Below are 57671 nucleotides of genomic sequence, written 5' to 3' on the forward strand. Positions count from 1 at the left end.
TTTATAACCACAAATCTTATCGCACAATTGGGGGAATGGAAGAATTATACGGATATGAAAAATATTCGTAAAATTTTCGTTTCCGATACTGCAATTTTTGCTGGAACTGAGGGCGGGATCTTCATATTTTATCCCGATAAATGGGAAAGCAAAAGAATTTTAAAGGTTGATGGTTTATTTGATGTTGATGTCAAAGCAATAGCGGTTATGCAAAGCAAAAGTATCTTCGTCGGATTTTCAAACGGAGTAATTGATATATTGAAACTCCAATATAATCCGTATAAAATCACTCGCATCTTTGACATAAAGAACTCACCTGAGCCAGATAAGACTATAAATTTTTTGAAAGTTTTCGGCGACACGCTTTTCATCGGGACTAACTTCGGGCTTTTGACTTATAGGATCTCAAAAAACGAATTTATTGACACATACAGGCGAATTTTCCCAGATGTTGAACGAGTTAGAGTTTTTGATCTTGTGATTTTAAATGACACAATTTATGTTGCGACATCCGAGGGGATAGCGAAGGGATATAGATTTAGTCAAATTCTCGTTTCGCCAGCTGGTTGGAAATCATATAAAATTTCAAGAGGTGTAAAAAGCATAGCGATTTTAGAAGGCAAAATCTATTTCGGTAATGTTGACGGATTTTATCTGTTTGAAGGTGATAATTTTATCAAAGTTTTATCTTTACCTGTTGATTTGCTCTATAGCGCTGGTGATTCAATTTTAATTACAGCGTGGCGCGAGATTTTTTCATACAAATATACTCATTTTAGAAAAATAACAGAAGTGCCTGCAGGATATATAACAGATGTTTCAACATGGCGTGGTAAAATCATCGTTGGTGTTTACGAAAACGGGCTTGGTATTTTTGAAAATGGAAGATGGAAATTTTACTATCCTGACGGACCAAATGGAAATCAATTTTCAAATATGATAATTGATAAAGAAGGTAATTTGTGGGTTGCATCTTCAAGATTTGCTGGTAAAGGATTTTACAGATTTAGTCCTGGATCACACGATAAATTAAAAAAAGAAAAATGGACTAACTTTGCGAAAAAGGATTTCCCGCGAATGTCGGATGATTGCTACAAAGTCAGATTTGTCAAAAATCATGTCTGGGTTGGGACATGGGGAGGGGGAGTGATAAGAGTTGATAAAAACGATTCAATGAAAATCTTTTCAAAAAGAGAAGGAATAATGGGTGTTGAAGAGGATACTAATTTTGTTGTGATAACCGATATCGCTGAGCAAGGTGACTACATTTGGCTTTTAAATTACAAGCCGAGAAATTTTAACATACTATATTTGATGCGGGGTGATTCAGTTATTTATTCATTTGCCAACGATTATAATATAAGATATTTCCTTAACACGCAGCTTGAAATAGACGAAAAGGGAAGAAAATGGATCGTGTCTGACCATGGATTTATCTTCGTTTTTGACGATAAAGGAACAATTTTTGACAGAAGTGATGACAGATGGATTGCTATTTCAAGGGCAAATGGTTTAAATGGGGAACCAACGGTTATAAGGTTTGACCAAAGAGGAGATTTATGGGTTGGAACAAAATATGGGCTTAATGTAATTGTCAATACGGATGAACCACTAAGAACTGGTAGCATAAGAAGTGTTTTTGCTCTCCAAGATTTTTATATCAATGACATTGCGGTTGATGGAGCAAATAACAAATGGGTTGCAACTAAAAATGGTGTATGGGTTTTATCACCAGACGGAACAAATGTCCTTATGCATTATAACACAACTAATTCACCAATACTAAGCGATGATGTCAAATCAATTGCGTTTGACCTCAACTCTGGTATCGTATATTTCGGGACCGATAAAGGTTTAACGAGCTTAAAAACGGAGTTCGCTAAGCCAGTTGGAACTTTTTCAACGATAAAAATTTATCCCAATCCATTTCGCCCAGTTAAGGATTTAAATGTCGTAATAGATGGGCTTGTTGAGAATTCAACAATCAAAATTTTTACAATAAGTGGCGATCTCATAAGAACAATTCTAACTCCCGGCGGTAGAATAGGTGTATGGGACGGAAAAGATGAAAAAGGGCAATATGTCCCCACCGGGGTTTATATCATTGTTGCATACAGCGAAGATGGAACACAGGTTGGGATTGGGAAATTAGCTGTCTTACGAAATTAAGTGCTCATTGACTTCAAGAACTCCTTATTGTTTTTTGTTCCCCTCATGTTTTCAAGCAAGAATTCCATTGCCTCAACTGGGGACATTTCACTTAAAAGTTTTCTCAATATCCAAACACGATTTAGTTCTTCAGGTTCAAGAAGTAATTCTTCTTTTCGTGTTCCAGTTTTATTTATATCAATTGCGGGAAAGATTCTTTTATCTGCAAGTTCTCGCGTCAAAACGACTTCCATATTACCTGTCCCTTTGAATTCCTCAAATATAACCTCGTCCATTCTGCTACCTGTATCTATTAGAGCAGTTGCTACGATAGTTAAGCTTCCAGCTTCTTCTGTATCTCTTGCGGCGCCGAAAAACTTTTTCGGTTTTATCAATGCACTTGCGTCAATACCACCAGAGAGAATCCTTCCACTATGTGGTGTCACGAGGTTGCTTGCTCTCGCAAGACGTGTCAAGCTGTCAAGAAGTATAACTACATCTCTACCTGATTCAACTAATCTCTTTGCTTTTTCAAGAACCATATCAGCAACTTGCATATGTCTTTCGGGTGGTTCATCAAATGTTGAACTGATTACTTCAACATCACGACCAACTGAACGTTCCATATCAGTGACTTCCTCGGGTCTCTCGTCAATCAAAAGAATTATCAACTTGATCTCGGGATGATTTCTAATTATGCTATTTGCCATTTTCTGTAAAAGAACGGTTTTTCCAGCTTTTGGTGGAGAAACTATCAAACCACGCTGTCCTTTTCCAATTGGGGCAAATAGATCAAGAATTCTCATTGAATATTCCCCAGGTACCGTTTCAAGGCGAATCCTCTTAGTTGGATAGAGAGGCGTCAGATTCTCAAAAAGAATCCTTTCCCGCGCTTTTTCAGGTGGAAGCCCGTTAACGGTTTCTATTCTAAGCAAAGCGTAAAATCTTTCACCTTCTTTCGGTGGACGAACTTGTCCAGCTATTGTGTCCCCAGTTTTTAAATTAAACTTCTTTATCTGAGACGGAGATACATAAATATCATCCGGTGAAGGTAAGTAATTATAATTTGCGGATCTCAAGAAACCATACCCATCTGGCAAAATTTCAAGCACACCATTGCTAAATATAATCCCATTTTGTTCCTCAATTTCTTCCACTTCACTGGTAGTTGATTTTTGTTCCTGCATCTTCTCAAGAATTTTCATTATCAGATCCTGTTTTTTCAAATCACTGTAACCAGTTAAGCCAAGTTCTTTGGCAATTTTCTGAAGCTCGGCAACCTTTTTAGACTGCAATTCTGCAATGTCCATGACCATTGAAGTATCACCCCTTTTTGTTTTTAATTTTTTAAATTAAACACTCAATTTTTCGCTTTTCAATATGAGCAATAATTTCGCCAACCAAATAAGTGGAGCCAGTTATCAAAATCAAATCATCTTCCTCGGCTTTGTTTAATATAAAGTCAAATGCTTTATCAGAGTCCTGGATATAAGTTGAGCTGATCCCATGCTTTTGAAAAATTTCATATATAGTTTTTGCATCAAGTGCTCTTCCTATCTTAGGTTGAGTTGCAACTGCAAAATCAGTTATCTCGGATAGTTTTCGTATCATTTTTTCGTATTCTTTATCCCGCATCACGGCAAAAAGAAGTAAAAGTTTTTTGCGTTTAAAAATCTCAAGTTCAGAAACAAGTTGAGTTATAGCTGGGTAGTTATGTGCGACATCAATTATAATTTTCGGATTTTTGGAGGTGTTAGATAAGTTTATGATTTCAAGCCTACCTCTCAATCCAGAGAAACTTCTTACATTCAAAAGCCCTTCGTATACGCTTTTCTTATCAAAACTTAGAAGCCCGAGATCAGTGAGAAGTTCGTAAACTAAAATCGCAAGTTGTGAATTTTTTAGTTGGAATCTTCCAGAAACCCCCGCAACCAGATCAGGATAAAAATTTTTCTCTGTTTTGAGATCAAATTTCAAACTATTTTCATCTACCGACTTAACATTTACCTTTGAGATTTGATCGGCTATTATCAGTTTTGATTTTTTTTCTTTCGCAACCTCTTTAATTACATTTAATGCTCTTTCATCGTCGCATCCAGTTATGCAGGGGGTTTCATCTTTAATTATCCCCGCTTTTTCAAGAGCGATCTTTTCAATTGTATCACCAAGCACATCCATATGATCGTAAGAGATCGTCGTTATCACAGACACAGCTGGCTTAATTACATTCGTTGAATCAAGTCGTCCACCAAGCCCAACCTCAACGACTGCGAAGTCAACTTTTTCATCAGCAAAGTATTTAAAAGCAATTGCTGTAGTTGCCTCAAAGAAAGTCGCCTTCAGATTAACGATCTCATCTTGAAGAATCTTTACATATTCAACAACTCTTTCTCTCGGGATCGGAATACCGTTAATTCTTATTCTTTCAGTGAAATCAACGAGATGTGGCGAAGTGTATAAACCTACTTTATAACCACTCGCCTTTAAAATAGATGCTATGAACGAAGATGTTGAACCTTTGCCGTTTGTTCCAGCTACATGAATAGATATAAACTTTCTCTCAGGATTCTGAAGTAATTTAAGCAATCTTTCTATATTTTGCAAACCAAGTTTGATCCCAAAGCGTTGTAGTGAATAAAGAAAGTTTATCATTTCAATGTAGTTTTGAGATTGTTTCATGGATTTCCCTCGTTATCGGTTTATTTTTCAACTTTTGGTGAGTCGATAACTATTGAACCAACAATTTCGTTAACATCATAAATTTTGTTTTCTTCACAATATCTTATTATCCCTGAGATGATTTGAAGTGAAGCGGTAGGGTCAATAAAGTTAGCAGTCCCAACTTGCACCGCTTTTGCTCCAGCTATCATAAATTCAACTGCGTCTTCCCATGTCGTGATACCACCAATTCCGATAATAGGAATATCAACATTTCTAAAAACTTCAAAAACTTTCGCTATGGCTATCGGTTTTATTGCAGGACCTGAAAGCCCTCCAGTGATACTTGCGATTTTGGGTTTTCTGGTTTTTATATCAATTGCCATTCCAACGACTGTGTTGATTAAAGAGACCGCATCTGCTCCTTCTTCTTTACAAACTTTGGCGAAGTCGGAAATTCGTGTTACATTTGGTGTGAGTTTAATTATCAAAGTTTTATCAGTAAGCTTTCTTGTTTCTTTTACGATCTTAGCTGTCATGGAAAGATTTGTGCCAAATTCAAGCCCACCTTCTTTTACATTTGGACAAGAAATGTTGATTTCATATGCGCTTACTCCTTCAGCGTCTTCAAGTCGGTTTATTATCTCGCAATAATCTTCAACTCTTTTCGCAGCTATATTTACAATTATTGCAGTATCATAGTTTCTTAAAATAGGTAATTTTTCCGTTATAAACTTGTCAACACCAATGTTTTCAAGTCCAATTGAATTTAACATACCACAAGGAGTTTCCGCAATTCTTGGTGGTGGATTTCCAATTTTCGGTTTTAATGTTAATGACTTGGTTACGATTCCGCCAAGTTTATTTATGTCAACAGTCCCAAGTAATTCATCTCCATAACCAAATGTTCCAGAAGCAACGAGGACGGGATTTTTAATTTTTAATTTTCCTATTACAACTTCGGTTTTTATCATAATACAATTTCGTTTGAATTAAAAACTGGACCATCTTTGCAAGCGAGTTTATAGATTCCGCCTTTTGATCTTACGGCACAGCCCCGACATAAACCAGTCCCACAAGCCATTTGAGTTTCAACGGAAATCTCACAATTTAGGTTTAGTTCATTACATAGGTTAACAAGTGCTTTTAACATTGGATTTGGTCCACAGCCAAAAATTTTAAAGGTGGATAAAAAAGAGGTTAAGTCCGTATTCGTTATATTTGACTTCAAAAATTCAATAATAGTTCCTTTGTATCCAAGAGAACCGTCATCGGTTGCTATTTTGATGTTTTCAAGCCCGTCGGTTACGAGCTGATGTTTGGTTTTCGCTCCAATGAATGTGATTATTTTTTTATTTTTTTCCTTTAAAATTTTCGTTAAAAATGGAAATGGCGCAATTCCAAGCCCGCCTGCAACAATAATAGCAGTGTCAAATTCATCGGTTGTATTAAATCCGTTCCCAAGCGGACCAATTATGTTGATTGAAGCACCAGCTTTAAAAGTTGAGAGAATCTTCGTTCCTTTTCCTATAGCGTTGAAAATAATTTGAATTTTATCTTCAATGGCATTATAAATACTAAAGGGGCGTGGTAAAAGTGGATCAAAATTTTCTGAAACTTTTATATTTATAAACTGCCCAGGTTTTGCGTTTTGTGAAATTTCGGGCGCTAAAATTTCCATTCGGTATATGTTTTCTGCAACAAGTTCATTAGAAACGACAAGCGCAGTTGTTTTAATAATCATCTATTATTATCCTTCTTTTCTTACCATCTCTTGTCGTCGGTGCTTCGTCAATAATTTCTTCAATTTCTTTTGTCTTCATTTTCTCTTGTTCAATTGGCTTTGGCAATGTTTGTAATGGCAAGGTTTGTGGTTGCTGTCCTAAATTTTTCTCGGGATTTAATTTAAGCTCAGCCATCTTTGCATATTCCGAACCTGGGAATTTCTCCAAAACATTTGTATAATACTCTTTCGCTTTTGCGAAGTTTTTTAGTTTATATTCGTTTATCCAACCGATTGCATAAAGTGCCTTTGCTTTGATAGGGGAATTGGTATTTTGATTAAAAATTAAAGTAAGCATTTTAATCGCAGCTTCAGGATCTGTGTCAATCATTGATATTGCCTTGTGATAAATTTCATTCAATGTGTCTTTTACAACTTCGTTCTTAATCCCAAGTAATTTCATTAAGTGCGTTGAAAATTCACTGTGAGGGAATTTCCTTATAAGCTCAAGGTAAATTGTTCTTGCTTTTGCGGTGTCAATTGATTCATAAATTGTTCCAAGGAGATAATAGGAGCGTGGAACTATGTTAGATTCTGGATATTTATCAATTATGCTCTCAAGATAATAAATTGCTGAGTCGGTTCTGTTAAGGAACATGTAAAAGGTCCAGGCAAGCGAATACTTTGCTTGTGATATCAAGCTTTTTAGAGAATCAGTATTTATCACGATGGCTGAGTCAGAATTATGTATCACAGATTTTAAAATGCTGTCGTTTCTTGTGATGATATCGTGATAGCGAAAGTAATCGTTTAATATCGTTGATTTTTTCAGTGCTTGTTTTGCTACATCGCTTTGTGGGAATTCAATAAAGGCTCTTTCGTAGAAGATTTTCGCTGAGTCGTATTTTCCAAATTTTGTTTCATAGATTTGACCAAGTTCAAAATATCCAAATGCTGATTCCTCAGTCCTTCTGTAGGTCGTATCAAGATAGTTATAAGTTTGAATTGCGAGATCTATTTTTCCCGAAATATAGTGAGTACGCGCAAGCTCAAGATAAACTTTTCTTTCGTAATCTTTGTCTATGTTTGAAAAGATAAGATCGTTTAAAACTCTTTCAGCAAGTTCATAATTTCCGATCTTGCGTTGTTGAACAGCGTATTTTATCAACGAATAGATTTTAAGATTATTTCTACCAGTTGCTTTGGAAGCATTATTGTAAAATTTTGCGCTTTCGGTTGGATTTCTAATTTCGCTAATTTCACCGAGATAGAACAAAATTTCTGCTTTATCTTCGCCTTTCGCTTGCTGTGCTGAAAGATTGAGGTAATGAATTGCGCTATCAATTTCGCTAATTCTATATTTTACCAATCCATAAATTTTATAGAGCTTCCAGAGATCTTTATTTCTTGGACTTTGGGGCACCTTGGTTTGGAATGCTATTATGGCATCTTCATATTTCTTTTCTTTTGAAAGCGTTAACATCAGGAAGTAAAGCGCATCATTGTAAAGTTTGCTTTTGGGAAATGTTGATATAAGCTCCGCGAACTTTCGTTCCGCAGCGAGATAGTTATCTTGATAAAGGTAGGATTTTCCTATCATAAGCAGAGCATCATCGCCGACGGATGTATTAAGGTGATACTGTAGGATTTTTGAGCACTTTTTTATGACATCGTCAAGTTTGGCTTTATCGTTTGGAGGTATGTTGAATTCGGAATCAAATTTTTCAACTGATAAAAATTTTTCATAGGCAAATCTATTCTGTAAAGCCTCTTCTACTTGTTCAAAAATTACTTGGGCATTATAATAAGTGTTGAAGTATGCGTTAAATTCACTGCGCATGCTTTTCCAAATTGAACAGCCAGAAAATATTAAAATTGATAATATAAACGGGGTTAATTTTTCTACCTTGCGGTTCAAGTTTAGCTTTTGCATTGAGTTTGTTCAGATTTAATTTATAACAATCGTTCTCAATTTGCAAATTTTTGAAAATTTGTTCTATCGTCAAATGATTCGGGTTAGAAGGGGAAACTTGAACTTAAGGAAGCTTGCTGATTTGTTGCTTTGAATTTGCTTTTTAGGTGCGAAATGTTTAATTTTATTTAGATTAAATTTAAAATAGGTGAGCGAAATGGCAAGCGCAAAATTAATAGAAAAAGTTCAAGCAGATTTTAAAAATTATCTTAAACGAGGAAATCTCAGAGCAACTGAGCAAAGATATGAAGTTCTAAATTCTATCCTTCAAATAGATGGACACTTTGATGCGGAGGAACTTTTCATCAAAATGAAAAGTGAAGGTAAAAAGGTCTCAAGAGCGACGGTTTATAATACGCTTGATCTTCTCTTTGAGCTTGGCGTTGTTTCAAGGCATAAGGTGGGGAATGTGTTTGTGTATGAAAGAGCATTTGGGCGAGCGCATCACGACCATCTAATATGCGTTAATTGTAGATCAATAATTGAATTTAGAAGCGAAGAAATTGAAAGATTACAAGACGAGATCTGTAAAAAATATAAATTCAAGCCGATAAGGCATACGCACCAAATTTTTGGGCTTTGTGCAAAATGCGCAGAAAAAGAGAAATAAAAAAAGAAGAGCTTATGAAATTAGCAGATGTAGAACCGGGAACAGAAATTGAAATATGCGAATTACCAAGCGGAAATATAAAAACTCATTTTGTTCGTCTTGGTGTAATAGAAGGGACAAAAGTTAAATGTGCCCATAAGTTGCCCGGAGGAACAATAGTAATTTCAAAACGACATCGTGAAATTGCTGTCGGAAGTGAAATAGCGAAAAAAATTATCGTCAAAAAAATTTAAAATTTTTATGTATACACATCAACGAGCCGAGATTGAACTTGAAAAAGGATTAAAGAAACTTGTTTTGGTTGGAAATCCGAATGTCGGTAAATCTATCTTTTTCAATTATTTCACAGGACTTTATGTTGAGGTCTCAAACTATCCTGGGACAACTGTAGAAATTTTGAAAGGCAGATATAAAAACTTCATCGTATATGATACTCCAGGAATCTATGGACTTTCATCATTTAACGATGAGGAGAGAATCGCAAAGAATATGATTATGGAAGCCGATGTAATTTTAAATATAGTTGATGCTGTGAACCTTGAGAGAGATCTTTTCCTCACGCTTCAACTCATAGATACGGGGAAACCCGTTGTTGTTGCTTTGAACATGATGGACGAAGCTGAAAAGAAAAAGATAAAAATAAACATTGAGCGACTTTCAAAACTGCTCGGCGTTCCAGTTATTCCAACAATTGCGGTAAAGCAACAGGGTTTTAAAGAAGTAGCTGATGCAATTGAAAAAGCAACTATCGGGAATAGAGATAAAAAAATTCAAGAGAAAATCTCAACGATATCAAAGAAATTCAAAGTATCTGAAATTGAATCCCTTTTGATAATTGAAGGTGATTCGGAAACGATAGATAAACTCAAGTCAAAGTTTGATGGTGAAATTTACAACTTTGATGAGAGAGAGAAAATCTATATTGAACGACGCAACAAAGCTAACCAGATTGTCGCTGAAGTTGTAAGCATTGATACAGCTGGTGGAAAAGTTTCTGGTTTAATCGGGAGGTTGGCTATCCATCCAATTTTTGGTCTTTTTTTCATCGCCATTGTGCTTTATCTTGCATATCTCGTCGTCGGGAAATTGATCGCTCAAGATCTTGTAAGCTTTACTGAAAATGAGATCGGAAGCAGAATTTATGAGTATAACATTAGAAAGTTTGTGGCAAATTATTTTCCTGTAGAAATAAATGTTAATGTCCTTGATGAAAATGAAGAGATAGTTGAGGTCAAGAATTTCGTTTTTGAACATGGTTTGAAGAATTCACCGAATACTTTGAACGAACTGCAAAATTTCGTAAGAGATAAAAATGTTGAATATGAATTTAACTTTAAAAGCCCAGTTCTAACTATACTTTTTGGTGAATTTGGAGTTTTAACGATGACTGTGAAATATCTTTTGTTTTTACTTTTGCCTTTGGTCATTGGGTTTTATCTTATGCTTGCAATACTTGAAGATAGTGGTTATCTGCCGCGACTTGCAACTTTCGTTGATAGATTGATGAACTATGTTGGTTTAAATGGGAAAGCTGTCATTCCAATGATACTTGGCTTTGGATGTGTAACGATGGCAACGATTACGACGCGTCTTCTTTCAACAAGTAGGGAAAAGAGAATAATGACAGCGATTTTGCAAATAACGATTCCATGTTCTGCACAGCTTGCCGTGATAACGGCACTTCTTATGAGAGCTGGGTTTCAGGCAACACTGATATATCTTTTGACAATGTTTTCTGTTTTCGTAACAGTTGGCGTTGTTTTGAATAAAGTTCTGCCTGGTAGCGCAACGCCACTCTTGATAGATTTGCCACCGATGAGAATTCCAAGGATTGACAATCTTGCAAGAAAAACCTGGATGAGAACCTTCTATTTTATAAAAGAAGCCGGGATGTGGTTCTTCATTGGTGCTTTTTTAATTGGAGTAATGCAAGTAACTGGTTTGCTTGAAAAATGGATTCAAGTGCTTTCACCTTTGACCATTAATTGGTTACAGTTACCTGCCGAGGCTTCAAGAGCTTTTATAATGGGAATTGTCAGAAGAGATTTTGGGGCTGCTGGTTTTTATGCGCTTGATTTAACGCCGATGCAAACAGTAGCTGGTCTTGTAACGATAACTTTATTTGTTCCGTGTATCGCTTCACTTATGGTTATGCTTAAGGAAAGGGGAGCTTTTGAAGGATTAATAATATGGGCTTCAAGTTGGATTATAGCTTTTACGGTTGGTGGTATAGTTTCACAGATTCTAATTTAAACTCCTCGTGCGGTTGGAGACCAGATATATTTGTGTAATTGAATTTGGAATCTAACGGGAAGTTTATCTTCAAGTATCCAAGTTACAATTTCAACCGGTTCAATTTCCCCAAAGACGGGAGAAAATAGAATAGTACCAACTCTTTCTGCGAGATTAAATTTATTTATTACCTCCTTAGCCCATTCGTAGTCGCTTCTATCTTTTATGACGAATTTAACTTCATCTTTTGAGGATAAATAATTTATGTTTTCCCATCTGTTTTTATGGCTCATCTTGCTTCCGGGACATTTGATATCCATTATAATATGAACTCTCGGGTCAACTTGGCTTATGTCTCTATGACCACCTGTTTCAAGCAAAACTGTAAAGTTTTCATCACATAATCGTTTCATTAATTTAAGTGAGTTTTCCTGTAAAAGTGGCTCTCCCCCTGTTATCTCAACGAGTTTACAATTGTATGACTTTACTTTTTCAATTATTTTATCAATTGTCATGTCGGTTCCTTCATAAAATGCGTACTCAGTATCACACCATATGCATCTCAGATCGCAATACGTTAATCTAACGAAAACGCACGGAAGACCAACCCAACTTGATTCACCTTGAATGCTGAAAAAAATTTCGTTTACCGTGAGTATGTTTTCGTCTTTATTTATGGACATCGGATTTATTCTTGATAAATTGCAGTATACTTTTCCGTTTCCCAGATCTCAACCAAGTCAATTTCAAGGTTATTATATTTACCAAGTTTTACTTTTAATTCATCGTAGAAAAATTTAGCAAGGTTTTCTGCAGTCGGTTGGATTTTATCAAATGGTGGTATATCGTTAAGGTGATAGTGATCAAGTTTGTCGACAATTTCATTTAAAATTTTTGCTAATTCTTTGAAATCAATCGCCATTCCAAAGTTATTAAGTTCTTTCGTTTTAACTACAACCTTCACATTCCAATTGTGCCCGTGTAAGCGACCGCATTCGCCAGGATAATCTCGTATTATATGGGAAGCGGAAAATTTTTTTTGGACAGAAATTTTATACATAACTTCGCGATATTATTTTTTTAATGTCTTTATCTTTGCCGAAAATTAAAAGCTCATCTTCTGGCTCAATTTTCGCATCTGGATCTGGAACACCGAGTGGTTTTTTGTTTTTTATAACGGTGATTAGAAGAACATTATAATTTTTTCTAAGTTCAAGTTCGCGAATTGTTTTCCCAATGAAATCCTTAGGCGCCTTAATCCAGGCTACTTCATAATCTTTGGTTATTTCAAAAAATTCTATAAATCCATCGCTTAAAAGCAGTTTTGAAACATGCTTTGCAACTTCTTCTTCGGGGGAGATTATGTCTTCTTCACTGATGCCGATGCTTTTTAAAATTTTCTTGTGAATTTCTTCAGTTGCCCTCGCAATTATTCTTTTAGCTCCAAGCTCTTTCAAAAGAACGCAGGTTAAAAGCAGTGCTTCAAAGTTTTCGCCTATTGTGACTATGACTGCGTCCATATCCTTAAGACCAAATCTCTCAAGTTCTCTTATATCGGTGCTATCAAGTTTTACAGGGACGATGTTTGGATGGGATAGTTCGTTTATTCTTTCTTCGTTTAAATCAATTGCGAGAACTTCAACATTGGCCTCTGCGAGATCAAGCGCGAGATTTTTGCCGAAGGTCCCTAATCCTATTATAGCGAATTTCTTTTTATTCATTTATGTGACGAGGACATTTTCTTTTTGATATTCATATTTTCTCTTCTCAATCCTTCCAAAAATCGCAAACGAAAATACAAGTGGACCAACTCTTCCGATAAACATCATCATAATGATAATTAACTTTCCGAAAATTGTCAAATCAGCGGTTATACCTCTGCTTAGTCCCACTGTCCCAAAAGCCGAGACGACCTCAAAAAATATGTCAACGAGCTCAAAAGTTTTTTCCGTTATAGTTAAAATAAATGTTGCAGTAAGTATCAAAAAAGCCGATAGCAAGGCGGAAACGAACGCCCTTGAAATACTTTCTTCGCTTACTTGTTTTCTGAAAATTTCAACCTTATCTTTTCCTGTTATCATTGCGTAAATCTTTAATATAACTAATGCGAATGAGGTTGTTTTTATTCCGCCACCAGTTGAGCCTGGGGATGCACCTATCCACATAAGCAAAGAAATGAAAAGCGCTGTTGGTACTCCAATCTTTGAAATTTCAAGCGTGTTGAAACCAGCAGTTCGTGGGGTCACAGCTTGAAAAAATGCGTGAATAATTTTGCCCCAAAAGTTTTCCGTTCTTAAAGTGTTGTTAAATTCAAGCATTAAAAATATCAAAGTCCCCAAAATTATTAAAATTACCGTGGTGTAAATTGTTAATTTTGAATGGAGCGAGAAAACAATCGTTTGAGGTGGAATTTTGTCGTGGATAAATTTAATTCTTCTTATGGTTTTTAAAAATGGCTTTTCAATTGATTCGGTCAAAGCGATGAAACCAAGACCGCCAAGGATGAAAAGTAAGGCAATTGTGAGAATTGCAGGTATGTTGTCTTTTATATCAATCAAGTTATTTGAAAATGTGGAAAATCCAGCGTTACAGAAGGCAGAAATTGAGTGAAAAATAGAATGAAAAACTTTTTCCATCTTGCTCTTGAAAATTGAATCAGGAAGAAAATAAAAAAGAGCGATAGCCCCGAGCGCTTCAACTGAAAATGTAAGAATTAAAATTCTTGACACAGTTGATGAAATCTTTGATAGATTTTTCTCGCTGAAAATTTCACTTAGCAAAATTTTCTCTTTTATTCCCATCCCGCCACTTAAAAGAATTACAAAAAATGTGGTAAATGTCATTATCCCAAGTCCGCCAAGTTGAATTAAAACTAATATGATTATTTGTCCCAATCTTGTAAAATGCGTTCCCGTATCAACCACAATTAATCCAGTCACGCAAACGGCACTTGTTGCGGTAAAGAGAGCATCAATAAACGAAATCCCATGATAAGTTGCTTTTGGCAAAAACAAAAGAAATGTCCCCAACAGGATCATTATTAAAAAACTCAAAACAAGAAGTTGCGCTGGATGGATAGATTTTTGGATCAAGCTTTGGCTGTATCTTAATGCTTTAAGTGCAATGTCAAGCGTTAGATAAATTTGAGATGAAGCTATGTAGATTCTTGTTATGGTTTTTATGTCAATTATTTGCGCTCCGTGAATATAGAACAAAAATCCGATGCTTTGAATTATGATTAGAAATGTTAAGATAAATTCAAGCCATTTTTTGCGGAAATATGAAATTGGATCGGGGTTAAGTATAAGCTTTGAAAGATTGAAGAAAACGAAGTAAAAAATAGCAATTGAGTTAAATTGATGTAAAATTCGCTCCGTTAGTTCATCAATGTGAAAACCATATTCAATCACAAGTGTGGCTATAACAGAGCCAGCAACAACGATCATTATCCCGTTAAGTATGTCGGTGATCTTTTTTAACCTATCGGAATGGTGGAGCAATTTCAGAGGTGATTTTTATTTTGATAAGATGGATATCACAAGATAGGCAAGAAGGGAAGAGCCGTATTTCATTGCTTCTTCGTCTATCGTGAATTTTGAACTGTGAATGTCATATTTTGAGTTTTTGTCTCCAGCACCAAGCCAGATGAAGCATCCAGAAACTTTCTGAAGATAGTATGCAAAATCTTCTGCTCCCATAACAGGTCTTGCTTCAAAAACTTTGTCTTTCCCAAAGAGTTCAATTGCTTTTTGTTTCACAAATTCTGTCATTTCGGGGTCATTTACAAGGACAGGATAACCTTGGTTTATTTTTAGTTCATAACTTGCTCCATAAGTAGATGTTATACCGTGCACGATTTGTTTTATCATTTTCCAAGCTTTCTTTCGCCATTCTTCGTTCATCGTTCGCAAAGTTCCGGAAATTGTAGCTTCGTCTGGGATTATGTTTGTGGCAGTTCCAGCATGTATTGAGCCAATTGTCAGAACTCTTGGTTCAATTGGGTCGAAAAATCTACTTGTTATCTTTTGCAAAGCAATGACAATTTCAGAAGCAATTACGATTGGGTCAATTGTAAAGTGAGGTCGGGCGCCATGCCCACCTTTACCTTTAATCTTAATATAGATTTCATCAGAGGAAGCCATAAGCGCACCTTCTTTTAGAAAAATTGAGCCTGCTTCAGCATCAGGACGAACATGAAGCCCAAATATATAATTAACTTTGGGATTATCAAGGACTCCTTCGTTTATCATTAATTTCGCACCGCCTGGGTTCTTCTCTTCGCTTGGTTGAAAGATGAATTTAACAGTTCCATTTAATTCATTTTGAAATTGTTTTAATATCATTGCCGAACCGAGGAGTATCGCAGTATGCGCATCATGTCCACAGGCGTGCATTTTCCCAGGTATTTTTGAAGCAAATGGTAGGTTTGTTTGCTCAAGTATAGGAAGTGCGTCCATATCAGCGCGAAGTGCAACTACTTTACCATTTCTTGCTCCTTTAAGAATTCCGACAACTCCCGTTTTGGCGATTCCAGTTTTAACTTTCAGTCCGATTGACTTAAGAGTTCGTTCAACAAGTTTGGATGTTTTATATTCCTCAAAGGCAAGTTCGGGATATTGGTGAATTTTTCTTCGTATTGAAACGATTTTTGGAAAAATTTGTTCCGAGATTTGAAAAATTTTATCACGAATTAAACTATTCACTTTTTTCGGTCTTCTTGGTTTTCTTCTTCGTTTTTGTTTTTGAATCAGATTTTTCTACTTCGGGTTCTAACTTAGATTCAGAAGATATGATCTCTTTTTCTTTCGGTGCATTATACATAAATATCGGCTCGTTCAAATTTAAGTATGGGTTCATGATTTTTCTCTTTTTCAAATCTCTTGCTCTAACAACTTCGTACATTATTAATGCTCCAGCAACGGAAGCGTTAAGCGATTCAACTTTACCATACATTGGGATTTTCACGAGGAAATCACATTTTTGTTTCGTGAGGAATCTAAGACCTCTTCCTTCGTTTCCTATTACAATTGCAACTGGCATGGTGTAGTCAATCTCGTAGTAAAATTTTGATGCGTTTGCGTCAGCTCCGATGATCCATATTCCTTTTTCTTTTAATTCGTCAAGGGTTTGAGCAAGGTTTGTAACTTTTGCGATGCCAACATGTGCAACTGCGCCAGCTGATGCGCGAGCTACGGTTGAGTTTATAATTGCGGTATGATGTTTTGTAGTTATGATTCCATGAACGCCGGCACATTCGGCAGTTCTCGCAAGAGCTCCGAAGTTTTGTGGATCAACAATTTCATCAAGTATTAAAATAAAAGGTGGTTCATTTCGTTCTTTTGCGACATTTAAAATTTCATCAACAGTTATATATTTCGCTTCGCTTATGATCGCTATAACTCCTTGAGTTGCAACATCGCTTGCAAGTTCACGGAAGCGTTGTTTGTTTATCTCTACAAATGGGACGCCCTTTTTACGTGCGAGATTTCTGATTTTATCAATTTGACTTCCTCTTATCCCGTGAAGAAGATATATTTTTTCAATCATTACGCTTTGTGATTTTAGAGCTTCAATAACGGGTTGCCTTCCTGCTATTATTTTGGGCTTTGTCTCTTCTTCAGACATCTGTCCTTCGGGCGTTTGAATGTTTTCTCTTTCCATATCCATAGTATTTCACTCCCGAGTTTTTTGTTTTGAAAAAATTTATTTGATTAAACCAGGAAAGAAAACAAGTTAAAATGGTTCAGTTATCCCATATCGCTTCAGCTTCAGGTAGAGCGTTTTTAAACTGATCCCGAGAATCTCTGCTGTTCTTGACTTATTCCAGTTGTTAGCTTTTAGAACATTTTCAATGTGAATTTTTTCAAGTTCGGCAAGTGATAAAGTGTTTACAGGTTTCTTAATAAGTTTTGCGTAGTAATCTTCTTTAAGTTCAGGTTTAAGAGCGAGGTCTTCGGGTCTTATTATATCATCTTTGGCTAATATGGCAGCTCTTTCAACAACATTTTCAAGTTCGCGTATATTTCCTGGCCAATCATAATCTAACAATACTTGCATTGCTTCGGGACTCATTTTCTTTCTACCACGGGTCTTTTTATTCAGGAAATGTTCAACAAATAATGGAATATCTTCCTTTCGTTCTCTCAACGAGGGAAGACGGATTGTGACAACATTTAATCTATAAAGCAAATCCTCTCTAAAGTTACCTTTTTTAACTTCTTCATTTAAATCCTTATTTGTTGCTGAAATTATTCGGACATCAACTTTAAGTATATTGTTGCCTCCAACTCTTCTAAATTCACCAGTTTCAATAAATCTTAGAATTTTTGGTTGAACATATTGACTTAAATCTCCAACCTCATCAAGGAAAAGTGTTCCACCGTTTGCGATTTCAACAAGTCCTGGTTTAGATGTATGTGCATCGGTGAAAGCGCCTTTTTCATGACCGAAAAGCTCAGATTCAATTAGTGTATCTGGAATCGCGGCGCAATTTATCGCAACGAAGGGTTTATCTTTTCGCGGACTGTTTTTATGAATTAAACGTGCTATCACCTCTTTACCTGTTCCGCTTTCACCTTGAATTAAAACGGTTGCATCGGTTCCAGCAACACGAGCAACGATGTCAAGAACTTCTCTAAAAATTTTGCTTTGACCGATCACCTCATCGGTATGAATTAACCTTGAGAGCTCATTTTGCATCAAACGATTTTGAAGTTTCAAACGACGTTTTTCAAGTGCATTTTGAATTGACACAAGGAGCTCGTCAAAATTATACGGTTTGGTTATGAAATCAAACGCTCCAAGTTTTATTGTTTCAACTGCAAGTTTTATATCTCCAAATGCTGTGATCATTATTACTTCCGTGTCTGGTGTGTATTCTTTTATAAATTTTAAAACCTCAATTCCAGAAATCCTTGGCATTTTTATATCAAGAAGGACGATGTCATAAATTCTGTTTTGAATTATGTTAATCGCCTGCGCTCCATCATTTGCCACATCAACCTCAAATAAATTCGTTGAAAGCAATTCATCTTTCAGTAATTCACATAGATATTCTTCGTCGTCCACAACAAGCACTCTTGCTTTAACATTTCTCTCGTTCATTCTCTATTATTCCTTTTTTGTGGAGTCAGATTTATTGGATAAATCAAACATTCGCAACCTGCCCACATATGGGACGATTTGATCGCTTTTTAGTTCCCTTAGTTTAAGAATTGTTTGTTCTATTCTGTCTGTGTTTTCTTTGATGATTTTGATGTAGGTTTTTATATCTGATGGAAGTTCCTTTTTAAGTAAAATGTTTGCAGCAAGCTTTATAGCAGCAAGTGGATTGTTGACCTCATGTGAAACCGTTATAACTATTTCTTGTATCGCTTCAATTTTTTGGGATTGTTCGCCTTTGTCTTTTTCTATTTGCTTTTTTAGGTTTTCCTTTTCAATTGCATTTGTTATAATAATCGGCAGAAGAGGTCCAATTATATCTTCTTTCATATAGTAATCAAACGCACCGAGCTTTAAAACCTCGCTCATCACTTCCTTTTCCTTCGCACTTGATAACATGATCACAGGTATATCTATATTCCGTGCTTTTATAATTTTAAGAGCTTCAACGCCATTTATTTCAGGTAAGTAGTAATCTAATAAGATCAAATTATAGTTTTTGGGCATTATTGATAACTTCTCAACCCCTTTTTCTGCTGTATCAACCCAATCAACTGAAAAGAAATAATTTCTATATGAATTGAGATAATACTTTATTAAACCCGCAATGCTTGAGTCATCTTCAATCAAAAGAATGTTGATTATTTCTTTGTTTTCAGACACAACACTTATCCCGCTAAATTTATTTTTATGCGAGTTTTGCAAGAACGCCGACATCGTGAGATTTTTTATCGCCTTAATCAGTATGATATATTTAATTTTGCTTCAGCATTTGCCGTTTTTTCCTAATTACCCTTTTTGAGGAAATTCATTTAATAATACAAATTTTTGAATACAAAATCAAACAAGTTGGTTTCTTTATTATATCTAGCTGACCGCAGGACTTAAAAGATATTTAAACAGCTGATAAATAAATTTTCTAAAAATTGTGATTTGGAACACATTAATCTAGTTGAATTTTTAAAATCTCTAATTTCTTACTTGACATCAGCAAAAAAATTTTATATATTTAGGCTAAGGTAACTGTATTTTGAGGTCATTGAGCCCCTAATTAGTCAGGTTTAATGTTCAAGGGCTTTCTGCAATATAGAGTATCCTTAATGAGTTGAAGCACATTCTCAAACTTGTCATATAAAAAACCTATATATAACCACCTTAAAAGCCCTACTGAACTAGCATCTTACTGATTATTAGGGGTAAACTGAAATTAATTGAAAAATTCTTGTTTGTTAAGTTTTGGAATGTATGTTGTAGCGGTGGATGATTAAAAATGCGGGGTATAATTTAAATTTTGATCAAATTTCCTGATTTTTCTCTATCAAAAGGGAGAAAATCAGGAACGGGATAAAAGCATAGATTTAAAACTAAACTTATGGAGGTAGCTATGACGAGAGTAATTCATATTTTTTTGGTGAGCGTATTTTTCAGCTCACTTCTCCTTTCATCTAATGTAGGTTTCACTCCCAATATGGGACAACTTGCCGATTTGGAGGGCAATAAGGTTAAAGATGTTATCTTCTATGCCAGTGGTAAAAATTTTAAGATTTTTGTAAAAGATGGTGGAGTTAGTTATGTAATTTATAAAATTGAAGGTAAAAGTGAAGGTGAATTGAAGTTTAGATTTAAGGATGCTAACAATCCTGATAGAGCTAAACTTGATTATGCAAGGATAGATATAGATTTTGTTGATGCAACCAAGATTTGGAACGATATTGAGTTCATTAAGCCAATCTCTGGATATACCAATTATTATTATGCTCATTGCCCAGAGGGGATATTGTTTGTCCCAACATATGAAGAAGTTAAAATCAAGGGAATTTATCCTGGGATTGATTGGATTTGGAAATATGTTGACGGAGTTGTTCACCATGAATTTGTGGTTAAATCAGGATTTGATATTGGACAAATAAAGTTTAAAGTAAAATATGCAGATGTTGAAGTTGTTGATGGAAAAGAAATATACTTGAAGACACCGATCGGAGAAATAAAGGATGGTGAGCTATTTGCCTATGAAATTTCAAGTGGTGCGAAGGTTGATTTAAGATACAAAATTGAAGGTGAAGAGGTAAAATTTGAAGCAAAGGAGAAAATAAATGGCTCAATAGTTATTGATCCGCCATTGAGTCTTATATGGTCCACATACTATGGAGGTAACTGGCGTGATGATGGAAATTCAATTACAACAGATTTGAATGGTAATGTGTATATTGCGGGAGTGACACAGTCAGATATTTTTCCGACCTATGATCCTGAAGGATTTGATGACTACTTTCAGGGAACACACGCTGGGGCTATAGATGATGCTTTTATCTTGAAATTTAATAATAGCGGTGTAAGGCAATGGGCTACTTATTACGGAGGGAATGGCAACGATTACGCTTTTTCGTCTGCAACAGATTCATTGGGGAATGTATTTGTGACAGGAGCGACATTGTCAAGAAATTTCCCGACATATAACCCAAGAAATGGGGCTTTCTATCAAGGGAATCTTGGTGGTATATTTACATATCCTGATGTTTTTATCTTAAAATTTGACAAAAATGGTATAAGAAAATGGGCTACTTATTATGGTGGTTCTGCGGGAGAATATGGATACTCAATAACTGTGCATGCTTCAACAGGTATCGTATTTGTCACTGGATATACTGCATCAGAAGATTTTCCGACATATAATCCAGGAATATCCGGCGTTTATTATCAACCAAATATCGCCGGGGGTTCAGATGCTTTTATTTTACAGTTTACTAACATCGGAGTAATAAAGTGGGCTACTTATTACGGTGGAAATTATGGTGAGGTGGGATATGCTATTACAACAGATAAATTTGAAAATGTTTTGCTGACTGGATATACTAATTCAACAGATTTCCCTCTATATAATCCTGGAAACGCGTATATTCAGAATATGCTTAAAGGTAATATTGATGCTTTCATTTCAAAATTCAGCATTAGTGGAGTAAGACAATGGGCTACTTATTATGGAGGGAATAAGACAGATGTAGGTTATTCTATCGTAACTGATGATAATGGAAATATATTTGTAGCTGGAGAAACAAATTCAACTGATTTTCCAGTATATAACCCAGGTGGTGGAGCTTATTTTCAAGATACATTAGGCACTTATCCATCTTTCTCTTACGAAGATGTCTTTATTCTAAAGTTCAATAGTTCTGGACAAAGGATGTGGGCTACTTACTATGGTGGGGAACAAACTGACTGGTCACCATCTATTACAACTGATTTAAATGGGAATGTATATGTAACTGGTGCTACTCAATCTAACATATTACCCACCAGATGTCTTCTTGCTGATTCATATTGCCGAGATAGACCTGCTGCGGGCACTGATATTTTCATTTTGGGATTTAACAATTATGGTGTAAGATTTTGGGCTACATATTTTGGTGGTGCTGTTAATGAAGGGGGTAGTTCTATTACAACTGATTTGCGAGGAAATATATTTGTAACTGGATGGGTTAATAGTACCGCATCTAATTATATTCCTTTCCCAACACGAAATCCTGAAGGAGGTGCTTATTTTCAACCAGATAACAATACTATTGGTTGGGGTAATGATGCTTTCATATTGAAATTTGAAGGTTTGCCAAGAGATTTCGTTGTATCGGTTCAAGATGGGAAAAACGATTTCGCAATCCCAGATAAGTTTGTTTTGTATCAGAACTATCCAAATCCTTTCAATCCTCAAACAGAAATAAAATTTGATTTGCCTGAATCAGGACATGTTAAGATTGAAGTATATAATTTGCTTGGACAAAGAGTAGCAGTTTTATATGATGGGTATATGGAAGCTGGATATAATAAAACTGTTAAGTGGTACACTAAAGAAATGCCAAGTGGAATATACTTTTATAGAGTCACGACAGGTAAATATGTTGAGGTTAAGAAAATGGTTTTGATGAAGTAGAAAAGATTTTTTATCAAACATACAAAATAACAAAACAAACAAAACAACAAAAAAGGAGGCAGAGATATGAAGCGAGGATTAATTTTACTTTTGATATATTTTCTTTTTGTTAGTGTTGCATTTGCACAGACGGTAAAAAAGTGGGATCGTGGAGCTAATACTGATAATTGGAATGATGCTGCGAATTGGAATCCAGATGGTGTTCCTGGTTCAAATGATGAAGTTGTTTTGGATAATACTTATGTTTCTGGTGATTATTCGGTTTATTTACCAGGTGGTAATACCACTGTTCAAATCAGGAAACTTGAAATAAGCCCAGCGTCAGGTAGAAGTATATATTTGACTTTGCCGCACACAAATACAGCTAATCCTGGATTAATGGTTGGTGACAATATATCGGGTAATTATGATATAGTGCTTAAAGACGGTGCTTTTTTGCACAATTTAAGTAGTGCTTCATCTGGTTCTGGGGTTGCTTTAGGAGTTGGTGATTCGTTGCGTATAGAAAATGGAGGCGTTTATGCTCATCAAGCGATCAGAGATCATGAATCTTTGGTAGATGCACTTTCAAGGGCACCTGGGACAGAAAATGGAGTGTTTATGTTTAGTATTGGTGGTTCTGGCACATATGCCGTTGCTTCATCTGGGAAAACATATGGATATTTGTATTTAAGCGGATTACGGACATATACCATCACTGGCAGTTCAAATTTAGTAGTTAGAGGTAACTTTTACATTGGAAGTGATGCTACATTATCAAGCGATATGACAGGAGATTTTGTTTTTAGAGGAAGTCATTGGCTTAATTACGGAACTTTTACAACATCAACTCAAAAGGTTAAGTTTCAGGGCACAGGGGTACAACAAATAACTGGACAAACTACTTTTTATAAACTTGAGATTGATAATCAAAGTGGTGTCACGATATCAGCGGGAATACACGTGACGGATGAGTTGATTTTCACATCAGGTGTGATAGAACCATTTATGCCATTTTTTGGTGGTGTATCACTCAAGGTCAGTGGTGGGATAAGCGGGGCAGGAGCTGGTAAATTTGTAAGGTATATGCCATTAATTATGCCAGTTTCTTCAACTGGTTCAAAGAAATGGGATCTTGGATATGGTAATGATTATTTGCCATTGACGATTAATTTTACAAGTTTAAATGGTTCAGGTGATGTTGAAGTTAGGGTGTATGATAGGACAAGCTTTTTGGGTCCTCAACCAGGAGATGCAGTGGGTGTGGGTAGTAATCTTGTTTTAAATAGATGGTATTATGTTTACAAGTCTTCAGGAATTACGAATTTTACGGGTAATTTTACACTTTCATATACTGATGCTGATGTTTCTGATCAGGGCATAAGTGATGAGAATTCGCTTCGTGTGTTTATGTGGGATGGGACGCAGTGGCAGGAGTTGTCAGTTACGAGCAGAAACACGGTGAATAATACGATAACTGTTTCAAATGTAAATGTGAACACGCCATATGTTCATCTTGTAATATCAGGTACTGGCGATACGCCATTGCCAGTAAGTTTGAAATCATTTGTTGCAAAGGCAGTAGGCAATAGGGTTCAATTGATGATTGAGACGGAGACGGAGGATAGAGGTTTTAGTGGATTTAATGTATATCGCAAGCAGGAGGGTGAAGAGTTTAGGATGGTAGCAACATATGTTAATGATGTTAATTTGAAGGCGAAAGGTGAGGAAGCTTTTGGTGCGAGGTATAAATGGGAGGACAATTCAGTTGAGTCGGGTAAGAGATATTATTACAAGATAGGAGCAGTTGGTTTGTTAGGTGAGAGATTGATTGATAAGGTTGTTGAGATTGTTGCTGGTGAGGTTCCGAGTTCATTTGTGTTGTATCAGAATTATCCGAATCCATTTAATCCGACGACGACGATAGAGTTTGGTATACCTGTGGATTGTGATGTAAAGTTTGAGTTGTTTAATTTGCGAGGGGAGCGGGTTGCTGAGTTGATAAATAAGAGATTGGAGGCTGGTTATTATAGTGTTGAAGTTGATTTTAGCGGGATGCCAAGTGGGATATATTTTTATAGGTTGAGAGCGAATAATTTCGTTAGTGTTAAGAAAATGGTATTGATGAAGTGATAAAATAGTTTCTTGTCCCTCTCTCTACTTTGTGTGGGGAGAGGGATTGTTTGATTTTTTTAATGATAGAGTTTATATTTTAAAGTGAGTTTTGGTTGGAGAGGTGGCCGAGTGGATGAAGGCGCACGCCTGGAGAGCGTGTAGCCCGCCAAAAAGCGGGCTCGTGGGTTCGAATCCCACCCTCTCCGCTTTTCCACTTCCGACAATTTTGTTTATGACCCTAATTATTTTTATATTTCTACCTGAAACAAATTAAAAACAATCTTTTGCTTAATTAAAAGGGTATGCTCATAAAACTTTTGCGTAAGCTTTTCCCGAGCAAGAACGAGAAAGATTTAAAAGCTTTGATTCCAATCGTTAATCGCATAAATGAGATTTATTCAACTCTTAACACATTGACCGACGCTGAACTTCGGGCTAAAACTGACGAATTTAAAGCCAGAATTAAAGAACGAACAAAACATATTGAAGATAGAATTGAAGAGCTTAAAACTCGTGTTCGTGAAGATAAGGAGTTAACACGAGATGAACGACTTGAAATTTATGATGAGATAGAAAAACTTGAAAAAGAACTTTTCAGAGAAGAACAAAAAGCGTTGGACGAAATTCTGCCTGAAGCTTATGCTGTTGTTAAGGAAACTTGCAGAAGGTTGGTTGGTAAAAGCTGGGAAGTGACCGGACATAAGATCGTCTGGGATATGATCCCATTTGATGTTCAATTAATGGGAGCGATCGTCCTGCATCAGGGTAAAATCGCAGAGATGGCCACAGGTGAAGGTAAAACGCTTGTAGCTACTATGCCAGCGTATCTTAATGCCTTGACTGGAAGAGGTGTTCATATCGTAACAGTGAATGATTATCTTGCTTTAAGAGATAGCCAGTGGATGGGGAAGATATACGAGTTCCTTGGTTTAACTGTAGGTTGCATTCAAAATTGGATGAATACCGAACAAAGGAAAGCCCAATATAATTGCGATATAACATACGGAACTAACAATGAGTTTGGGTTTGATTATCTTCGTGATAATATGGCTATTGATCCAAATGATATAGTTCAGCGGGGACATTATTACGCTATAATTGATGAAGTTGACTCTATTTTAATTGACGAAGCAAGGACACCGCTTATCATAAGTGGTCCTGTGCCAGAGACAGAGCACAAATTTGATTGGATGAAGCCAAAAGTAGAAAGATTAGTCACTGCACAAATTAATCTTGTCAGCAAGATAGTTGATGAAGCAGAAAAGCTTTTAAACGAGGGGAAATTTGATGAGGCTGGAGTTTTGCTTCTAAAAGCACATAGAGGAGCACCTAAACATAAAAAGTTAAGAAAATTACTCGCTGAACCCGAATATAATAAATTGCTTGTTGATACCGAGCTTGAGTTTCTAAAGGATCAGGGTATTAAGATGCGTCAAATAGATGAGGATTTATATTTTGTTGTTGATGAGAAAAATCACATAATTGATTTAACTGAAAAAGGTAGGGAGTTTTTGGCAAACCTTTCACCTGAAGACAGAGAATTTTTCGTCCTGCCCGACCTTGGAACTGAAATAAGTATAATTGAAAATGATCCATATCTTACCCCAGCGCAAAAGCAAAGGAAAAAAGAGGAACTATATCGTCTTTATTCAGAGCGAAGCGATAAAGTTCATTCAATTAGACAATTGCTCAGAGCCTATATCATGTTTGAAAAAGATGTTGATTACATTGTGCAAGATGGGAAAGTTTTAATTGTTGATGAGTTTACAGGTAGAGTGTTGCCCGGAAGGAGATATTCTGAAGGATTACATCAAGCAATTGAAGCAAAGGAAGGTGTCAAAGTTGAGCAAGATACGCAAACGCTTGCGACTATTACTATTCAGAATTACTTCAGGATGTATAAGAAACTCGCTGGAATGACTGGTACAGCAGCGACTGAGGCGCAGGAGTTTTGGGAAATTTATAAACTTGATGTAGTTGTTATCCCAACAAACAAACCGTGCATAAGAATTGATTATGACGATGTAATTTACAGGACGAAGAGGGAGAAATACAACGCTGTAATTGAAGAAATAGAGCGAATGCATAAAATTGGTCGCCCTGTGCTTGTTGGAACCACAAGCGTTGAAGTTTCTGAACTTTTGAGCAGAATGCTTAAGCGTCGCGGGATTCCGCATAATGTCTTGAACGCTAAACATCATCAAAGAGAAGCAGAGATCGTTGCAAACGCTGGGCTTCGTGGAATGGTTACGATTGCAACGAATATGGCAGGACGCGGAACCGATATTAAACTCGGTCCAGGAGTTGCAGAACTTGGAGGATTGCACGTGATCGGAACAGAAAGACACGAGGCAAGGAGAATTGATCTTCAATTGAGGGGACGTTCAGGAAGACAAGGTGATCCAGGTTCGTCAAGATTTTTCCTTTCTCTTGAAGATGACCTCTTGCGTTTGTTCGGAAGCGAAAGAATTGCAAATATAATGCAACGACTTGGATATAAAGATGGTGAGCCAATTCAGCATCCGATGGTGACGAAAAGCGTTGAAAGAGCACAGAAGAAAGTTGAACAAAATAACTTTGCAATAAGAAAAAGATTGCTTGAATATGACGATGTGTTGAATAAACAAAGAGAAGTTGTCTATAGCCTGAGAAGACACGCACTTTTAGGCGAGAGGATTGAAGACGATCTACTTGATATGTTAATTGATTATGTTGAAGATATAGTTGAAAGATATTATCCAGCGCTTGATTATCAAGCTCTTAAGGAAGAATTGGTGAGAACACTTCTTATTGACTTAAAGATCACACCTGATGAATTTGAAAAGCTCGGGAAAGAAGGTCTCAAAGAAAAAATTTATAACGATGCGCTTGAGTTTTATGAGCAGAAAAAATCGCAACTTGGAGAGGAATTGATGTTTGCTTTAATAAAAATGGCGATGCTTCAAGTTATAGATCAAAGATGGCAAGAACATTTAAGAGAAATGGATGAATTGCGAGAGGGAATTCACCTGCGTGCGTATGCTCAAAAAGACCCACTCGTTGAGTATAAAACCGAGGCATTTGAAATGTTTATGGAGATGATGAGAAGGATAAGAAGTGGAGTTTTAAGCATCGTGTTTAGGATGTTTCCACTCGTTCCTGAAGAAGTTGTTGAAAGAAGACCGAGAAGACCAAGAAGAGAGCAACTTAACCTTGTGCATCAGGAGTCAATCGGTATGGGCTTGAAAGTTATGACCGGCGAAACAGATGTTGCAACTGCCACTGCTGTTAAACCAAATGTGAAATTACAACCTATTAAGGTCACTCAAAAAGTCGGGCGAAATGACCCTTGCCCGTGCGGAAGCGGGAAAAAATATAAACATTGTCACGGGAAAATATAAAAAACTGGGAAGATGAAAATTTTCAACTTGTTCCTGTTTTTCTTTTTGTTTTTTAAAATTTCGTATGCCCAAGAACTTTTTAACCTAATTGATCACGGAGTCACTAAAGAGCTTGAAATTAAATTTGAGAAACCGCAGGTAAGAGAAATTCAAATTGCTGGAAATACATATTCTGTTATATCACTTGAAAATTTCACCAATGTCTCTCTCCTTCCAAATTTCATCCCTTACTATAGCTTTTTTCTCTCATCTACACAAACCCCAAGAATTGATATACTTAATTTTGAGTTTGACGAAATTGTATTGAATCATCCATTGCCGATGATGAAGGAGTTTTCTTTACCAGATAAAGTTGAATTTAAAGAGGAATTTTTCACAGGTGAAAAAATTTACGATTTGGTTTACCTTGGCAAGCTACGCGGTGTTGATCTTTTCGGCTTGCTTGTTTTTCCGTACAGAGTTGAGGAAGGGAAGTTGAGATACTTAAAAGAGATAAAATTTTTAATTTCATCCGGCACAATTTCAAAAGTTGATGTTGAAAAAATTTTTTCAACTCCGAAGATAAACGCATATAACATTAACTTCAAATCTCAACAAACCTCGCAAGAGTTTGAATACAAAATCTTCATCAGAAAAGATGGAATTTACAAGATAACATATGAGGATCTTAAAAAGTCAGGAATTGATTTGAAAGGAACTAAAGCATCAAAGTTGAAGCTTAAAAACAACGGTCTTGAAATTCCTATCTATGTTTATTCAGGTGGTGACGGAATTTTTAATGAAGGTGATTACATTGAATTTTATGCCGAGGGGAGAAAAAATAAATTCGCTAATGGAAAAAGAGATCTTTACAATGATCCGTTTACAGATGTAAATGTTTATTTCCTTGAAATTGGTGAAAGCGATGGTATGAGATTAGCAGAGGAAACTGGAGTTAGATTTTTTGATAATTTCATCAATCTCCGTGGCGCTTCGTTTCATTCAACGCTTCATTTTGAGAAAGATTTTATTTTTGATAGGTTGGATGAGATTGATCTCAATTTAACTTATGATCATCGCGATCATTGGTTTTGGGCATATTTAAATTCAAATCAACAGAGAGATTTTGAGGTTTATATACCTACTCCTGATCCGTTAAGTTTAGACAATGTGAAAATTAAAGTCGCATTTCACGGGATAACATCAACTGCTTCAATTAATCCTGAACACATTGCGGATGTTTTCGTTAATAATCAAAGAATTTTAACAACCCGGTGGGATGATCAGACACTTCACATAATATCATCCGAGGTTTCAGGCTACCCCGTACCAAATAATTATCTGAAAAGTGGAACAAATAAGATAACAATCTCTAATTCAAGCGACGGCAAAATTGCTAATACATCATTTGCAGTTAACTGGTTTGAGATAACCTATAGACGACTTTATCAAGCGGATAAAGATGAAATAAGATTTAAAATTCCACCCGAATACAAAAGCGGTTATTTCAGATTTGAACTTTTTGGATTCAAGAACCCAAACATAAGTATCTATAGGATCGGAACTTCAAAAATTTCAAATGTTGAAGTTGTGAAAGCAACTGATGAGAAGCTTGGGGAAAATTATCATGCAATTTTCTATGCAAATGTTTTATCACAAGATGTGGAATTTATCGCCGTCAGCGAAATCGCAAAGCTTAAACCCGATAGCATTGCGAAAGATTTGAAGTCAAATTTAAAAAATACAACAAATTCATTTGACTATCTTATAATAACCCATCCATTTCTTTACGACAAGCAAAGGGAAGTGAATAATGTTGAACATCCGCTGAACAAGTTGAAAAATCATTATGAGTCAAAAGGCTTGAAGGTTAAAATCATAAGTGTTGATGATATCTATGACGAATTTAACAATGGGATAAAGAGTCCTTACGCTATAAGGGAGTTTTTAAAATACGCTTATTTCAACTGGTCAAAAGCCCCGACCTATGTTCTTCTTGTAGGTAGCGCGGTTTATGATAACCGACGCTATCCAGAACTTGACATGATCCCGACTATGTTCTATCAATCCTATTGGTATGGTGCAACATCAGCGGATGCTTGGTTTACATTTATTGACGGCGAAGATTTGCTTGGTGATATATTGCTTGGTAGATTGCCCGTAAGAGATAGGGAAGAACTTAAGAATGTAGTTGATAAAATAATTTCTTTTTGGAATCAGAAGCCGCAAAGTTGGAATAAGAATGTCCTTATGATCGCTGGCGAAGGGAAAGATTTTGAATCTCAAACCGATTACCTTGTGATGAATGTTTTGCCCAAGTATTTGAACATAAATCGTTTGTATGTAATTGCTGGTTCTATTTTTTCTGGCGGAACTTCAAAACTTTTAAATTATTTTTCAGATGGGCAGATCCTTGTGAATTTCGTCGGTCACGGTGGTGGAGCGATATGGGCTGATAATGGTTTGCTTAAAAATGAAGATATACCAAAGATGACGAATAAAGATAGATATCCGTTAATAACGAGTATGACTTGTTTTTCGGGGGCGTTTGACTATCCACAAAAAACAGCGTTGGGAGTTAATCTTGTAGTTGAGAAAGAAAAAGGCGCAATTGGAGTCCTTGCATCAAGTGGGGTTGGATGGCTTCTTAATGACTACTTTATGATATTGAGCATCTTTCCATATATGTTTGATCCAAACCGAACCGTTGGTGAAATTATAACACTTGGCAAAGCAAGGTATTATTCAAATTATTTCTTTTGGCCGCAGGCGAAATCAATGGTTTATCAATATAACTATATCGGTGATCCAGCAATAAAACTTCCTTTCCCAGAAAACAAAACAGTTGTCAACATTGAAAGAAAAATTATCTCTACATTAGATTCGTTAAAAATTCAAGTTCAATCCCAAATTTCAAGTGGGACTGCTTCGGTCATAATTTCGGATAGCATTCATGTTTTAAGGAATGAGTTTTCGGTTCCAATCCAAAATGGGAGAGGAAACATTACAATTAGACCAACTGTAAGATCTGGATTTGTTAAAACCTTTATAAACGATGGGCAACGAACTGAAGCTGGCTTTAGTGTATTTAGAATTGGCGGTGCGTTTGTCGGTGATTATTCTTTTGTTCCAGATAATCCGAAACCAGGCGATAGTTTGGCTTTGTTTGGTAGAGTTGAGATTGAGAACCGAAATTTGCCTGATTCTGTTAAGTTTGTTGTTTACAGATACAAAAGTAGAAATGGAAGATTTGACTTTTTGCTTGGGCGTGATACTTTGCTGTGTGAAAGTAGCGGAACAAATGTTTATCGTGCGGTTAAAAAAATCCCGATCATTGCCGGAACAAGATATCATATTCATATGATAGCGTATTCAGCAGGTAGAGTTTTCGTTGGCGATTGGAGGGAAATTATTGTTAAGGGATTGCCTGATCCATCGCTGATCCCACAACAATTGAATCAGTTCCAAAGTTCAATTTACCTCAAAAGCCAGAATCTAAAATTTGTAGCTGACTCAACCGTTAAACTTTCGCTAAAAGTTTATAATCTCAGCGATGTTGATGCGAATGATTTTAAAATCAAAGTTTATCATACTTTCAGAGATGAAAACTATTTGATCGGTCAAACAAGGTTTTCGGTTCGTGGTAATTCCACTGCCGATGTAGTTGTCCCAATTGATAAAAATCTTAACATCAGGACATATACAATCTATGCTGTGATTGAAAGCGATTCTTTGTCTGGTGATGATTTGGACTATTCAAATAATCTCGTTTATAACACGCTGACTTATAGCTTTGTGAAATTTAATTCTGATTCAATTTCCATCACGCAAAACATTTCATTGAAGCGAGGTTCTGAATCTGTCTCTCTTATCTCTTTTGAATATCCAACAGCAGTTCAATTTTCATATGCAGGCAATAATTTTTATCCTGTAAGACCGCTTGGGGAGCAACAAAATTTCATTGTTAAATACAACACCGTAAATAGCGACGGTGAGGTTGTGGTTTTCGTAAAAATTGACCTTGCGGATCAAAATCTAAATCAGAATAAAGACAAAATAAAACTTTATCAGTATGACGAGAAAACAAGAATTTTTAGAGTGAAAGGTGGAAGTGTCGTTGGCGAATGGTTTCAGGCAAGCTTCAATGAATCGGGAATTTATGCAATTGGCTTTTCAAATGATTCAAAAGCTCCAAGAGTTGAAGTCACAGTTGAGGGACAGAGTTTTAGAGATGGAGCGCATGTTTCTGCAAATCCTGTGTTTAGCATTTTAATTGAAGATGATGAAGGGGTGGATATCTCAAAAGAGTCGTTGAGATTTAAGATTGATGGAAGAGAAGTTAAATATTCTGATATAACAATTCCAGATACGATCACAAATCCGAAAAGTGTTTTTGTGAAATTAAATCCGAAGTTAACCGAAGGAGAACATTGGGGAAGCTTTTCTGCAAGAGATATCAACGGGAATTGGTCAAATGAAGTTAGAGTTTCATTTAAAGTTGTTTCAAATTTTGATGTAAAGATCTATGGAAACTTCCCAAATCCATTTTCGGATAGAACTTTCTTTGCGTATGAAATTTTTGGTGCCCCGGTTGAAGAAGTTGAATTCAAAATTTATACAGTTGCTGGTAGATTGATTCAGAATTTCAAGTTCCCATCTAATGATCCGAGGGAAATTTATGGTTTTCAAATCGGTGGCACAGGAATTCCAACCGCAATTGGTTATCATGAGATATGGTGGGATGGAACAGATAGAGATGGAAACGAGGTCGCAAATGGAGTTTATTTCTATAAATTTTCGGTAAAGAGAGAAGGAAAAATTCAAAACTTTACAGGAAAAATTGCGAGGGTTAGGTAATTATGAAAACTAAATTTTTAAAGGTGCTTTTTCTTTTTTTGATTTTCTCGCTTGCATATTCGGATAACTCAAAGTATGCAGGCGAGTTTTTAAGAATCCCTGTTGGAGCAAGAGCTCTTGGTATGGGCGGAGCTTTCATAGCAATTGCAAATGATGGTTCCTCTTTTTATTACAATCCAGCTGGCGTTGCGATATCTGGTAGTGGTATTTTATCATTTATGTATTCGTCTCAATTTGGTGGAATTACAAGCCCGCTTGCTTCTTTTTTCCATCTTGGTTTCATTCAAAATGTTCAGAATCTCGGAATTGCTGTTAATTGGGTAAGATTAAGCGTTGATGATATCCCTCTTACTCCAGATTTTACATCTATTCAAACGCCAGTGGATAGGGAAAACCTTGTTAAGGGCTATACGGGTGGCGGTTTATTCAACGATATTGAAGATGCGTTTTATTTTTCATTTTCAAGGGAATTTAGGTTTGATGTAAATTTTGGTTGGTCAAGATACAGAGTCCCGGTTTCAATGCCGATCGGGATGAACTTCAAATTGTTGAATCAAAAGCTTGGTTCGGAAAAGGGAACTGGTTTCGGTTTTGATTTAGGTGTCATGTTTAGATTTAGCATGGATGATTTTTTGCAGAGCGAAAATACTGGCGATGTTTCAATTTCACTTGCGATTAAAGATCTGGGTAAGACGAGAATTGCTTGGAGCACAAGGCGTGAACATTTCGTTGAGTCAACTATAATGTTTGGCATTGCTTATACCTTGCCTGTTAACTTCATTTCGGGTAAAATCACAGTTGCATATGGTAGTCAAAATTCTTATCTTACAGATAGATTATACGGGTTTGAATATAGTTACAGGGACTTGTTATTTGTTCGTTTTGGGAAAAACGCTGAAAACTTAACAATTGGCGCTGGTGTAAAAATTGATTTTTTGACTGTTGACTATGCTTTCCTTGCCCATGATCTCGGAGCAGTTCACAGGGTAAGTGGTTCGTTAATAATAGAAAAAATTCTAAAGAAGCTATGAAAGTGAAATTGCAAATAATTCTTTTCATCAGCATTAGCTTATTATTTTTCTCGTGCAGTCCAACGAAAGAAAGTTTACCGGCGCCTGATGTCCCTAAAATTTATCCTGTTCCAGATCCGCTTTCTGAAATGGACATCGGAAGCGGAGCGATCCCAGAGGTGGATGGTATAAAAATCATTTGGAGCAAAGTTGCAAATGCCTCTGGATACAAAGTTTATCGCGGTGAGGTAAAATCTAATAAACTTGAATTTAACTTACATGCTGATATAAAAGCACAAGCAGGAATTGCAGATACATTTTTCGTCGATACAAATGTTGAATTTCGCAAAGTTTATTACTACTATGTCAAAGCGTATAATCGGGACAATGTTGAAAGTAGATCATCAGATACGATTTCATTTGAGCTATATTTAAAACCAAGATTGATCACGCCAGGAAATAATGCCCAAGTTAGAGCAGATTCAGTCATTTTCAAATGGGACGATCCTAACGGTGGCGGTGACTTTGTGATAAGAGTTAAAAACGCACAGACCGATAGAATTATTTGGATATATAATTATAGAAGCTTTGGGGATTTTTCTGTAAAGTTTAATCTTGATTCAAGAGCAAGTGAAAATCTCGTTTCAGGACGACAGTATAAGTGGCGCGTTGATAGAGTGCAATTTGGTCAAAGTGCGGGTTCAAAATCAAATTGGGGTGTTTTCAATGTTAAATAAAATAACGGAGGTGAACTGAAATTATGCTTAAAAAGACACTCATATTGCTTTTGATATTTGTATCAACATCCTTTGCGCAAATTTTTGATAGCCCAAGAATCGTAACGGGTGGTGGTTCAAGCGCATATTATTTCGTTGGGAAAACCGGTGAACTTACTATAACCGTGAATTTATGGGGATTTGTGAGAAACCCAGGAAGATACGAAGTTCCAAGCTCAACTGATTTGGTTCAACTAATTTCATATGGAGGTGGACCATTAAAAGAAGCAAAGTTGAAGGATGTAAAAATTATTAGAAGTGTCCGTGAAGATACCACAATCGTTGAGAAAGTTATAAAGGTTAATGTTGAAAAAATAATTGAAAATGGGGAACCAAGTCCGTTGCTTTTGCCTGGTGACACGGTTGTTGTCCCTGGTGGTTCTATTGATGTAATTAAAGATATACTCGCAATTTTGAGAGATATTGGTCTTGCAGCAGGTGGCATCGCTGCAATCATAAGTGTATTTAGAAGATAAATTTTCAAGCGAGATGAAGAAAATAGAAGCAATAATAAGACCGTTTAAGCTTGATGATGTAAAAGAGGCGCTTGCAGAGATTGGGGTTCGCGGAATGACTATAACCGAAGTTAAAGGATATGGAAGACAGAAAGGGCATACGGAGCTTTATAGGGGAGCGGAATATAAAATTGATTTTTTGCCAAAAATAAAAATTGAAATTGTAGCTCCAGATAACATGGTTGATAAAATCGTTAGCACCATCATAAAAGCAGCTAAAACTGGACAAGTTGGAGATGGGAAAATTTTTATCTATCCAGTTGAGGAAGTTATAAGAGTTAGAACTGAAGAAACAGGCGAAGATGCAATTTGACGAGATTCCCACCTACTTTTTGAAAATACTTTTGACTTGAAACTTAATCCATAAATTGTTAGATTAAAAATCGTTAAGGATGAAAAAGTAAAGTCAAAAATTCCGATGGGAAAGGTTATCGCAGTTGCAAATCAAAAAGGTGGGGTTGGAAAAACAACTACAGCTGTAAATGTTGCTGCATATCTTGCTGCGATGGAGAGATTAACACTTTTAATTGACATTGATCCTCAATCAAATGCTACCAGCTCGCTTGGGGTTGAACCTGAATATGAAAAAACAATATACGAAATTTTACTCGGTAAAATAAAAGCCGAGGACGCTGTTATAAGTTTCTCAGATCCATATTTAAAATTTCTTGAGCTCATCCCCTCCAAAATAGAGCTTGTTGGAAGCGAATACGAGTTAATTGAGTTTCAAGGTAGAGAGCGTATTCTTTCAAAAGCAATTGAAAGGTTGAGAAATAAGTATGACTACATTTTAATTGACTGTCCCCCATCGCTTGGACTTTTAACTGTAAACGCCTTAACTGCTGCTGATTCTGTTCTAATTCCCGTTCAATGCGAGTATCTACCGCTTGAAGGACTTGGTCAGCTTCTTAACACTATTAAAATCGTAAAGGAAAGGTTAAATCCAAACCTTGATATAGAAGGAGTTCTTTTAACGATGTATGATGGAAGATTGAAATTATCAAATGAAGTTGCCGACGAAATAAAACGATATTTCAGAGATAGAGTTTTTGAGGCGAGGATTCCAAGAAATGTAAAATTGAGCGAAGCACCAAGCCACGGGAAACCAATTCTGCTCTACGATGCCAAATCCCCAGGTGCTATTTCATATGCGAAGGTTGCTGAGGAAATTATAAAGCGAAATGAAAAAATAGAACCTGAAAAGGTTCAAAGACAAGAAACAATGAGGCAAATATGAGTAAACAAAGATTGGGAAGAGGACTTGATGCATTAATCCCTCGCGCGGCAACACGAGAGATAAGTATTGATTCAAAAGATTTACGATTTGATGATGGCCAATCCGTCGGTGTAATTGCCAAAATTGAAATAGCCAAGATAAAGCCAAATCCATATCAACCTCGTGAAAGTTTTGATAGAGATTCGCTTGAGGAACTAAAACAGTCAATAATTGAGAAAGGCGTAATTCAACCTATAACGGTTAGAAGATTGCCCGGAGGAATGTATGAACTAATTGCTGGCGAAAGAAGAGTAAAAGCATCAGCAGAAGCTGGATTTACACATATTCCAGCATACATCATTGAAGTTGAGTCGGAGAAAGAGCTTCTTGAGCTTGCGCTCATTGAAAATATACAGAGAGAAAAACTAAATCCAATTGAAATTGCAAAAGCATATCAGAGATTAATTGAGGAATTAGGATACACCCAAGAAGAGATCGCTAAAAAAATCGGTAAAGATAGAACAACAGTTGCAAACTTTATAAGATTGCTTAAATTGCCAGACCAAATTCAAGAAAGCTTGAAGAAGGGAGAGATAACGATGGGACACGCAAGAGCGTTGATAAATATCCCAAATAAAAAACTTCAAATTGAAATTTGGAATAAGATCATAAAACAAGGATGGTCGGTAAGAAAAGTTGAAAAGGCAGTTAGAGATCTATTGAAAGGGAAAGATTCGGAAGGCAAAGCGCAAAAGAGAAAAACTCATACACCCGCAGGTTTGAGAGAAATTGAATCAAAGCTCAAACGAATTTTTGGAACGCAAGTTAAAATTAAACAGTCAAGCAACAACAGAGGCGAGATAATCATTGAGTTTTATTCAAACGATGACTTTGAACGCTTGCTTGAACTTTTTGAAATAATAGAAAAACACTACAAATAAAGTCATGAAATTAACATTTATAATTTTTGCAGTTCTAACCCTGCTATTTTCGCTAACAATTAGTGGAGGCAAAGTGGAAAGAAAAACAATTTACACGGAGAAAGCACCAAAGCCAATTGGACCCTACAGTCAAGCCATAGTTGCTGGTGATTTCATCTTTACATCGGGACAGATCCCAATTGACCCCAAAACAAACCAAATTGTTCAAGGAGATATAAAAGAACAAACAAAGCAAGTTCTTGAAAACCTAAAAGCAGTCCTTGAAGCAGCAGGTGCAACATTTGACGATGTGGTAAAGGTTAATGTTTATATGAGAGATTTAAATGAATTTCCCGCAATGAATGAGGTCTATTCTGAGTATTTTAAAAATTCACCACCTGCAAGGACAACTGTTGAAGTTTCACGATTACCAAGGGATGTAAAAATAGAAATTGATTTAATCGCTGTTAAAAAACAGGCAAAATGAGATTAAAAGTTTTAACTCTGATTTTATTTTTAAGTTCAGTTGCATTTTCGCAAGCCGATACAGCTAAAAATGTAGCTGTTAAATCTCCGACAAAGGCAATGCTTATGAGCGCTGTTGTCCCTGGACTTGGACAGTTTTATAATGAATCGTACTGGAAAATCCCTATTATCTACGGACTTGCTGGTTATTTTATTTATGAGATAAGGCAAAATGATAAGAACTATCGGTATTACCGTGACCTTTTCGTTCAGAGCATCAAAACAACAGGTGGGGACTATAGATATAAAAGGTTAAGGGATTTTTACAGAGATCAGCGAGATCTTTTTGGAATTTATCTTTTTGTCCTTTACATCGCAAACATCGTTGATGCTTATGTTGATGCACACCTTTATAATTTTGATGTCGGGGAAAATCTCTCAATTCAGTTATCGCCTGTAAAAATAAAACTTCACTATAAATTTTAAAATGAGATTTTTGTTTTTGATTTTTACTCTGCTTCTCGTGATGTTTGCACAACCCTTTCAAAGGGATGAGCGTCAAATTGATACCGCTTTTCTTTTTAAATTTGGAAACTTGAACCTGCCTCGTGGTATTTCCATCGGCCCAACAGGTGATATTTACATCGCTGACACGGGAAATAATTCAATAAAAAAGTTTACAAGAGACGGAAAATTAATTCGTGATGTAACGGGTTATGGCTGGGGAGAGCTTGAATTTGACTCGCCTTACGATGTTGATGCGGGAAGCGGTGTAGCGGTTTATGTCGCTGATTACAACAATCATAGAATTCAAAGATTTGACAAAAATTTAAATTTCATTGCCTCATTTCAAGGCGAAAGTGGAGGTGAAAGAACTTTTGGATTTCCTATTTCAGTAACGGTTTCAAAATTTGGAGAGCTTTTTATAATTGATGGCGAAAATTTAAGGTGTGTAAAAATTAATAAGTTTAATCAGGTTGAAAAGACATTTGGAGGAATTGAAGCTGGCGCTGGACGACTTATAAATCCTGTTCAAATAACTCTAACTTTTCAGAACCTGATAGCCATTCTTGATGGTAATTATATCTTAATTTACGATTACTATGGAAACTTTTTAAGAAAGTTCGGGCAACAGTATCTAAAATCTCCAACAGGGTTATTTGCGGATTCATTGCTTTATGTTGCAGATGGGAGCGAGATCTTTGTATTTGAACTTAATGGCAAACTTTGGGGCAAAATCACAGCGTCTGAAAAGATCTACGATCTCGCCCGGCGGGGAAATTTGCTTTACTGCTTGACAGATAGCGAAGTCGTAGTTTATAAATTGACATTTTCAAGGGGCAAGGAAAATTGATTAGGGGTTTGAGATAATAATAAATTATGCGCGATGAATAATTTTTATCTTGACATTTAATGCGAAATTTGTTAATATATAAGTGAAAACATTTAAACTTAACGGAGGAGACAAAGATGAAGAAGTTAACACCGACGGACATCAAAGTGATGCTTTTGAAAAAGGGAATTAAGCAGAAAGACCTCGCAGAGGTGCTGGGAGTGACAGAGTCCTATATCTCGCAGATCATCAAAGGTAAGAGAGTTGCGAAAAAGTATCGCGACAAACTCATTGAGATAATTCAAAAAGGATTGCCGAAGAAGAAAAAATAATTTCATTGCTTTAAAGTAAGCATCGCTTGATGGAAACGGTTTATCACTTAGGGATTGCTTGGGAATGGGAATACGATTTTGATTTTGTGAACTTGATTGAGAGTAAATGCAAGGAAAAAGGAATATCTGTTTGTTTAATCAGTCCAGAAAATTTGAAGGATATTTACAATAGGGTAAAAAGCGGGGATATCAAGTTTTTGAGCTACTTTGATAGAGCATCTGATACAAATGAAAACTTCCTTGAGTTAAATGTATTAGTTGAACGCTCTGGCTCAAGAAGCATCAACAGATACGAAGATATGATTCGCGCGCTTGATAAAGCTAAAATGCATCTTGAACTTTTAAACATCGGTGTTAACTTACCTTTTACATTTATCCTTCCCCCACTTGATTATGATCCAGAATTGAAGTTAGGTGAAAAAGAGATAGAAAAAATTGGAACACCATTTGTCATAAAACCTTCCACGGAAACTGGAGGTGGATTCGGAGTTAAAATTGGGTATTCAATTCAAGATATAATTGAGGCAAGAAAAGAAATTCCATATGATAGCTATCTTGTTCAAGAGTTGATCAAACCAATTTATCTTGGTGATAAAAAAGCCTGGTTTAGGGCTTTTTATGTTCTTGAGGAAGTATTAATTTGTTGGTGGGATAATGAAGATAAAATTTACGAAATCGTTGAGCCAAATGAACTTGTTAAGTGGGGACTTGAGGAAATTAAAAATATCATGTTCAAAATTCATAAGGTTTGTAATCTTGATTTCTTCTCAAGCGAGATCGCATTGATCATTAAAGATGGCGATAAAAAATTTGTTGTGGTTGATTATGTCAATGAAATTCCGGATATGCGTCTGAAATCAAAAGCAATTGATGGGGTTCCAGATGAAATCGTTGAAAGAATTTCGGATAGAATAGCCAAGTTCGTTGCAAATTTAAAATAAAGGTGGAATTTTTTAAATTAAATTTAAGGCAAAAACATAGTTAAAACGCGAAAATGCTTCGTAGTTTGTATGTCAAAAATTACGCTTTGATAGAGGAGATACAGGTTGAGTTCAAGAGCGGGTTAAATATCATAACTGGAGAAACGGGTGCGGGTAAATCAATTTTAATTGATGCTCTTGGGTTGATCCTCGGTGAAAGGGCAAGTAGCGAAGTTGTAAGAAAAGGAGCAGATAAGACAGTGGTTGAGGGAGTTTTTTATGTAGGTGGAAATAAAAAGATCAAGAGAATTCTTGAGGAAAATGGAATTGAATTTTCTGATGATTTGATTTTGAGAAGAGAGGTTTCAATAAAAGGACAAAGCAGATGCTTCGCAAATGACACTCCAATTTCGCTCGCTGTAATGAAAGAAATTGGAAACCATCTCGTTGATTTACACGGGCAACACGAACATCAATCGCTTTTAAGAATTGAAACTCATATTGAACTCTTGGATGACTTCGGGGGATTGCTCGGGATGGTTGAAGAATTTAGGAAAGAGATCCACAAGTTGGAAAATCTTTATAAACAACTTGATGAACTGAAACAAAAAGAGAAACTACTGAAGGAAAAAAGAGAACTTTATGAATTTCAACTAAAAGAGATTGAAACAGTAAATCCACAAATTGGCGAAATAGAAGAGCTTGAAAGTGAGTTGAAACTGCTTGAGAATGCAGAAAAATTATATGAAGCAACCGCACAGATCTATTCGCTTCTTTATGGATCGGAAAAATCGGTGCACGATCTGATGGTTGTAGTTAGAAACCAACTTGAAGATTTGTCAACGATTGACAAGAGATTTCAATCTTATGTTGAAGAAGCGAGATCGGCGCAGGCAATAATTGATGAAATAACAAATTTCATTCAGAATTACAATTCAAGAATTGAATTTAACCCGGAGCGACTTGAATTCATCCGTGAAAGATTACATGCACTGAATAGGTTGAAGAAGAAATATGGTGGGGACATAGAGAAAGTGATTGAATATAGGGACAAAATAAAACAAGAGATTGAACTTGCTGAAAACTTTGAAGAAGAAATTTCAAAACTTGAAAAGAAAATAAATGAGCAAATAAAGGTTTGTTCAGAAATTGCCGAAAGATTATCTTCAAAAAGACGAGAGGTTGCGGAGATCGTAAGTGAAGCAATAGTTGGAGTTTTAGCAGAGCTTGGTATTGAAAATGCACGATTTGAGGTTAAAATAGAAAATCGTCCGAAGAAAAGTGGAAGATGCTATGTTAAGCTTGGCGATGAGTGTTATGAAACGACGAGTCGCGGAATTGATTTTGTTGAATTTTTTATTTCAACAAACATCGGTGAAGATCCGAAGCCTTTAGTGAAAGTTGCATCTGGTGGAGAGGTTTCAAGGATAATGCTTGCTTTAAAAAGCGTTCTTGCGAAATCCGAGCGTCTGCCGTTGTTGGTTTTTGATGAGATAGATACAGGGATAAGCGGAAGAATCGCTCAAAAAGTTGGACAAAGTTTGAAAAATCTATCAAAGTATCATCAGATAATCACAATTACACATCTTCCACAAATTGCAAGTTTAGCTGATACTCATTTCGTCGCTGAAAAAGTAATTCAAGATGGGAGAGCTGTAACGAAAATAAGAGAACTTGGAATTGAGGAGAGAATCCGTGAGATCGCAAAGCTTATGAGCGGTGAAGAGATAACTCAAGCATCTATTGAAAGTGCCAAAGAATTAATGGGATTAAAAAAATAAATTTTTATGCGAAATGGCTCTTAAAGTTTACAACTCATTGACAAGAAGAAAAGAAGAATTCATTCCCGAGGTTAAAGGTTTTGTCAGAATGTATGTCTGCGGGCCAACAGTTTACGCACATTCTCACCTTGGACATGCGAAAAGTTATGTTTCCTTTGATGTGATCGTGAGATATTTGAGATATCTTGGCTATAAAGTTAGATATGTTCAAAATATAACTGATGTTGGGCATTTAACTGACAACGCTGATCAAGGCGAAGACAAGATAATAGCACAGGCAAGAAAGGAACGGCTCGAGCCGATGGAACTCGTTGAAATTTATATGAGAAGTTATTTTGAAGATATGGATAAACTTGGAAATTTAAGACCTGATATTTCTCCACGAGCTACTGGACATATTCCAGAACAAATTGAACTCATTGAGATTTTGCTTGAAAAAGGCTATGCTTATGAAGTAAATGGTTCGGTTTATTTTGATGTTTTAAAATTTCCTGAATATGGTAAACTTTCCGGGAAAAGAATTGAAGATTTAATTGCTGGTGCAAGAGTTGAAGTTAGAAGTGAAAAGAAAAATCCGTTTGATTTTGCCCTTTGGAAAAAAGCAGAACCTGGACACATTATGAAATGGAAAAGCCCGTGGGGGATTGGTTATCCAGGCTGGCATATTGAATGCTCTGCAATGAGCATGAAATATCTCGGTGAAACATTTGACATTCATGGTGGTGGAATTGAAAATCAATTCCCGCATCACGAATCTGAAATAGCGCAAAGTGAATCTGCAACTGGAAAACCATTCGTCAGATATTGGCTACACAACAACATGGTTACGGTGAACGGAGTTAAAATGAGCAAATCGCTAGGAAATGTTGTTACATTGAAAGATGCATTTAAAAAATATCATCCACTAGTTATTAGATTTTTCATTCTATCAAGCCATTATAGAAGCCCCGTTGATTACAGCGATGAAGCACTTGAAGCAGCAAGCAAAGGGCTCGAAAAACTTCACAATACCGTTAAAATGTTAAGATACGAAATTTCAAAGTCTCAAACTGGAAAAGCTCACGAAATCAACCTTGAAGAATATAAACGAAGATTCATTGAAGCGATGGATGATGACTTTAATGTTCCAGTTGCAATTTCAGTTTTGTTTGATCTTTCAAGAGAGGTGAATCAAGTTTTAAACTCTGGTGAAATCTATTCTTCTGAATCCCTCCGCGAAATAGATAATTTTTACAGAGTATTTGGGGGCGATATTCTTGGATTGATCCCTGAAGAATTTGATGATAAAAAATCAGGTTCAAATATTGAAAGTCAATTGATTGAACTTTTAATCAAGATAAGAGCTAAGGCGAGGGCGGACAAAAATTGGGAGCTTGCCGACTGGGTGCGAAATGAGTTGAAAAATTTAGGCATCATACTTGAAGATAGAAAAGATGGGACAACCATATGGCGATATGTTGAAATGTAAATCTTTACTTGACTAAATATAAGTTGTTGATGAATTTCTAAAGACAAACGTATTGCCAAGCCTATTTGAAATTAGTTTAATCGTGAGCGAAAAAGAGGATAATGAATTAAAAAGATTTTGACTGGAGCTACTGTGCAAGGTTCAGTGAATCTGTAAAAATTTGGAGTAATATAATTGAAAAATATAGCAATGATATGTGTAAAGAAGCGGTTTGTTTTTAGAGAATGTTTCTTCTAAAAGAGGTGATGAGGTAGGTTTATTTGCAAATATGATGTTATACGAGTGTTATTTTAAAGCTGGCGTTCAAGATCTATGTGATGAAAAGTTCAAAATTGTAGAATAAGGCATAAAAAATTACAACAATCCTGAAATTCACAAATTTTGGAAAACGCTTAAAGTTAATTTAGAAGGGCAAGTCAAAGCCCGTTGGCATCTCCAGAGAAACGAAATTGTTAGAGTAAAAATCATAAAATTGGGGGAATTAGCGAGTTTTTTAATTTTTGTTTATTCACCGATCTTTGATTATTTTTAATATGAACTTGTTAACTAAATCCAAGTTTAGGACCTTGTCTACTTAAAAATAAATTGCCTATCTTAAATGATTAGATTCACAGAAGAGCGACTTCACAACCTATTTAAAAATTTTGAGAAAGCGAAGATTGCGGTCATTGGTGACATCATGCTTGACAGATATATTTGGGGGAATGTAAGTAGAATTTCTCCAGAAGCACCTGTGCCAGTCGTTGAGGTTGAAGATGAGGACTCAAAGCTCGGTGGAGCTGGAAATGTAGCAAACAATATAAAATCACTCGGCGCTTTTCCGTTATTAATTGGGGTCGTTGGGGATGACAGGGAAGGGGAGATACTTTTTGAATTAATGAGGGAACAGGGTTTCAATACAGGTGGTATTATAATTGATAGCTCAAGACCAACAACAGTGAAAACCAGGGTGATCGCTCATAATCAACATGTCGTCAGAATTGATAGGGAATCAAAGGAGCCGATTAATTACACAATCCAAGAGAGGATAAAAGAGATAATCCTTCAAAATGTCTATGAGATAAACGCAATAATTATAGAGGACTATAACAAGGGGGTGATTGTAAAAAATTTGATTCATGACTTGGTTGAAATTGCAAAAAGATTTGGAATTGTGATAACAGTTGATCCGAAATTTGACAATTTTTTTGAATTTAAAAATGTAACTGTGTTTAAGCCGAACAGAAAAGAGGTTGAAGATGCTCTCGGCGAGAAACTTGACACTGAAGATAAGATAATTGAAGCTGGTAAAACAATTCTTGAGAAATTGAAGTGCGAATATCTTTTATTAACACGAGGTGAGAAAGGAATGACGCTTTTTAATAAAAATGGTGAAATCAAACATATACCAACGAAAGCGAGAAAAGTCGCCGATGTTTCTGGTGCTGGTGATACTGTCATATCAACGCTAACAGTTGCGTTAGCTAGCGGTGCTGATATAATTGAATCGGCAACTCTTGCAAACTATGCAGCGGGGATAGTCGTTGAAGAAGTTGGTGTTGTGCCTGTTGATAGAGAAAAACTTTTTAAAGTAGCACTTCTTGATTCAAGAGGTGAATGGTGATGGGGAAAGTTGTAAGCGTAGATGAAATAGTAAAGATAAAAAATGAACTTAAAAGCCAGGGAAAGAAAATTGTCTTCACAAATGGTTGTTTTGATATTTTGCATAGAGGACATGTTGAATATCTTGCGAAAGCAAAAGAGCTTGGAGATGTTTTAATAGTAGGATTAAATAGCGATTCATCAGTTAAACAAATAAAGGGTGAAGAAAGGCCAATAGTTCCACAGGATGACAGGGCATTTATACTTTCAAATTTGGCTTTTGTTGATTATGTCGTGATTTTTGACGAACCTACACCTTATAATCTAATTTCTAAAATTATTCCTGATATCCTCGTCAAGGGAAGTGATTGGTCTATGGAAAATGTCGTCGGTAGAGAAATTGTTGAAGCAAATGGGGGTCGCGTTGTTTTGATAGAACTTACTCCGAATAGATCAACAACTAACATAATTAAAACTATCGTTGAACGATTCTGCAAGCGATGAAGAGGTTTCTGAAAAAATTTTTTAAAGCAACATTTTACTTTTTCGCCTTACTTTTTATTCTGATTTCAATTGTTTTGATAATTTCGCAAACGGAAAAATTTAGAAGTATCCTTCATAGCAAAGTTGAATCGGAGTTAAAGAAACTTTTTGGAGAAGAAATCCATCTCGGCAAGTTCTATGGTAATATATTTACAGGTTTTGGTGTAGATGGCTTTCATATCAAGATAGATGGAAAAACTTTCATTAAAGCGTTGGGTCTTGAACTGAAATATAATCCTATTGGTTTGATAAAAGGTGGGTACTCGTTTCGTGAACTAATTCTTTATAAGCCAGAAGTTTACTTGATCAGGGGGAAAGATGGTAAATGGAACTTTCAAAAGGTTTTTAAGCCCGGAGAAAAAAGGGAAGGCGTGGCTTTTTCTTTCTCTTGTGAGAAACTTGTAATTGATGATGGCAAGTTTGCTTTATTTGATTCTATCAACACCGATAGATCACGGCTTGCGGATAGTTTAAATTGCATTAATTATCACAATTTCGTGGTTCATGATATAAATGCCGTTTTAAGTGGTAGATATTCATCTGAAAAAATTGATTTGAGGAAGATAAATTTATCATTTGTAGTTGACACTGGTAAATTCACAGCGAAAATAAATGGCAAAATTTACGCCGATAAAAACAGATTAAAAGCTGAAGATTTTGATATAACAACAGGGAATAGCAAGGTCAAATTTGATTTCACAGCTGTAACAAGAGATAATCTCTTTAAACTAAATATAGAATCACTTGAAAAAGTTTTAATGAATCTTTCTCTTCGTGCTGATAGTTTTAGTTTTGCTGAGTTGACAAAATTTATCCCATATGTTCATTTTCTCTCTGGTTCTCCATCTGTTGAAATTGATGCTGTCGGGACACTTGAATCACTTAAAGTGAAAGGAATAAAAATAAAAATTTATGACTCGGATATCTTTGTAAGTGGTGAGTTGAAAAATATAATAAGATTTCCCGAATTTCAAATCAACGCAGATGTCAGTAATACAAAAATTAAAATTTCGGATATAAGTAAGTTTGTCACCCTTGTTAGGCTTCCGACATTCGGAGCTGAATATGTTGATGTAGAGGGGCAGTATATTGGACATCCACTTGAATTCAATTCTAAATTAAATTTAAAACTTGGAGCCTCGTCCATAGATCTTGAGGGGAATTTCAAAATAAAAGATAACTTGGCATATAACTTAACTTTCAATGTCTCCGGCTTGAATCCTTATGATATTTTTGAAGAGGAAAATTTAAATGGGATACTAAATTTCTCGGGCAATTTGACTGGAGAAGGTGTTAAATTTGAAACAATGTCCTCAAGGGCAACTCTAAACATCGGGGAATCCTTGATAAATAAAGTTTTGATACCAAAGTCAAGCTTCTGGATTGAATTAAAAAATAGCGAGTTAAATGGTAGCTTTGTCTCTGTTTCTGAGGGGTTTAAAGGAGTTATTGATTTAAACTTAAAAAAATTGCACGAAAACGAATATCAACTTAGTTTAAGTGGTTCATTATCTGAACTTGATATATCGCAGATAAGGATTGATAAACCACATTTTTTGAGAAGTTATATCTCTGGTGATTTTAATGCAAATGTTTTGTTTGGAAAAGTTAGCAGAATGGAATTTTTCGCTCAGCTTAATCCATCTTTATTTGGGAATTATAAAATTAGTCGCCTCAGATTAAGTGCAAAATATATTGATGATGTTAAGAAATATCTACTTGTCCAGTCAAACATGTTTGATTTAAATTTTGAAGGTGAATTTGATTTTGCCTCTTTAGCTAAATCTATGATCTACGCACTTGGAACGGTAAGCGGAAACCTTAAAGAGAAACTTAACTTCTCAACATATGAAAAGTTCAACTTTGCTGAAATAAAAAATCCTGTTTACGCTGAGTATAAGTTAAAGCTTAAAAATTTAACCCCAATTTCGCTTTTCTCAATTGGACAACTCTTTCAATCTGTTGGAAATATAAATGGTGTTTTCCTTGCTGATTCACAAGGATTTTACTTTTACAGCGATGCTAGCTTAAAGCAAATAAGGTATACAAATTACGAAAGAAACAAAATTGATACATTTGAAGCACGATCATTTAATGGCTCAATTGAGATAAGTTATAATCGTAATCTTCGGTTTAGGGTAAGAGGCGATTTAAATGGATTTGTTTCAAGTTGGTTTGAATTAAGTGATGTTAAATTAAACTTGAACTATGATGAACCGGAGTTATATGCTGAAGTCTCAAGCGTTGGAGATAAGTGGAAATTTGAATCTGTTTCCGTTGCTCAATTTAGTCCCGAAGTGAACAGGTATATCTTGAAGATGTTTAACGCTGATATTCACGATAATAAAATTTATTTAATTGATGAAATTGAAATCTTCCAAACGAAAAGCAGTGTTATAATTAATCCTTCCTCTTTGACTTTCAATGATCAAGAAGTTTACATTGCTGGATTTATTGACAAAGAGACGCAGCAACTGAGGGTTTGGGGTGAAAATATAAAGCTTAACAAAATTTTCCTTAAAGGAAGTGAATTTCAGGGAAATGTTAATTTTTCAATATCTGTTTACGGAACGCACGATAAACCAAATTCGGAAATTGAAGTTTTTATTGATGACTTAAGATATAAAGATGTGCAAGCGGGGAAATTGCAATGTTTTGGTAAGATTGAAAACGATATGATAAGATTAAATTCTATGTTAGTGGCAACAGCTGGTGATTTAAGTTATAACGCGATGGATATATCAATTTCGTTTCCTATGTGGATTAGTCCTGATGTAAGGACGAAATATCAAGAACCATATATCTCTGGAAAGATAAGATTTTTAAGATTTCCTATTGCAATTTTTGAGACCGTCATAGGTGAAATTTCGGATTTGAAAGGTGATGTAACTGCGGACATTGATTTGAGTGGGACTTTTGATAAACCAAATTTCAGGGGTAAGTTTTCGCTCCAAAATTGTATATTTAAGTTCAATCAAAACAGCAAATACTATCTTGTTTACGGAACCGGGAGAGTTGATTCAAATGTAATTTACTTTGAGGATTTTAATCTGTGGAATAATCCAGATGATTATCGTGATGGCGAAGTTCAAATTAAAGGTAGAGTTTACCTTGATAGGTTTGCGATCGCAAGTGGTGAGTTTAACATCAACGGCAGGCTGCTTTTGATGGATAAAGAAGGATTCGGAAGCACAGGATTGTATGGACGAGTTATTGCCGAAACAGGGAAAAATGGATTAGTTTTAAAAGTTGATACAACTGGTCTTTATCTCAATGGCGAGGTTTTGCTTTCCGATGTTAATTTGAATTACTTCCCGAGGCATGCTGGTGGTATGATGCAAAGCACAGGTTTTGAATATGTTTATGTGAGCCCAATGGACACGATAAGAAAAGAAGAAATCGCAACAGAAGAATTGGTTTATCTTGATATCCCTGTTAGAAAAAACGATGGTGTTCAGAATGAAACAACGAAAAAAAATGGCGCCTTTTCAGAATTAAATTACGATTTAAAGATCTCAACTTTAAAGGACGCGAAATTAAATGTTATTCTTAACGCGCAGACTGGCGAAGAATTTTACGCTGAATTTACAGGAAACTTAAATCTCAGACATTATTCAGGTTCAACAATTGCTTATGGCGAGATAAATATACTTGATAGGTCTTATTATAACTTTTTCAGGAGATTCAATGCAACTGGCAAATTAAAATTCACAGGTAACCTTGAAAATCCAGAAATTGATATAATTGCAAATTATACTGGAACACATACTGTATTAACAGATACATTAAGCGCTGGGAAAGTTGAAACAATACTTGTCCAACTTTTGATAAGTGGAACATTATCAAGACCGATTGTAAAAATTCAAATGTTCGTTGACGGCGAAGATTATCAAAAGGTTTATCCGCATGGTGAAGTTGAGTCGGACGCGATTTCATTCCTCGTTACTGGTAGGTTCAAGGATGAGCTTACAAGAGGCGAAGTTACAATGTTTACAGAAAATTTGTGGTCCTCAACTGGAGCAGGACTTTTAAGTAATGTCGTTTCTGGGGTTATGACAGATATTTTAAGAGATGTTCTTGGTGGAGTTATAACAAGCACTGAAATTGGATATTACGGTGGATTTAGAGGACTTAGAATAACTGGGAATATCGGGGGTGCAATTGTTCAAATCGGAGGAGATATTTTCACAGATATTTCGCGATCCGTTGTTGTTGTGCAATATCCTCTTTTGAGAAAATTTTTAGGTGGAAGCTTGACAGTTGAATATCAGAGGAAACCCGTTCAGTTTTATCAAGAAAAGGAAATTTTAAACAAACTTGGACTTTATTACAGGATAAGGCTATGAAGAAAAGACCTGAAATTTCAGAGATCAAGGAGAGAATTCTAAAGTTTCTTAGAAAAAGAGAAAGAAGAGCATTCAAGGCTAAGGAAATAGCTAAAAAGTTGGATTTGATGGAAGAGTATGAGAGTGGGATTATAAAACAGGTTTTAATGGAAATGGTGGAACGCAACGAGATTGTGAAGTTGCCAAGAAATAGGTTTAAGTTTAAACCAAATCCCAAAATTTTCATCGGACGATTAACAGTAAATCCGAACGGTTATGGGTTCGTGGAAGTTGAAGACGCACAAAAAGAAATAAAAGAAATTTTTATCCCACCGAGATTTATCCACACTGCAATTGATGGGGATAAAGTGGCGGTTTCCATTGTTGAGAGAAGAAAAGGAGAACTTCCAATAGGGGAAGTAGTTGATATAATTGAGCGGGGACGAAAATCTATCACCGGTGTTCTTTCAAAAAAGAAGGGAATCTATTTTGTTGTTCCAGATGATAAACATTTGATCCGTGATTTTTACATAAATGAAAAAAATGTCAAGAAATTTAATGCAAAGGTTGGAGATAAAGTTGTAATTGAGCTCGTTGATTGGATTGATGAAGGATTTGCCCCAGAAGGTAGGATTATTGAGGTATTAGGGCGAGCAGGTGAAAATGATGCTGAAATTTTGGCAATAGCCAGAAATTACGATTTTTCCGCTCGTTTTCCTGATGAAGTTCTTGAAGAGGCTGAGAAAATCCCAGATGAGATCCCAGAGATTGAATATAAAAAACGACTTGACCTAAGAAATTTAATTTGTTTTACGATAGATCCAGAAGATGCAAAAGATTTTGATGACGCTGTTTCGCTTGAAATTTTACCAGATGGGAAATATAAACTCGGTGTTCATATTGCTGATGTGAGCTATTATGTTAAGGAAGGGAGCAAAATTGATCTTGAAGCACTTAACAGAGGAACGAGCGTTTATTTGGTTGATAGAGTTATCCCAATGCTACCTGAAAAGTTATCTAACAATGTCTGCAGTTTAAACCCAAATGTTGATCGTCTTGCTTATTCCGTTTTTATGATCGTTAATTCAAAAGGTGTTGTTGAAGATTATTCTTTCCACAAGAGCATCATAAGAAGCAAGCGAAGGTTCACTTATGAAGAAGTTCAAGAAATAATTGAAACGGGCGTTGGTGATTATGCTGATATAATACTTCAAATGCATAAATTGAGCCAAATTCTCTTAAAGAAACGAATTCGCGAAGGTAGCATTGATTTTGAAACGCCAGAGGTTAAATTTAAACTTGATGAAAATGGAAATCCTCTTGAGATCGTTAAGAAGGTTCGCCTTGATAGCCATAGATTGATTGAGGAATTTATGCTTCTTGCAAATCAGACGGTTGCAAAACATGTCGGTAAGATGAACAAGAAAAATCGCAAGTATCCGTTTATTTATAGAGTTCATGATCTGCCAGATCCTGCCAAGTTAAAAAATCTTGCTGAGTTCGTAAGAAAGCTCGGTTTTGAATTTGAAATTGATTCAAAGCCACTTTCTAAATCAATTCAAAAATTGCTTGCTCAGGTTAAAGGCACTGAATATGAGTATCTTGTTAATGACATTGCAATAAGATCAATGGCAAAGGCAGTTTATTCGGAGAAAAACATCGGACACTTTGGTCTTGGTTTTAAATACTACACTCATTTCACATCGCCGATAAGAAGATATCCAGATCTTGTCGTTCATCGGCTTCTTTGTGAGTACACGAAAAAAGATGTAGATGAAAAAAGATTGAATGAAATAGCGAAGAAATTACCGCAGATTTGCAAACACTCATCTGAAATGGAGATAAAAGCAATGGAAGCAGAGAGAGAATCAGTTAAATTGAAACAAATTGAGTATATGAAAGAGCATATCGGCAAGGTATTTGACGGAATTATTTCAGGTGTCGTTGAATTTGGTCTTTTCGTTGAAATAAATGATATTCTTGTTGAAGGGCTTGTTAAAGTTAGGGATTTGACGGATGATTATTATATCTACGACGAAACTCAATATGCTTTGATAGGTAAGTATACAAAGAAAATCTATCGCCTCGGGGATAAAGTTAAAGTTCGTGTCACAAGAGTTGACGAAATCGCAAGGGAAATTGATTTCATCCTTCTTGGTAAAATATCAAGATGAAATTTGAATGAGCAGAATTTACATCGGGACATCGGGTTATTACTACAAGCATTGGGTAGGGAAATTTTACCCGGAAAAACTAATCAAAGATAAATGGCTTGAGTATTACTCAAGAGTGTTTGACACGGTTGAATTAAATACAACTTTTTATCATCTCCCGAGAGCCAAGACAATTGAAGGTTGGATAAAAAGGACGCCTCTTTACTTCGTATTCTCTGCGAAGGTTCATCAAGTTATAACTCACATAAAAAAATTAAAAAATGTGCGAAGCGATTTTTATGGATTTATGAAGATTATAAAGCCGTTAAGAGTTTACAATCGTCTTGGATGCATTCTTCATCAATTTCCACCTACGCTTGAATATGACACATCTCTTTTAAGTGATTATATCTCTTTGCTTCCGAGGGGATATAAGCATGTTTTTGAGTTCAGAAATGTTGAGTTTTTTAACGATACAATTTTTCTTATTTTGAAGGAAAATAATATCGCTTTATGTATCTCTCACATGCGCGAAATTTTTACGCCTCCCGTTTCCACTGCGAATTTCGTTTACTTTAGATTTCACGGTCCTGAGGAAAGATACCGATCAGCTTACGACGATGAACAAATAGAAAGTTTTGCGAGATTGATATGGAACTTTTTAGTGGAAGATAAAGAAGTTTTTGTTTATTTTAATAACGATTTCAACGCTTATGCGGTTGAGAACGCTCTAAATTTAAAAAGGAAAATCTCAAAATTTATCAATTCAAAACAAATTGAGGGAAAAAATGAGAGCAATTAAAGCATTACTACTGATCCTGATCCCTGCTATGACGATGTTTTCTCAAATAACGGTTGATAATTTCCTCACAGATGATGCGAAGAAAGCTATGAATTATATTACTGAAGATTATATCAGAGCGAATGTTCAATTTTTATCACATGACTTGCTTGAAGGAAGAGGCACAGGTTCAAGGGGCGAACTTCTCGCGGCGACATATATCGCGACACAGTTTAAACTTATGGGGCTTGAACCAGGCGGAGATAAAGGTTCATATTTTCAAATGGTCCCACTTTCTGGGATAACTACTTATCCAGACAAAGAAATGGTTGTAAAGGGAAAAGGTAGGACAATAAGGTTCAAGTATTATGATGATTTTATAGCCGTTTCAGGTGTTAAGAAAGATTTTGTGTCAATAAAAGATGCGAGTATTGTATTTGTGGGTTATGGGATAGTTGCTCCTGAACAAAATTGGGATGATTATAAAGGTGTTGATGTTTCGGGAAAGATATTGCTTATGTTAAATGATGATCCACCCGCGACTCCGGAAGAACCAAATCTTTTCGGTGGCAAAGCAAGAACTTATTATGGTAGATGGACTTACAAATATGAAATTGCCGCTAAAAAAGGAGCTCTTGGAGCGATAATAATTCATACCACCCCATCTGCTGGTTATGGCTGGAATGTCGTGCAAACTTCATGGTCTGGTGAAGAATTTGAACTCGCAAATGATACTGAACCAAGGATCTTGCTTAAAGGTTGGCTTACTGAAGATGCAACCAAAAAATTACTTGCACTTGCAGGGCAAAATCTGGATGAACTTGTGAAAATGGCGCAAACAAGGCAGTTTAAACCTGTTGATCTTGGTTTAAAACTCTCGCTGAACATGAAGGTTAAGGTTAGGGAAATCATTTCACAAAATGTTATTGGTGTTCTGCGTGGCGGAGATGAGAAATTGAAAGATGAATACATAATCATCACATCGCATCATGACCATCTCGGAATTGGTAAACCAGTTAATGGTGATTCAATTTACAATGGAGCGCTTGACAATGCTTCGGGTGTTTCTGCTTTGCTTTCAATTGCTAAAGCGTTTTCGGAGTTGAAAGTTAAACCGCGCAGATCTATTATGTTCGTTGCAGTAACTGCCGAGGAAGCAGGACTTCTTGGTTCAAAATATTTCGCCCAAAATCCACCAGTTCCGCCAGTTAAAATGGTGGCTAACTTGAATGTAGATGGAATTAACATTTGGGGTAAAACGAAAGATGTTATTTTAATTGGGATGGAAAAGAGCACGATTGGTGAAATAGTAAGTGAAATAGCAAGTAAATATCAAGGTAGATATGTAAAGCCAGATCAATTCCCAGAGCTCGGTATGTTTTATAGATCGGATCAGTTTAATTTCGCTAAAATAGGAGTTCCAGCCATATATTTTGATAATGGAGTTGAATACATTAACAAGCCGGAAGATTATGGCAGAAAGGTTGTTGAAGAATATATTGCAAAACATTATCATCAGCCAAGCGACGAATACAATGATTCATGGGTTTTAGATGGAGCAGTTGAAGATGCGAAACTTGTTTTTCTTACAGCTTATTATCTTGCAAATGCGGATAAGAAGCCGGAATGGAAACCAGATAGCGAGTTTAGGTTGATAAGAGAACAAATGATGAGATGAAGGTCTTGGGGGCGCTTTATAGCGTCCCCTTTTTGTCATAAAAAGGTTTAAAGTAAAAGTGAAAAATTACATAGAGTATATCGCTTTTAAATTTTTCGTTTTTCTTGCTCGTCTTTTACCTTTGCGAGTTTTGCAACGATTGGGGAGATCGTTTGGAATCTTTGCATATTATTTTCTTCCATATAGAAAGAAAGTTGCTTTTGAAAACTTAAAAAACTCCTTTCCAGACAAGAGCGAAAGCGAGATCCGACGAATTTTAAAAATGGCATATGTGAATTTTTTCATAACTCTTTTTGAGTTTGTAAGCTTCCAAAAATTAAAGCCAGAAGATCTCAAAGATTTGGTTAGAATGGAAAACTTTAATTATGTCACTGAGGCATTAAGTGAAGGGCGTGGTTTGATTTTAATGTCTGGACATTTTGGAAATTGGGAGTTAAGCGCTATCGTTTTGGGTATTGAAATTAACAAACCACTAAACATAATAGTTAAAACACAAAGGAACAAGCTCGTTGATAATGAAATAAACAAATGGAGATGTAAGTTTGGAAATAGAGTTATACCAATGGAAAAAGCCTACAGAGAATCATTAAGAGTTTTATCAACCGGTGGGGTGGTTGCACTCCTTGCGGATCAAAGCGCACCTAAGGAAGGGCTTTTTGTAAACTTTTTAGGTAGACCTGCTTCAACATTTGCAGGTCCAGCGGTTATGTCCTTGCGAACTGGCGCTCCGATTGTGATGGGTTTTTCAATAAGAGAGAAAAATTTTAAATATCGTTTCGTCTTTGAAAAAGTTGATTTTAAACCGTCCGAAGATGAAAATGAAAACATAATTAAATTAACTCAACTTCACACAACAATTTTAGAAAAATATGTGCGTCAATATCCAGATCATTGGCTTTGGTTTCATAGACGATGGAAACATAGCCCACCACAAAGTTTTCAATCCGAATGAATATAGATATTAAAAACTGGAAAAAGATCCTGATAATTCAAACTGCATTTATCGGTGATGTGGTGCTTGCGCTTCCACTTTTGCAAGTTTTGCGTAGGAAATTGCCTAATGCTGAAATTGATTTCATGCTTATACCTAAAACTGCTGAACTTTTAAAAAATCATCCAGATGTCAATGAAGTAATAGTTTTTGACAAGAAAAATAAAGATAGGGGATTGAGCGGAATCTTTAAATTGGCTAAAAAGGTAGCTTTAAAAAGATATGATGTTGTGTTCATATTACAAAGACATTTTAGAAGCGCTTTGATTCCTTTTTTAGCGAAGATTAAAATTCGCGTCGGATTTAACAAAAGTGCCTTTAAATTTCTTTATACTCACATAGTCAAATATGAGAAGATCCACGAGATTGAAAGAAACCTTTCATTGCTCAAACCGTTTGGCATAGAAACAAGCAGGAAAGAGCTTCCGAATCTTTATCCATCTGATGATGAAAAACTTTATGTTGATCAACTTCTTTCTGGAGTTAACTCAAAAATCATCAGTATTGCGCCAGGTTCTGTGTGGGAGACAAAAAGATGGTTGAAAGAAAAATTTGCAGAGCTTGCGAAACTTCTTTCGGATGATGGATTTGTAATTGCTCTCGTTGGAGGTGTTGAGGATTTCAAACTATGTGAGGAAATAAAAACTATGAGCGATGCGAAGAATGTTATAAATTTTTGTGGGAAGCTAAGTTTGCTTCAGACAGCTGAACTAATTCGTCGTTCTGTGCTCCTTGTTTCAAATGATTCTGCACCAATGCACATTGCAGTTGCAATGCGAACGCCGGTGGTTGCTATATTTGGCTCAACTGTGCCTGAATTTGGATTTTATCCATATGGTGAAAAAGATAGAGTTGTGCAAGTTGAAAATCTATATTGTAGACCTTGTGGAACTCACGGGAGAAAAAAATGTCCTGAAGGACATTTCAAGTGTATGAAGTTAATTGATTCAGAGAGAGTTTATCTTGAGGTCAAGAGTTTAATCCAAGAAATTGAATAATTTTTTCTGTTGCTCCAAGGTTTGAGGAAACAAGCTCAAATGATCTTTTGCCAGATTCAGTTCTAAGTTTTTCGTCCGAAAGTAATTTTCTTAGAGTTTTATAAAATTCTTTTTTGTCTTTTACGATGAAGCCACCTCCAATTTTTGCGAGATTTTGCGCCTCTGGCGAGTTGTTTATCTTCGGACCGTATATCACTGGAATCCCATAAGTGGCAGGTTCAAGCACATTGTGGATCCCCTGCTTAAAGCTCCCTCCAACATATGCAACATCAGCATAAGCGTAAAGCGACATAAGATAACCAACAGCATCAACTATTATAACTTTTTGATCAGTGTAATTTTCAATCGCAGAAAACCTAATAAAAGAAATTTTGTCTGCAAGTTCTTCTTCTATTTTTCTAATGTTTTCTTCGGTAGGTTCGTGTGGAACTATAATTGTTAAAAGTTTTGGCTCATATTTCTGAATTTTTACGATCGTCGGTATTATGATTTTTTCGTCATCTTCCCAACTGCTTCCGACGACAAAAATTTTCTTCTTCTCGTCATTTTTTGTCTTTGTTACATTGCTTGGAAGAGATGCTTTTTTCTTGGATTCTTTACTTCTGATGAAAACCTGATCATATCTTGTGTCGCCAGTTGAAAATATCTTCGGTTTCTTTAGTTTTAATTTTGAAATGTTTTTTTCGTCGTTCTTTGAGATCAAAAAGATATAATCGCATAACTCATAGAATGTGCTATAGAAAAATCGTTGTGGAAACGATGTCTTTTTCTCATTAACAATTGCGTTTGCTATGCATATCGTGAAATTGTTTTTTCGTGCCATATGGATATGGTTTGGCCAGATGTCGTACTTCATTAGAAAAAGATAAGTTTTATGAGATTTTATTAGGTTTGTGAATTTTTTAGCGTTGAAGATTGAGTCAAAAGGGATGTAAGAGATCACATCTGCAAGTGGATAGTTTTTTGAATGTTCATATCCGGATGGAGAAAAGAAGGTTACGATTATATTTGGGTTAATTTTTTCTCTAATTTTTGCTATCAATGGTTTAGCCTGTTCAAATTCACCAAGTGATGAGGAATGAAACCAAAATGTTGGTTTTTGTGGGTTGAATTTTTGCTTTATTTTTAATTCAAGATTTTTGAAGA

General features: G+C 35.8%; 43 protein-coding genes and 1 tRNA gene (1 of these 44 only partly in view). 30 read left to right on the top strand and 14 right to left on the bottom strand.

Going from position 1 to position 57671, the window contains the following annotated elements:
* Positions 1 to 2169 (top strand): hypothetical protein (locus NZ923_06065; protein ID MCS7229585.1); only part of this gene is annotated, 2169 nt, incomplete at its 5' end.
* On the opposite strand, the gene rho is transcribed toward NZ923_06065, so the two are convergent.
* Genes rho through NZ923_06090 form a run of 5 tightly spaced genes read right to left on the bottom strand, consistent with a single transcriptional unit; the run spans position 2166 to position 8369 of the window.
* Positions 2166 to 3458 carry a transcription termination factor Rho gene (gene rho / locus NZ923_06070; GenBank protein MCS7229586.1) on the bottom strand — a complete coding sequence of 431 codons (1293 nt, stop codon included), beginning with the start codon at positions 3456 to 3458 and terminating at the stop codon, positions 2166 to 2168. The genes NZ923_06065 and rho overlap by 4 nt on opposite strands.
* A 37-nt stretch (positions 3459 to 3495) precedes the next feature.
* Complete coding sequence (locus tag NZ923_06075; protein ID MCS7229587.1) at positions 3496 to 4827, bottom strand: bifunctional folylpolyglutamate synthase/dihydrofolate synthase; 1332 nt, start codon at positions 4825 to 4827, stop codon at positions 3496 to 3498.
* Positions 4828 to 4847: 20 nt separating this feature from the next.
* On the bottom strand, positions 4848 to 5777 hold the full coding sequence (locus tag NZ923_06080; protein ID MCS7229588.1) for a dihydroorotate dehydrogenase: 930 nt from the start codon (positions 5775 to 5777) through the stop codon (positions 4848 to 4850).
* Entirely contained in the window at positions 5777 to 6550 is a 774-nt protein-coding gene (locus NZ923_06085) for a dihydroorotate dehydrogenase electron transfer subunit (protein MCS7229589.1), read from the bottom strand. Before NZ923_06085 ends, NZ923_06080 begins: the two co-directional genes overlap by 1 nt.
* Positions 6540 to 8369 (bottom strand): tetratricopeptide repeat protein, encoded by a 1830-nt coding sequence (locus tag NZ923_06090; protein ID MCS7229590.1) that lies wholly within the window; start codon positions 8367 to 8369, stop codon positions 6540 to 6542. The genes NZ923_06085 and NZ923_06090 overlap by 11 nt, the downstream gene beginning before the upstream one ends.
* Before the next feature lie 289 nt (positions 8370 to 8658).
* Between NZ923_06090 and NZ923_06095 the strand changes: the two genes are divergently transcribed.
* Genes NZ923_06095 through NZ923_06105 form a run of 3 tightly spaced genes read left to right on the top strand, consistent with a single transcriptional unit; the run spans position 8659 to position 11364 of the window.
* Positions 8659 to 9111 (top strand): transcriptional repressor, encoded by a 453-nt coding sequence (locus NZ923_06095; protein MCS7229591.1) that lies wholly within the window; start codon positions 8659 to 8661, stop codon positions 9109 to 9111.
* The gene (locus NZ923_06100) at positions 9090 to 9344 is read left to right on the top strand and encodes a ferrous iron transport protein A (protein MCS7229592.1); all 255 of its coding nucleotides are present in this window, start codon (positions 9090 to 9092) and stop codon (positions 9342 to 9344) included. The genes NZ923_06095 and NZ923_06100 overlap by 22 nt, the downstream gene beginning before the upstream one ends.
* A 7-nt stretch (positions 9345 to 9351) precedes the next feature.
* The gene (locus NZ923_06105) at positions 9352 to 11364 is read left to right on the top strand and encodes a ferrous iron transporter B (protein ID MCS7229593.1); all 2013 of its coding nucleotides are present in this window, start codon (positions 9352 to 9354) and stop codon (positions 11362 to 11364) included.
* Here the strand turns inward: NZ923_06105 and queE are convergent.
* The 8 genes from queE to NZ923_06145 form a co-directional block, all read right to left on the bottom strand.
* On the bottom strand, positions 11361 to 12026 hold the full coding sequence (queE, locus tag NZ923_06110; protein MCS7229594.1) for a 7-carboxy-7-deazaguanine synthase QueE: 666 nt from the start codon (positions 12024 to 12026) through the stop codon (positions 11361 to 11363). The genes NZ923_06105 and queE overlap by 4 nt on opposite strands.
* Before the next feature lie 5 nt (positions 12027 to 12031).
* Positions 12032 to 12403 (bottom strand): 6-carboxytetrahydropterin synthase QueD, encoded by a 372-nt coding sequence (gene queD / locus NZ923_06115; GenBank protein MCS7229595.1) that lies wholly within the window; start codon positions 12401 to 12403, stop codon positions 12032 to 12034.
* Positions 12396 to 13064, bottom strand: coding sequence for a TrkA family potassium uptake protein (locus NZ923_06120; protein ID MCS7229596.1), 669 nt, complete (start codon positions 13062 to 13064; stop codon positions 12396 to 12398). Before NZ923_06120 ends, queD begins: the two co-directional genes overlap by 8 nt.
* Entirely contained in the window at positions 13065 to 14843 is a 1779-nt protein-coding gene (locus NZ923_06125) for a TrkH family potassium uptake protein (GenBank protein ID MCS7229597.1), read from the bottom strand.
* Between the two features lie 15 nt (positions 14844 to 14858).
* Entirely contained in the window at positions 14859 to 16046 is a 1188-nt protein-coding gene (locus NZ923_06130) for a M20 family metallopeptidase (GenBank protein MCS7229598.1), read from the bottom strand.
* Positions 16039 to 17010: a 23S rRNA (guanosine(2251)-2'-O)-methyltransferase RlmB gene (gene rlmB / locus NZ923_06135; protein ID MCS7229599.1), complete on the bottom strand. Its 972-nt coding sequence runs from the start codon at positions 17008 to 17010 to the stop codon at positions 16039 to 16041. The genes NZ923_06130 and rlmB overlap by 8 nt, the downstream gene beginning before the upstream one ends.
* A 66-nt stretch (positions 17011 to 17076) precedes the next feature.
* Positions 17077 to 18447 (bottom strand): sigma-54 dependent transcriptional regulator, encoded by a 1371-nt coding sequence (locus tag NZ923_06140; protein ID MCS7229600.1) that lies wholly within the window; start codon positions 18445 to 18447, stop codon positions 17077 to 17079.
* Positions 18448 to 18453: 6 nt separating this feature from the next.
* Entirely contained in the window at positions 18454 to 19221 is a 768-nt protein-coding gene (locus NZ923_06145; GenBank protein ID MCS7229601.1) for a response regulator, read from the bottom strand.
* A gap of 667 nt (positions 19222 to 19888) precedes the next feature.
* Here NZ923_06145 and NZ923_06150 point away from each other — a divergent pair.
* From NZ923_06150 to waaF, 26 genes are all read left to right on the top strand, one after another.
* Positions 19889 to 22429, top strand: coding sequence for an SBBP repeat-containing protein (locus NZ923_06150; GenBank protein ID MCS7229602.1), 2541 nt, complete (start codon positions 19889 to 19891; stop codon positions 22427 to 22429).
* Positions 22430 to 22495: 66 nt separating this feature from the next.
* Entirely contained in the window at positions 22496 to 24541 is a 2046-nt protein-coding gene (locus NZ923_06155) for a T9SS type A sorting domain-containing protein (GenBank protein MCS7229603.1), read from the top strand.
* A 97-nt stretch (positions 24542 to 24638) separates the two neighbouring features.
* A tRNA-Ser gene (locus NZ923_06160) sits at positions 24639 to 24729 on the top strand.
* Positions 24730 to 24825: 96 nt separating this feature from the next.
* A complete protein-coding gene (gene secA / locus NZ923_06165) occupies positions 24826 to 27903 on the top strand; it encodes a preprotein translocase subunit SecA (GenBank protein MCS7229604.1) in 3078 nt (1025 codons plus the stop codon).
* Positions 27904 to 27948: 45 nt separating this feature from the next.
* On the top strand, positions 27949 to 32739 hold the full coding sequence (locus NZ923_06170; GenBank protein ID MCS7229605.1) for a C25 family cysteine peptidase: 4791 nt from the start codon (positions 27949 to 27951) through the stop codon (positions 32737 to 32739).
* A gap of 23 nt (positions 32740 to 32762) precedes the next feature.
* The gene (locus NZ923_06175) at positions 32763 to 33770 is read left to right on the top strand and encodes a UPF0164 family protein (protein ID MCS7229606.1); all 1008 of its coding nucleotides are present in this window, start codon (positions 32763 to 32765) and stop codon (positions 33768 to 33770) included.
* Entirely contained in the window at positions 33767 to 34486 is a 720-nt protein-coding gene (locus NZ923_06180; GenBank protein MCS7229607.1) for a hypothetical protein, read from the top strand. The genes NZ923_06175 and NZ923_06180 overlap by 4 nt, the downstream gene beginning before the upstream one ends.
* 23 nt (positions 34487 to 34509) lie before the next feature.
* Entirely contained in the window at positions 34510 to 35001 is a 492-nt protein-coding gene (locus NZ923_06185) for an SLBB domain-containing protein (GenBank protein MCS7229608.1), read from the top strand.
* Positions 35002 to 35014: 13 nt separating this feature from the next.
* Positions 35015 to 35353 carry a P-II family nitrogen regulator gene (locus NZ923_06190; GenBank protein ID MCS7229609.1) on the top strand — a complete coding sequence of 113 codons (339 nt, stop codon included), beginning with the start codon at positions 35015 to 35017 and terminating at the stop codon, positions 35351 to 35353.
* 105 nt (positions 35354 to 35458) lie between these two features.
* Complete coding sequence (locus NZ923_06195) at positions 35459 to 36277, top strand: AAA family ATPase (protein MCS7229610.1); 819 nt, start codon at positions 35459 to 35461, stop codon at positions 36275 to 36277.
* Positions 36274 to 37197: a ParB/RepB/Spo0J family partition protein gene (locus tag NZ923_06200; GenBank protein ID MCS7229611.1), complete on the top strand. Its 924-nt coding sequence runs from the start codon at positions 36274 to 36276 to the stop codon at positions 37195 to 37197. The genes NZ923_06195 and NZ923_06200 overlap by 4 nt, the downstream gene beginning before the upstream one ends.
* Before the next feature lie 73 nt (positions 37198 to 37270).
* Complete coding sequence (locus NZ923_06205) at positions 37271 to 37663, top strand: RidA family protein (protein MCS7229612.1); 393 nt, start codon at positions 37271 to 37273, stop codon at positions 37661 to 37663.
* Positions 37660 to 38127, top strand: coding sequence for a DUF5683 domain-containing protein (locus NZ923_06210; protein MCS7229613.1), 468 nt, complete (start codon positions 37660 to 37662; stop codon positions 38125 to 38127). The genes NZ923_06205 and NZ923_06210 overlap by 4 nt, the downstream gene beginning before the upstream one ends.
* Positions 38128 to 38167: 40 nt before the next feature.
* Positions 38168 to 38995, top strand: a complete 828-nt coding sequence (locus tag NZ923_06215; protein ID MCS7229614.1) for an NHL repeat-containing protein — start codon at positions 38168 to 38170, stop codon at positions 38993 to 38995.
* Positions 38996 to 39111: 116 nt separating this feature from the next.
* Positions 39112 to 39306, top strand: a complete 195-nt coding sequence (locus tag NZ923_06220; protein MCS7229615.1) for a helix-turn-helix transcriptional regulator — start codon at positions 39112 to 39114, stop codon at positions 39304 to 39306.
* Positions 39307 to 39335: 29 nt separating this feature from the next.
* Positions 39336 to 40247, top strand: coding sequence for a hypothetical protein (locus tag NZ923_06225; protein ID MCS7229616.1), 912 nt, complete (start codon positions 39336 to 39338; stop codon positions 40245 to 40247).
* A 53-nt stretch (positions 40248 to 40300) separates the two neighbouring features.
* Positions 40301 to 42007: a DNA repair protein RecN gene (gene recN / locus NZ923_06230; GenBank protein ID MCS7229617.1), complete on the top strand. Its 1707-nt coding sequence runs from the start codon at positions 40301 to 40303 to the stop codon at positions 42005 to 42007.
* A 13-nt stretch (positions 42008 to 42020) separates the two neighbouring features.
* Positions 42021 to 43475, top strand: coding sequence for a cysteine--tRNA ligase (cysS, locus tag NZ923_06235; GenBank protein ID MCS7229618.1), 1455 nt, complete (start codon positions 42021 to 42023; stop codon positions 43473 to 43475).
* Between the two features lie 598 nt (positions 43476 to 44073).
* A complete protein-coding gene (rfaE1, locus tag NZ923_06240) occupies positions 44074 to 45078 on the top strand; it encodes a D-glycero-beta-D-manno-heptose-7-phosphate kinase (protein ID MCS7229619.1) in 1005 nt (334 codons plus the stop codon).
* The gene (gene rfaE2 / locus NZ923_06245; protein MCS7229620.1) at positions 45078 to 45560 is read left to right on the top strand and encodes a D-glycero-beta-D-manno-heptose 1-phosphate adenylyltransferase; all 483 of its coding nucleotides are present in this window, start codon (positions 45078 to 45080) and stop codon (positions 45558 to 45560) included. The genes rfaE1 and rfaE2 overlap by 1 nt, the downstream gene beginning before the upstream one ends.
* Complete coding sequence (locus NZ923_06250; GenBank protein MCS7229621.1) at positions 45557 to 49945, top strand: translocation/assembly module TamB; 4389 nt, start codon at positions 45557 to 45559, stop codon at positions 49943 to 49945. Before rfaE2 ends, NZ923_06250 begins: the two co-directional genes overlap by 4 nt.
* Positions 49942 to 52098 (top strand): ribonuclease R, encoded by a 2157-nt coding sequence (gene rnr / locus NZ923_06255; protein MCS7229622.1) that lies wholly within the window; start codon positions 49942 to 49944, stop codon positions 52096 to 52098. Before NZ923_06250 ends, rnr begins: the two co-directional genes overlap by 4 nt.
* Before the next feature lie 7 nt (positions 52099 to 52105).
* Positions 52106 to 52879: a DUF72 domain-containing protein gene (locus NZ923_06260; protein ID MCS7229623.1), complete on the top strand. Its 774-nt coding sequence runs from the start codon at positions 52106 to 52108 to the stop codon at positions 52877 to 52879.
* Positions 52866 to 54536 carry a M28 family metallopeptidase gene (locus NZ923_06265; protein ID MCS7229624.1) on the top strand — a complete coding sequence of 557 codons (1671 nt, stop codon included), beginning with the start codon at positions 52866 to 52868 and terminating at the stop codon, positions 54534 to 54536. Before NZ923_06260 ends, NZ923_06265 begins: the two co-directional genes overlap by 14 nt.
* Positions 54537 to 54594: 58 nt before the next feature.
* The gene (locus NZ923_06270; protein MCS7229625.1) at positions 54595 to 55488 is read left to right on the top strand and encodes a lysophospholipid acyltransferase family protein; all 894 of its coding nucleotides are present in this window, start codon (positions 54595 to 54597) and stop codon (positions 55486 to 55488) included.
* A complete protein-coding gene (waaF, locus tag NZ923_06275; GenBank protein ID MCS7229626.1) occupies positions 55485 to 56525 on the top strand; it encodes a lipopolysaccharide heptosyltransferase II in 1041 nt (346 codons plus the stop codon). The genes NZ923_06270 and waaF overlap by 4 nt, the downstream gene beginning before the upstream one ends.
* Here the strand turns inward: waaF and NZ923_06280 are convergent.
* Positions 56497 to 57671: the 3' portion of a 3-deoxy-D-manno-octulosonic acid transferase gene (locus tag NZ923_06280; protein MCS7229627.1), read on the bottom strand. It continues 190 nt past the right edge of the window; only the last 1175 of its 1365 coding nucleotides appear in the window; its start codon lies beyond the right edge, outside the window — the gene reads right to left on this strand; the stop codon is at positions 56497 to 56499. The two genes, waaF and NZ923_06280, sit on opposite strands and share 29 nt — an antisense overlap.

The sequence above is a fragment of the Candidatus Kryptonium sp. genome (assembly GCA_025060635.1).
In the GTDB taxonomy this organism is placed as follows: Bacteria; Bacteroidota; Ignavibacteria; order Kryptoniales; family Kryptoniaceae; genus Kryptonium.

Excerpts from the sequence above, each read along its gene's own strand:
- rho (MCS7229586.1), bottom strand. The coding sequence starts at position 3,458 with ATGGACATTGCAGAATTGCAGTCTAAAAAGGTTGCCGAGCTTCAGAAA.
- NZ923_06075 (MCS7229587.1), bottom strand. The coding sequence starts at position 4,827 with ATGAAACAATCTCAAAACTACATTGAAATGATAAACTTTCTTTATTCA.
- NZ923_06085 (MCS7229589.1), bottom strand. The coding sequence starts at position 6,550 with ATGATTATTAAAACAACTGCGCTTGTCGTTTCTAATGAACTTGTTGCA.
- NZ923_06090 (MCS7229590.1), bottom strand. The coding sequence starts at position 8,369 with ATGCGCAGTGAATTTAACGCATACTTCAACACTTATTATAATGCCCAA.
- NZ923_06095 (MCS7229591.1), top strand. The coding sequence starts at position 8,659 with ATGGCAAGCGCAAAATTAATAGAAAAAGTTCAAGCAGATTTTAAAAAT.
- NZ923_06100 (MCS7229592.1), top strand. The coding sequence starts at position 9,090 with ATGCGCAGAAAAAGAGAAATAAAAAAAGAAGAGCTTATGAAATTAGCA.
- NZ923_06105 (MCS7229593.1), top strand. The coding sequence starts at position 9,352 with ATGTATACACATCAACGAGCCGAGATTGAACTTGAAAAAGGATTAAAG.
- queE (MCS7229594.1), bottom strand. The coding sequence starts at position 12,026 with ATGTCCATAAATAAAGACGAAAACATACTCACGGTAAACGAAATTTTT.
- queD (MCS7229595.1), bottom strand. The coding sequence starts at position 12,403 with ATGTATAAAATTTCTGTCCAAAAAAAATTTTCCGCTTCCCATATAATA.
- NZ923_06120 (MCS7229596.1), bottom strand. The coding sequence starts at position 13,064 with ATGAATAAAAAGAAATTCGCTATAATAGGATTAGGGACCTTCGGCAAA.
- rlmB (MCS7229599.1), bottom strand. The coding sequence starts at position 17,010 with ATGGATATGGAAAGAGAAAACATTCAAACGCCCGAAGGACAGATGTCT.
- NZ923_06140 (MCS7229600.1), bottom strand. The coding sequence starts at position 18,447 with ATGAACGAGAGAAATGTTAAAGCAAGAGTGCTTGTTGTGGACGACGAA.
- NZ923_06145 (MCS7229601.1), bottom strand. The coding sequence starts at position 19,221 with ATGTCGGCGTTCTTGCAAAACTCGCATAAAAATAAATTTAGCGGGATA.
- NZ923_06150 (MCS7229602.1), top strand. The coding sequence starts at position 19,889 with ATGACGAGAGTAATTCATATTTTTTTGGTGAGCGTATTTTTCAGCTCA.
- NZ923_06155 (MCS7229603.1), top strand. The coding sequence starts at position 22,496 with ATGAAGCGAGGATTAATTTTACTTTTGATATATTTTCTTTTTGTTAGT.
- secA (MCS7229604.1), top strand. The coding sequence starts at position 24,826 with ATGCTCATAAAACTTTTGCGTAAGCTTTTCCCGAGCAAGAACGAGAAA.
- NZ923_06180 (MCS7229607.1), top strand. The coding sequence starts at position 33,767 with ATGAAAGTGAAATTGCAAATAATTCTTTTCATCAGCATTAGCTTATTA.
- NZ923_06185 (MCS7229608.1), top strand. The coding sequence starts at position 34,510 with ATGCTTAAAAAGACACTCATATTGCTTTTGATATTTGTATCAACATCC.
- NZ923_06190 (MCS7229609.1), top strand. The coding sequence starts at position 35,015 with ATGAAGAAAATAGAAGCAATAATAAGACCGTTTAAGCTTGATGATGTA.
- NZ923_06195 (MCS7229610.1), top strand. The coding sequence starts at position 35,459 with ATGGGAAAGGTTATCGCAGTTGCAAATCAAAAAGGTGGGGTTGGAAAA.
- NZ923_06200 (MCS7229611.1), top strand. The coding sequence starts at position 36,274 with ATGAGTAAACAAAGATTGGGAAGAGGACTTGATGCATTAATCCCTCGC.
- NZ923_06210 (MCS7229613.1), top strand. The coding sequence starts at position 37,660 with ATGAGATTAAAAGTTTTAACTCTGATTTTATTTTTAAGTTCAGTTGCA.
- NZ923_06215 (MCS7229614.1), top strand. The coding sequence starts at position 38,168 with ATGTTTGCACAACCCTTTCAAAGGGATGAGCGTCAAATTGATACCGCT.
- NZ923_06220 (MCS7229615.1), top strand. The coding sequence starts at position 39,112 with ATGAAGAAGTTAACACCGACGGACATCAAAGTGATGCTTTTGAAAAAG.
- NZ923_06225 (MCS7229616.1), top strand. The coding sequence starts at position 39,336 with ATGGAAACGGTTTATCACTTAGGGATTGCTTGGGAATGGGAATACGAT.
- recN (MCS7229617.1), top strand. The coding sequence starts at position 40,301 with ATGCTTCGTAGTTTGTATGTCAAAAATTACGCTTTGATAGAGGAGATA.
- cysS (MCS7229618.1), top strand. The coding sequence starts at position 42,021 with ATGGCTCTTAAAGTTTACAACTCATTGACAAGAAGAAAAGAAGAATTC.
- rfaE1 (MCS7229619.1), top strand. The coding sequence starts at position 44,074 with ATGATTAGATTCACAGAAGAGCGACTTCACAACCTATTTAAAAATTTT.
- rfaE2 (MCS7229620.1), top strand. The coding sequence starts at position 45,078 with ATGGGGAAAGTTGTAAGCGTAGATGAAATAGTAAAGATAAAAAATGAA.
- NZ923_06250 (MCS7229621.1), top strand. The coding sequence starts at position 45,557 with ATGAAGAGGTTTCTGAAAAAATTTTTTAAAGCAACATTTTACTTTTTC.
- rnr (MCS7229622.1), top strand. The coding sequence starts at position 49,942 with ATGAAGAAAAGACCTGAAATTTCAGAGATCAAGGAGAGAATTCTAAAG.
- NZ923_06260 (MCS7229623.1), top strand. The coding sequence starts at position 52,106 with ATGAGCAGAATTTACATCGGGACATCGGGTTATTACTACAAGCATTGG.
- NZ923_06265 (MCS7229624.1), top strand. The coding sequence starts at position 52,866 with ATGAGAGCAATTAAAGCATTACTACTGATCCTGATCCCTGCTATGACG.
- waaF (MCS7229626.1), top strand. The coding sequence starts at position 55,485 with ATGAATATAGATATTAAAAACTGGAAAAAGATCCTGATAATTCAAACT.